Here is a 55712-nt window from a genome sequence, read left to right on the forward strand (position 1 = left end):
CCCATGCAAGTCATTTCCTCCCTCCGAGTTTGGGCGAGGGATGCGGGCCAGGGGAGCGAGCTTCCGGGCGTGCCGTTTAAGAACGTCCTCGGGCGCTGCGCTGGCCCACCCCCGGCCCTTCAAACGAGTCACGTGCCTCGTTTGAACGCCTGCGGGAGGGGTGAGGACTGAACTTCCCTGTCAGGCCGGTTCCACTTGTAGTACCGATGCATCCGCGCCGATGACGCGCACGTGGCTGCCCGCAGGTGCGTCGGGGCCTCGGCAGGACCAGACGCTGTCGCCGACCTTCACGCGGCCCCGGCCTGCCTCGATGGCTTCGACCACCAGCACGACTTCGCCGATCAGGCGGGCGGTGCGATCGTTGAGCAGCGGGTCCTGCGAGTTCACCGGATTGGCCGCATACCAGCGACGGCCGCCCCAGACCGAAAGCAGGCACAGCAGCGCGAAGATCAGCAGCTGCACCGGCACAGAAACCGGCAGCGTCAGCGCGATCAGTCCCGTCACCGCCGCCGCCAGCGCGACCCAGATGAGGAACACGCCGGGCAACAGGACTTCACCGACGCCGAGCAGGGCGGCGAAGACCAGCCAGCCCCAATGATCGTCGAGCATGCCGAGCCAGTCCATCAGCCCTGACCCTGCGCGAAGGGGCTGCGGCGGGGCGCGGCGGGGGGAGGGGTGGGTGTGCCGTCGCTGCCCAAGGCCTCTTTCGCCAGCGCGCCGATGCCGCCCAGCGTACCGATCAACTGCGTGGCTTCCACGGGGAAGAGGATGGTCTTGGCATTGGGCGAATTGGCGAACTGGCTCACCGCCTCGACATATTTCTGCGCGACGAAATAGTTGATCGCCTGCGCGTTGCCCGATGCAATGGCTTCAGATACCATCTGCGTTGCCTTGGCTTCCGCCTCCGCCTCGCGCTCGCGGGCTTCGGCGTCGCGGAAGGCGGCTTCGCGGCGGCCTTCGGCTTCCAGGATCTGGCTTTGCTTCTGCCCCTCGGCCTTCAGGATTTCAGAGGCGCGCAGACCTTCCGATTCCAGGATCAGCGCACGCTTTTCGCGCTCCGCCTTCATCTGGCGGCCCATGGCATTGACGATATCGGCGGGCGGGCGGATGTCCTTCAGCTCGACACGGGTGATCTTGATGCCCCAGGCGTTGGTGGCGTGATCGACCACGGACAGCAGGCGGGCGTTGATCTCGTCGCGCTTGGACAAAGTTTCGTCCAGGTCCATGGAGCCCATGACGGTGCGCAGGTTGGTGGTCGCCAGCTGCATGATGGCGACGTAAAGCTCCGACACTTCATAGGCGGCCTTGGCGGCGTCCAGCACCTGGAAGAAGACGACGCCGTCGACCGACACCATGGCATTGTCCTTGGTGATGATCTCCTGCCCCGGAATGTCGACCACCTGTTCCATCATGTTGATCTTGCGCCCGACGGCGTAGAAGAAGGCGGGGTAGAAATTGAGGCCCGGCTTTGCCACTTCGGTGAACCGGCCGAAGCGTTCGATGGTATATTGATAGCCCTGCCGCACCACCTTGACGCTCACGGCCAGATAGAAGAGCACCAGGAAAGTCACGGTCAGCGCGAAGGTCGTCAGCATCTTTCTCTCCCCCGAAGAAGGGCTTGACTATGACGCGAAATCATTAACGGGAAAAGTCAAACCGTCACCGCTGCCGCCCGGCCCGAAGAGGAGACCTGTCATGTTGCTGCGCCACGCCCGATCGCTGCTGTTCCTGCCCGCATCGAACAGGCGCGCCATCGCCAAGGCGCGCACCCTGTCCTGCGACATGGTCATGCTGGACCTGGAGGATGCGGTGGCTGACGGCATGAAGGAGGAAGCGCGCGCGAATGCGGTGGAGGCGGCGGCGGAAGGCTTTGGCAAACGGCTGTGCGCAGTCCGCATCAATGTCGAAGGGACGCCGTGGCATGGGCCGGAAATGGTTGCGGTCAAGAAGTCCGCGGCGGACTATGTGATCCTGCCCAAGGTCGAAAATGGCAGGCAGGTGCGCGACGTGTTCAGCGTCTGCCAGAAGCCCGTCCTCGCCATGATCGAGAGCGCGGCCGGGGTTCTTGCCGCTGCGTCGATCGCGGCGGAAGAGGGGACGGCCGGGATCTTCATGGGCACCAATGACCTGCGGCAGGACCTTGGCATTCCTCCATCGGCGGGGAGGGAAGGGCTGAGTTTCGCCCTGCAGTCGGTGATCCTGAGCGCGCGGGCGGCGCGGGTTGCCGTGTTTGACGGCGTGTTCAATCGGTTGGATGATGAGGCAGGGTTCGAAGCGGAATGCGCGGCCGGGCATGCGCTTGGCTTTGACGGCAAGACGCTGATCCACCCGAGCCAGGTGCCCGTCGCCAACCAGGTGTTTGGGCCGGACGCGCAGGCGGTGGCCGATGCGCGGCGGCTGATCGAGGCGGCGACGGGCGGGGCCGAGCGGTTCGAGGGGCGAATGATCGAGGGGATGCATGTCGAGGAGGCGCGCGCGCTGATCGCTCGGGCGGAGGCGGTTATGCCTTGAGGGGCGCTTGTTCCCCTCCCGCAGGCGTTCAGACGAGGCACGTGACTCGTTTGAAGGGTTAGGGGTGGGGCGAGCGGAGCGAGCTTCTACGGCTCAGATTGGGAAATCTGACGTTGCGCAGGCCCACCCCCGGCCCCTCCCGCTTGCGGGAGGGGAGATGAGGTTACTCCACCGCGTTCGCAGCGGTCGCAGCGTTTGCTGCCTCGGCCTCCGCCCCCTTCGGCGCAAAGACACGCAGGCTGTCCAGCACCCTTTTCGCGATCGGCTGATATTGTTCGCTCAGCATTTCGGGATAGACGAACGTCACGGTGACGATGCCCCCGTCAGGCTGGCGCAGGAGGCGGACGGCGACATTATTGCCTTCGCCGTCATTGGCGGTGCCGCGATATTCATTGTCGCCGATGAAGTCGCCATCCACGCCTTCCGAACCGCTGCTCATCGCCTGGACGACCTGCTGGAGCGATTGCTTGTCCTCATTGCGCTGCCAGAAGACGCGGACGTCGGCCCCTGCGCCCGGGTCCTGATAGACGGTGCCGTCCGGCGTGCTGGCGCCGCTGTCCTTTTCCCAGCCTTCCGGGAAGCTGATGGAAAAGCCGCGTTCGTCATTCACATAATTGCGATTCTCGGCCGCTTCCGCCTTGCCCTCCGCAAGCGCCTTGGCAGCGGCGGCATTGGCGGCGGCGGCCAGTTCTTCCTGGCTCGGCATATCTTCCACCGGCTCGGCGCGCCCGCAGGCTACCAGCAGGAGGAGGGGAAGAGCGGTCGCCAGGCTAAGTTTTTTCATGCCCAGTCCAAAGCATAGCCAGCCCGACATTTCAACGGCGCAACGATATCCGCAGCGGCAGGATGAGCGTTGCGCTGCGCCGGTGCGTTCAAGCGGCGCTGTCGATCCCAAGCTCGGCAAGCTTGCGATAGAGCGTCGAGCGGCCGATGCCCAGGCGGCGGGCGACCTCCGTCATGCGGCCGCGATAATGGCCGATCGCGAGGCGGATGACATCCGCTTCGATCTCCGCAAGCTGGCGGACATGGCCGTCGCCTTCGAACAGGGTGATGCCCGCCGCTTCCCGGTGAGTCGCGGGCACGGCGCGCAGGCGCGGCTGGAGCGGCTCGCCACTGGCGCGCGTCCGGATCTGCGCGGCGATCTGCGGAAAGTCCTGCGGCGTCAGCGCATCGCCCTCGCACAGCACGGCGGCGCGGAAGAGGGCGTTTTGCAGCTGGCGCACATTGCCCGGCCATTCATGCTGCATCAGCAGCGCGAGCGCATCGTCGGTCAGGCCCAGGCTGCGCAGCCCCGGCTGATTGGCGATGCGGGCGAGCAGATGACGGCAAAGCGCGGGAACGTCGCCAATACGCTCGCGCAGCGGCGGAATCGTCAACTGTACGACGTTCAGGCGGTAATAAAGGTCTTCGCGGAAACGCCCCGCCTCGATCTCATCGACCAGCCGCTTGTTGGTGGCGGCGATGATCCGCACATCGACATGGACCGGCCGCCGGGCTCCGATGGGCTGCACCTCGCCATCCTGAAGGACGCGCAGCAGTTTGACCTGGGCGTCGAGCGGCATTTCGCTGACTTCATCGAGGAAGATGGTGCCCATGTCGGCGGCGACAAACTTGCCGACCTGGCGCTCGAAGGCCCCGGTAAAGGCGCCGCGCTCATGGCCGAACAGGTCCGATTCGACGAGGTTCGCGGGGATGGCGCCGCAATTCACCGTCACCATCGCCTGCTTGTGGCGGGGGGAGGCCGCGTGGATGGCGCGGGCGATCACATCCTTGCCGACGCCGCTTTCGCCTTCGATCAGGACGGGGACGCGGGCGCGGGCCGCTTTGGCTGCGATCGCGAGGGCGGCGCGGAATTGCGGCGCGGCGCCGACCACATCTTCAAAAGAAAGGGCTGCGGATATCTTTTCCGTCAGCGGGCGCAGCTCACCCTTGCCATGCTCCTGCGACAGGGTGGCGTTGAGCGCGGAGAGCAGCCTTTCCGGCGCGACCGGCTTGGCAAGATAGTCGGTCGCGCCAGCACGCATGGCGTCCACGGCAACGGCGACACTGTTGTGCGCGGTCAGTATCAATATGGGAAGCGCAGGCCGACGGCTGCGCAATTCGCGGACGAGGCCGGTCGCATCGGGGCCGGGAATCCACTGGTCGAGCAGCACCGCGTCCAGCCGCATCCCGTCCTGCGTGCCGAGCATGGCGATCGCCATGTCGCCGTCATTGGCGAAGATCGTACGCCAGCCAGCGCGGGCGGCCAGCGCGGACACAAGCCTGCGTTGCGCGGGCTCTTCGTCGATCAGCATCAGCATGGGAACGCCGTCGCGCGCCATCTTACCCCTCTTCTTGTTCCGTGGCGCCAGCCTAGACCAAGGGGGTAAAGGCGCCCTTAACCGGAAAGTTTTTCTTCATCCGTTTCGAGGTTGAGGGGGGAGAACCTTGTCGATAAGAGGGGCCCGCTCAAAAACACAGGCGACAAGGGAATGGACATGGCGTCAGAAGGAAATATGGAGAGCGCGACCCAGACCTACACAGGGTTCGTGGCCCTCGTGAAGTGGGGCACTATCGCAAGCGTGATCGTCGCTGCGATCGTCGTTCTGCTGATCTCCAGCTAAAGACCGGCGCCACCAGGGGGATGTCGATGAAGATCGCTATTATCAAGGAGCTCGCCGAGGGTGAGCGCCGCGTTGCCGGTACGCCGGAAACCGTCAAGAAGTTCAAGGCGCTGGGCGCCGATGTTGCCGTCGAAGCGGGCGCGGGCCTTACCGCCGCCATCGCCGATGCCGACTATGCCGCCATGGGCGCGACCATTGCGGATCGCGCCGCGACGGTCGCGGGCGCGGACATCATTCTCGGCGTCCAGGGTCCTGACGTCGCCAGCATCACGGGCGCGAAGCCGGGTGCGTGGATCGTCGCTGGCCTCAACCCCTTTGTCGAGCGCGCGCGCGTCGACGCCTATGCGCAGGCGGGCTATGAAGCGCTGGCGATGGAGTTCATGCCGCGCATCACGCGCGCGCAGTCGATGGACATCCTGTCTTCGCAGTCGAACCTGTCGGGCTACAAGGCGGTGCTGGACGCAGCGTCCGAATATGGCCGCGCTTTCCCGATGATGATGACGGCGGCGGGGACGATCTCCCCGGCCAAGGCTTTCGTCATGGGCGTGGGCGTCGCGGGGCTTCAGGCGATCGCGACGGCCAAGCGCCTGGGCGCGCAGGTGTCGGCGACCGACGTGCGCTCGGCGACCAAGGAACAGATCGAAAGCCTGGGCGCGAAGGCGGTCTTCGTCGAAAGCGTCGCTGGCATCGAGGGCGAGGGCAAGGGCGGCTATGCCACCGAAATGTCCGAGGATTACCAGAAGGCGCAGGCCGAACTGGTGTCCAGCCACATCGCCAAGCAGGACATCGTCATCACGACGGCGCTGATTCCGGGCAAGCCCGCGCCGCGCCTTATCACCGATGCGCAAATCGCGACGATGAAGCCGGGCAGCGTGATCGTCGACCTCGCCGTCGAACAGGGCGGCAATGTCGAAGGCGCGGTGCTGGGCCAGGTGGTCGAGCGTCATGGCGTGAAGATCGTGGGCCACAAGAATGTGCCCTCGCGCCTTGCCGCCGACGCCTCGGCGCTGTTCGCGCGCAACCTCTATAATTTCCTCTCGGCCTTCTGGAACAAGGAACAGAATGCGCCGGTGCTGGACGAGGAAATCGGCAACGCCATCCGCGTGACGCAGGGCGGCAAGGTCGTCAGCGACCGCCTGCTGTAAATCGGCATGCTCCTCCCCCTCTGGCAAAGCCTGAGGGGGAGGGCTTCGGCGTCGTATCGCGCCTTTCCATGGATCAGGCAGGACCGGACGATCGCGTCTGAAGGGCAGGAATGAGCGCGCTTCTCCTCCTCTGTTTCCTTCTGGCCTGTTCGATCGGTGCGATCACCGCCTGGCGTTTGCGCCTGGACGAAACCGGCGCCGTCCTCCCGCTGTTTCTGCTGCCGCCTGCAGCCATCGCCGCAACGCTGACCATCGCCGCTGAGGTGAGTAGTCCCGTCGCCCGCTATGTGAGTTTGGTCGCGGTCATATTGGCCAGCGCATCCTTCTGCGGCGGCGCCATCGCTGCGCGCCGGAGCGCCAAAGCCGGGCAGGCGGCGAAACGTCCATGACTGCCGGCTTTGACCTGATCCTGATCGGGCAGGCCCTCGCGGCGCTGCTTTTCCTGGGCGCTTCTTGGCCTTCCGCAATCATGTCGGGCCAGACGCGGCGGCATGCGGCTCTTGTTGGCACGATGATCCTGTCTGCCGTGGCGGTGTATGACATGGACGTCATCAACGGACCCGATATCATCGGCGCGTTGATCGTGGGCGGCGGCTTTGGCTTGCTGCTGGGACGGGAATGGCCGCGCGGCCGATGGATGCCGCTGTTGACGATATTCACCGGGTTCTCGGCAGCGGCGATGCTGTGTGCAGCAGCGGCGGCCTGGCTCAACCCCTATGCTTTCGGGCTGGTCGATGAGGGAAGCATCGGCATTGCCGCGCGGCATATGCTGGCGCTGGCAGTCGTGACCATGGGTGGCATCGGTGCGTCGACCTGCGCGCTAGGTGCGCTTCTTGGCGGAGAGCGATCGGCGGTGCTGCTGCTCGTCCTCGCCATTGCTATGGCGGGCTGGTCCGCCGCCGCGCTCGCACTCCTGCTGGAAAATGTGGGGCTCCTGGCTGCGGGAGGGCTTTCAGCTGCTGCCGGAACGGGCGTTGCGCTGCGCATATGTGGCGGAGCGCGCGGGAAGGGGCTTGCCGATGCGGGGTCCCATCCGTAACGCTGGAGCGGACGGACGCCGGGGCAGTTTCCGGGCGGCAATTGGGGTAAAGGCGCACCATGCAGAAGCTCGGCCTGATCGGCGGTCTCAGCTGGACATCCACAGCACGCTATTATCAGATCATCAATCAGGCGGTTTACCGGGCAAAGGGCGGGCAGCACAGCGCCCCGCTGCTGATAGAGAGCCTCGACTTCGCCGAAATCGGCCGCTCCACCACCGAAGAGGAATGGGCCTATGCTGCGCAGGTGCTGACGGCATCCGCCCGGCGGCTGGAGCAGGCAGGCGCCAAGGCGCTGCTGATCTGCGCCAACAGCATGCACCGTGTCTATGACGAGGTGCAGGGCGGGGTGGATACGCCGATCATCAACATCGCCGATGCGGTCGGCCGCAAGATGAAGGCCGATGGCGTGCAAAGGGCCGCGCTGATCGGCACCCGCAACGTCATGACGGAGAAATTCTACCGCCAGCGGCTGGTCGGCCACGGCATCTCGCTGCTGCCCCCGGACCTTGACCTCGCCGAGCGGATCGACCGCATCGTCTATGAGGAACTGACGATCGGCAAGGTGAGCCGCGAGTCCGAACGCTATATGCGCTCGGAACTGACGGACATCGCGAAGGAAAATGTTCAGGCGGCGATCCTGGCCTGCACAGAACTGGAAATGATCGTCGATGTGAAGGCGAACGTGCTGCCCATCTACGACGGCACCGCGATCCATGCTCGCGCCGGGGTCGATGTGATCCTGGGGGATTGAGCACAAAAAAGGGGACGCCCCCCGGACGTCCCCTTCCTCCCCTTTTTAGCCTGTTTCAGAAGGCCGAGCTGATCGAGCAGGCCGCTGGCCCAAGGATCACGACAAACAGCGTCGGCAGAATGAAGAGGATGAGCGGAACCGTCATGATGGCGGGCAGGCGCGCGGCCTTTTCTTCCGCGCGCATCATGCGTTCATGGCGAAATTCAGCGGATAGCACGCGCAAGGCGGATGCCAGCGGCGTGCCGTATTTTTCCGTCTGGATCATGGTCGTCACCACGCCCTTCACCGCATCAAGCTTCACCCGGTTGGCAAGATTTTCGAACGCCATGCGCCGTTCGGTAAGGAAGCTGAGTTCGATCGCGGTCAGCTGGAACTCGTCGCCCAGCTCCGGATAGGCCTTGCCCAGTTCCTTGGCGACGCGGGCGAAGGCGGCGTCCACCGTCAAGCCAGCCTCGGCGCAGATGACGAGCAGGTCGAGCGCGTCGGGCAGGCCCTTGCGAATGGCGGCGGAACGCTTCTGAATCTTGTTGTCGATGAAGATGTCCGGCGCCTTGTAGGACAGCAGCAGCGCCACGGCGAACGCCATGAAGCGCTTTGCACCGCCCCAGTCGGGATAGATGCCTACGCCATAGAGCAGCAGCGCAGCCAGGCCGCCGATGACGATCGGCAGCACCATGCGGCCGAAGATGACGGCGACCGCCAGATCCTTCGACCGGATACCGGCCTGCGCCAGCTTGGTTTGCGAATCCTTGAGCTGATCGTCCTGCAGCACCTTCAGGCTGGACAGGAAGGCCCGCATCTGATCGGTCGTCTGGTTCTTCTTGACCAGCTTGGCGCGGCGGCGCGCGGTGGAGGCGGTGATCCCGGCCTTCAGCTGCTCACGCCGTTCGTTGAGCGCCTTGACGCGCTTGGCCATCGGGTCGCGCACGGTCATCACCGTGTAGAGCACAAACAGCATGGCGAGCGTCGCCATCGCGGCGAGCAAGGTGCCAAAGTCCGTGGCGGACATGCCGAAGAGAGTGCCTGCGGGGGAAGCGGTTTCCATGTCTCTTATCCCCCGTCAGATTTCGAAGTTGATCATCTGCGACATGATGAAGACGCCAATGCCCATCCAGCACATGCCGCCGAGGCCAATGACCTGCATCAGCGACATGCCGAAAAGGCCCGCGGGATCAGGCGTGAAGAATGGCGACATATATCCGTAGTTGATGTAGCAGATCATGCCGAAGACCAGGAACGGCAGGGCGCCGATGATATAGGCCGACGCCTTGGATTCCGAAGACATGGCGCGGATCTTCAGCTTCATCTGTGCGCGCTGACGCAGCACGGTGGCGAGGTTCGACAAGGTTTCGGCAAGGTTGCCGCCCGTCTCGCGCTGAATCGCCAGGCTGATGACGAAGAATTGGAATTCCGGCGTGCCGAGGCGATCGGCCGTTTCCTGCAGGGCCTGGTCCATCGTCTTGCCGATCTTGATGCGTTCGGTGATCAGCTTGAATTCCTCACCCACGGGGCCCGGCACTTCGCCCGCGACGACGCCCAGCGTCTCGGTGATCGGCAGGCCCGAGCGCAGACCGCGGGTCAGCAGTTCGAGCGCGTCGGGGAATTTCATGGTGAACTGCATCACCCGCTTCTTGATCAGGCGGCTGACCCACATGTGCGGCAGGGCAAGGCCGCTCGCGAGGCCCATCATGATGGCGAGCAGCGGCGCAAAGCCGCGCAGCATCAGAAAGGCGGCCATGCCAAGCGCTGTGAAGGCGCAGCTGGTCATATATTGGCTGACCGTCCATTTCTTGCCGGTCATGCGGAGGCGCTTGGCCAGATTTTCCGGGTTGGGCACCAGCGACACGAGCATCTTCATGTCGTTGCCGGGCTGCCGGTTGGAGATGGCCTTGCGCATGCGCGCTTCCATCATCGCATCCGCCGATCCGCTGTGACGTTCGCGGATCAGGGCGACACGGCGCTTGCTGGCCTTTTCAGCCGACGGCCCGGCAAAGGCCACGACAGCCAGACCAGCCAAGGTCATCAGCAGCATGATCAGCAATATCGAATTGCTCATGGTATCGCCCGTTTCCTATAGGTGCACCCCGCCCGATGGCGGCATGCCCGCCGTATTCTCACGCCTTGACCTTGTCCTTGCGTGCCGGGATCAGCCCCTTGAGGTCACCGATCTTGCCAAGCAGGGAGTCGCCTTTCTTCTTCTTTGCGGGCTTGCCATCGGCGGCATCGCCATCCTCGGCGGCCCCGATGACCGCGTCGAGCAGCGAGACGCAAGCCGCGCCGACCTTGTTGCCCTTTGCGGTTTCGGCCAATGTCTTGCCGAGCTTTGCGGACTGCGCCGCGGTCCGCAGGTCGAAGGGGACGATGACGTCCACCTTCCGCTCGATCGACGTCTCGAAATCCTTGCGGCTGATTTCCTGCGCGCCTGCATGGACGCGGTTGGCGACCACGATCACGCGCGACTGGGGCGCGTTGCTTTTCAGCCAGGACAGGATGCGGATCGAATCGCGCGCCGCCGCCAGCGTCAGTTCGGTGACGACCACGGCGACATTGACGTCGGCCATCAGGTGCGGATGCTGGATCAGCATATGGCGCGGCAGATCGACGACGCTGCATTCGAACGCGGCGCGGAATTCTTCCAGCAGCTGGTAAAAGGCGCCCCCATCGGTCAGCATCGGCTGGCTGATCGGCGCTTCGGCCGACAGGATCGCCAGCGTATCGCTTGCCCGCACCATCGCGCGTTCGATGAACAGGCCATCGATGCGGCTCGGGTTATCGATCGCGTCGGTGAGGCCACGGCCCGGTTCAAGGTCCATCGCCAGCGCGTTGGTGCCGAAATGGACGTCAAGATCGAGCAGTGCGGTCGGCCGCTTCTGCTTGTCGCTGAGCAGCCAGGCGAGCGAGGTCGCGATGCTGGACGCGCCCACGCCGCCACGGGTGCCGATGACGGCAGTGGTGAGGTGCGGCCGTTCGGGCCCCGCGTCGCGCGGGGCGAAGAACACCGCCTGCGCCTGTGCCAGCGCGTCGCGCAACTGGTCGGCGCCGAAGGGCTTCAGCAGATAATCCTGAATGCCGCTGGCGATGAGGTCGCGATAGAGGCGGACGTCATTCACCTGACCAGCGGCGATCACCACCGTGCCGGGCTCGCACACTTCGGCCAGGCTGTTGATGTCATTGAGCGGGTCGCCGCTTTCGGACATGTCGACGAACAGGATTTGGGGGCTGGCGCTGACCGACAGGCTCTGCACGGCGTTGCGCATGCCGCCCTTGTTCACCTTTTCCGGGGCCCAGCCCATTTCAGCGGCAACCATCGCCAGCAAGTCGTGGCTATGATCGTCGCAGACGAAGGCGTGGAAGGGATCGCGCTGTCCAGACATGGCGGGTTTCCAGGGTGCGTTCATGATCAGCGGCCTCCCGACAGGGACTTGAGGTCACCCGAACCGGTCGGGGTCTTTTCGCGATAGGTCGAAATGGCGCGGTTGGACGTGGCGGTGCGCAGGTCGCTTGCGCTGCTCTGGCCGCGCACCAGATCCTCCGGATTGGCGACCATCGCGGCAAGGTTGCCGTTCACGCCGCAGCCGAAATTGGAGGTAGTGCCAAGCTGGGATTCGGTTTCCTGCTTGCTCGACCAGTCAGGGCAGCCGGGCACGCGCGCGGTCGCGCGGCGCACGACCATCCGGACGCTGCCGGAAGGCGCAGCGCCTGCGGCGGCGGAGCTGTCCTCACCCACCAGCATGCCGTGGCGGGCGACGACATCGGCGATGCCTTCGCGCAGTTCAGGGCTGTAATAGGCATCGGTCACGATCGCGACCTGATCGCCATAGCCAAGGCCGATGGAGGCGAACCAGTCTTCCAGGCGGCGGGCTTCCGAAGCGCTGAGGCCGCCGTCCGGGCCAGCCTGCACATCATAGGTGTAGGTGTCGTGGCCGACGACTGGTTGATGCACCGATTCGACCCCGCGATTGACGGCGGGATTGCAGGCGGCGAGCGGCAGCGCCATCAGGGCGAGCGCGCCAAAGCGGACGATGGTGTTGGCGGAGAGGGAAGTCATGACTGTCGTCCTTCCGATCAGAAGCTGAAGCCGGGCGCGGCGGCGGTCTTCGCCGAACGCTTGCCCGTGTCGCGGGGAGCAGCCGCCTGCGGGCCAGGCGCGGGAGCCGGGCTGCCGGGATCGCGGCGCGGCATCGGCGCACGGGCACCGCTTATGCCGTCGCTGCCCTGCTGGAGCAGAAGGCCCTGTGCGACATTGGCATTGCGGAAACCGTCGGTGGGCAGGCGCACGTCCGACGCATTCATCGGCTTCACCAGATAGGGGGTGACGACGATGACCAGTTCGGTTTCGTGACGCTGGAACCGGCGCGACTTGAAGAGGCTGCCAAGGATCGGGATCTCACCGAAGCCCGGCGTCTTGCTGATCGAGTTGGCGGTGTCGTTGTTGAGCAGGCCCGCGATCATGAAGGCCTGGCCCGAACCCAGTTCGACGGTGGTTTCCGCCGTGCGGCTCTTGAGGGCCGGGACGGTCGTGTTCACCGAGAAGTCGAGGCTCGACACGGTCGGGCGCACGCGCAGCGAAATGCGTCCGTCCGCCAGCACCGTCGGCGTGAAGGCGAGCTGCACGCCATATTGTTTGAATTCGATGCTGTTGCCCTGCGTGCCGTTGCTGACGGTATAGGGATATTCGCCGCCTGCCAGGAAGCTGGCGGTTTCACCTGACAATGCGGTCAAATTGGGCTGGGCCAAAGCGGTAGCAAGGCCGCTCGATTCGGCAAGGTCCAGCGCGCCTGCCACGTCCATGCCGAGCAGGTTGGCGACGAAGCCGAGCGAGGTCGTGCCGCCCGTCGGGTTGTTGAAGGTGTACGTCGTGCCGCCCGTAGAATTGGTGCCGCGTGTCACGAAGTTGCGGTCGGCCCGGCCGATGCTGTCGATGATCCGGCCATTGCCATTCGCCAATGCCGAGATGTTCACGCCGATCTGGTGCCCAAGGTCGCGGCTGACTTCGGCGATCTTGACCTGCAGGTTGACCTGAAGCGGGGTCGCGGTGCGCAGGCGGCTGACGACGGTGACGTCCTTGCCCACGAAGGCCTGCGTCAGCCGCTCGGCTTCGGCGGCGTCCTCGGGAGCAGCGACGGTGCCGGTCAAGAGAACCATGCCGTTCATCTTGTTGACCGCGATCTGCGCGTTCGGCATCGCCAGCCGCAGCATGTCGTCGATGTTCGACAGATTGTTGCCGACGCGGACGGTGCCGGAAAACAGCACCTTGCCATTGGTGGCGGTGGCGAACACGGTGGTTTCGCCCGCTGCCTTCGCGATCAGGTAAAGCTGGTTCTGCGCACGAACATGGACGTCGACGACCTCGGGGTTGCCGATTACCACGTCCGACATCTTGGCGCCCAGGTTGATGACCTTGCTGCCGCCCACCGACATCAGGATCGCATTGTCCTGCATCGAGGAAGGGGCTGCATTGAGCGCGGTGGTCGGCGTGGCGGCCATGGCGGCGGCGAGGCCAAGAGCGATGGCGGGGCCGATGAGCGGTTTGACCGCCTTCTTGCCCGCCTGAAGGTTGATAGACTTCATCTTACTTCCCCCCGACCGGAACGACGGTCACATTGGTGCCGCGCGCGATGCGGATCACAGGTCCGCTGACGCCGCCCGGCGCTGCCTGAGCGCCGCCCCCTGCGGGCACTTCGACGCCGGCGGTCTGCAACGGCTTGGCGGGGACGGAGCTGCGCTGGTAGCGAGACACGTCTGCGCCGGTTGAAAAGGTGCTGCCCTTGTCGACCGGGCGAGCGGCGAGCTTTGCGATGATCTTCTTTTCCGCGTTCGGGCTGGCGCCATCGGGCAGGTCGACGTCGGAGCCGGCGATGGCGGCGTCGAGGTCCGACGCATTGTCCGCGATCGATCGCAGCGTCAGCGAAAGCGATCCGATGGTCTGCGCCACCGCGATCTTCTCCGCGATCTTGGGCGTCACTTCGATGGTGACGTTGGAATAGGTCTGGACGACCGGCTTGCCGTCATCGCCCATGGCGTCCATGCGCTGGTCGGTGGCGAGTACGCGCAGGTTGCGCAGGATGGTTTCGGAGACCTTCAACGGCTCCCCGTCCCCGCCGCCAGACACGCTCTGCGTCAGCATCAGGTCGACGCGGTCGCCCGGGAAGACGAAGCCCGCGACCGAGTTCTGCGCCGACACCGGCACGGTGACAGCGCGCATGCCCGGCCCGAGCGCCGCGGCGAGGAAACCGCGCTCGCCCGGCTTGATCACCGAACCCACGGTCATCGGCTGACCAGCCGAGATGGCGGTGCGCACGACGCTGCCCACCAGCTTCGCCGGATCGGCCTGGCCCTGGATATAATAGGCCTGCTCGACCAGATCCTTGGGCCATGGCTGAAAGCGGAAGCTTTCCGCGTCGAGGATGGTGCCGACCGGCAATGCCTTGGTTGCGACCAGCACATGGGGCTGGTCGGCCGCTACCGGCATGGAAGAGGCACTGGCCTGGGGCGCGCTAGACGAACTCAGCATGTTGCGCGCGAGAAGAGCTGTTGTGACCGCTATGACAAGCGCTCCCACCAGCAGCACGATTTTCTTGCCGTCCATGATGAAATTCGTCTCCCTCAATCAGGCGAGTTGCGCCCGAGCCCCGAATTTTACGCAAAATGGTTAAGATATCGTTCGCCAATCAGCCAAAGGGCGGCGAAGGATATTGCGATACCGTAAGGAATCTGGGGTTGTCCGAGCCGTCGGGTCATCCGGTGATGGACCACGGTGACGATCGTCACCACGCCCCCGGCCATGGCCATCATCATCAGCATCGCCAGGACGGCTTCCCATGGAAACCACAGCGCCAGCGCCCCCAGCAGCTTGACGTCGCCCCCGCCCATGCACCCCATCGCAAAGAGCGCGGCGAACAGCGCGAACACGGCTAGGCCAAGCGCCACCTGCAACAACATGCCCGGCCAAACCGGCAAGCCGTTGGCGACCCACCACAGCGGCGCCAGCGCCGCGATGGCTAGGTTCAACCGGTTCGAGATGATCCGCGACCGCCAATCGGTCACGCACGCGATGACCAGCAGCACGCCAAGGGCGCATAGCAGCGCCATTTTGAAATATTCCCCCGTCATGAATCTAAACCCTAGACCGCATGGCTTACTAAACCGTAACCATCCGCCCCATGGATTCGCCCCTGTCTGTTCCCCCGGCCTTTGACCGTCGTGCATGGCCGATGGATGGGCGGCTCGATTTCTGGACAGCGCCCGATGGCTGGCCGCTGCGCCGTTATCGATTGGGCCAAGGGCAGCGCGGGCAATTGCTGATGCTCGGCGGGCGCGGCGACATGATCGAGAAATATCTGGAAGTCATCGCCCATTGGGCAAGCCAGGGCTGGGCGGTCACCGCCTTCGACTGGCGCGGGCAAGGCGGATCGGGCCGCGTCGGGGCCGATCCGCTCTGCGGACATATCGATGATTTCGCGCAGTGGGTTTCAGACCTCGAAGCGTTCGTTGCCGACTGGCGGGCGCAATCGACAGGGCCGTGCGCGATTATCGCCCACAGCATGGGCGGGCACCTGCTGCTGCGCGCCTTGGCCGAGGGGATGCCGCCGCCCGATGCAGCGGTCGCCGTCGCGCCGATGATGGGTGTCCATACCGCCCCTTTGCCTCGCTGGCTGGCGGTGCTGATCGCCCGTACCATGTGCGCACTTGGTTTTTCCGAGCGGCAGGCCTGGACGCAGAAGGAGAATTCCGATCGGCAGCGCGCTATGCGGCAGAAGCGGCTGACGCATGATCCGGAACGCTATGCCGATGAGCTGTGGTGGCGCGACCACAGCCGGGACGTGGCGCTGGGCGCGCCAAGCTGGCGCTGGGTGGTGGAGGCACTGCGATCGACCTTCATGCTGGAGCGGAGCGGGAAGCTGGAACGCATAGCGGTGCCGCTGCTCATCCTCGCCACCAAGGCCGACCGGCTGGTGTCCACGCCCGCGATCCGTCGCATCGCCGCGCATATTCCGGGCGCGCGCCTGCACGTCTATGGGCCGGAAGCGGCGCATGAAATATTGCGGGAGATCGACCCCGTTCGCCTCGATGCGCTGCGGCGGATCGACGCTTTCCTGGATGAGGCCGCCGCGCCATGATCCGTTTCGACATGGTGATCGTCGGTGGCGGCATAGCGGGCGCCAGCCTGGGAGCGCAGCTTGGCGGCGAGGCATCGGTCCTGATCCTGGAACAGGAGGAGAGCGCCGGCTATCACGCCACCGGCCGATCCGTCGCCTTCTGGGAGGAGACCTATGGCGGCCCACAGGTGCAGCCGCTCACCACCGCGTCCGGGCCGTTGCTGCATGCTCCTGATCCAGCCTTTGACGACCGATCCTTTCTCACGCCCCGGCAGACGCTGTTCGTCGGGCGGGACGCGGATCGTGCGGAGCGGGATCGGCTGGTGCGGGACTTTTCCGGCCGGGTCGATCTGCGCCCGGTCGACCCTCATGCACTCATACCGGGACTGCGCCCGCAATGGACGGTCGGCCTATTGGAGCCAGGCGTGTGCGACATCGACGTCGCGGCGCTGCATCACGCCTATCTGCGGCGCTTCCACGCGCAGGGTGGCCAATTGCAGCTGGGAACGGCGCTCCACAAGGCTGCCCAGGAGCCGGGTGGCTGGCGTATCCAGACCAGCAACGGCGTCATCCATTGCGGCATCATCGTGAATGCCGCAGGCGCATGGGCCGACGATGTCGCGCGGCGCTGCGGCGTGGCGCCCATCGGCATCACCCCTTTGCGGCGCACCGTCGTGCAACTGCGCGTGCCCGCGATGCCATCAGCCGACCTGCCGCTCGTCATGGACCTGTCCTCCCGCTTCTATTTCAAGCCGGAAGGGGAAGGACGTATCTGGCTGACCCCGCATGATGAGGAGCCCTCGCTCCCGTGCGACGCGGCACCCGAAGAACTGGCAGTGGCGCAGGCGATCGCCCGGTTCGAAGATGTCGTGGACTGGCCGGTCGAGGCGGTCGAACGCAAATGGGCAGGGCTGCGCAGCTTCGCGCCGGATCGCGCGCCGGTCTACGGCTTCGACGCAGTCGCGCCCGGCTTTTTCTGGTTCGCGGGGCAGGGCGGTTTCGGCATCCAGACAGCGCCCGCCGCCGCCTTGCTGGGATCGGCGCTGCTGACGGTTGGTCCCATGGCCGAAGCGGTCAAGGACATAGATCCGGCCGCCTATTCGCCTGCACGGTTCGCATAGGCGCAGCCGGAACGAAGCGGCGTCCGTGACGTTCAAAAAACGTGCGAGGTATCTGGATGACCGTTCGCCCTGAGCCTGTCGAAGGGCTCAGCTCGAACCGGGTGATCATGAAAAGATGTGGTGTTCCTGGGCACGATCCATGGAGTAGGAGGATGCCGTCATGAAATGCTTTTCACGATCGGCCTTGATCCTGTCAGGGCTAATGATGGCGAGCAGTAGCATCAGCTTTGCCCAGCCGACCGAAGAAATCACCGTCACCGGCCGATACAATAACGCCCAATCGCTGTCACAGGGCGTCAGCTATGCCGATCTCGACCTCAGTACAAAGGCCGGGAAGGACGAATTGCGCCACCGTGTCGCGCTGACTGCGCGCTATTTGTGCGGCAAGTTGGGCGAATCGGACAATGCCTCGCCGGTCGTGCCCAGCTGCCGCGATGCCGCGGTGAGGGACGCGATGACGCGGGTCGGCACAGTCGAGGAAGGCTTCGCGCCGCGCGGCACCACATGGGTCGCGGGGACGCGCTGGCAGCCGCCTTATCCCGCTGATTGGGTCGAACGCTATCCCTGACGCCGTCAGGGGGAGTGGCCTGCCGCTCCCCCGTCAGGCGCGGAAGAGTTCCGCTGCGGCGCAGGCCAGTTGATCGGCCCGCTCATTTTCCGGGTGACCGGCATGACCCTTTACCCATTGCCAGCTGACCTTGTGCGGCGCGGCGGCGGCGAGCAGCGCCTGCCATAGCTCGGCATTCTTGACCGGCTTGCGGTCAGCCGTCTTCCAGCCATTCTTCTGCCAGCCGAAAACCCATTTGGTGATGCCGTCCATCACATATTTGCTGTCGGTGTAGAGCGTCACCTGGCAGGGGCGCTTCAGCGCATTCAGCGCTTCGATCGCGGCCATCATCTCCATGCGGTTGTTCGTGGTCTGCGGCTCTCCGCCGGAAATTTCCTTTTCCGTCGTGCCAAAGCGCAGCACCGCGCCCCAACCGCCGGGGCCGGGATTGCCCTTGCACGCGCCGTCCGTGAAGATTTCGACCTGAGACAGCGCGCTCACGCCCGCAGCAACTCCGCCGGTGCAGTCTGCGCATAAAAATCCAGCCGCCGTAGATAGGCCAGCGGGTCTTTGCGCGTCACCAGCGCGTCGGCGGGCGTGTTGATCCAGTCATAGGCGCGGGTCAGCAGGAAGCGCAGCGCCGCGCCCCGGCACAGGATCGGGAAGGCGGCCTGCTCCGCGTCGGAAAGGCCATGCGCTGCCTGATAGCCAGCGAGCAGCGCCGCCGAACGATCGGCAAAGAAGTGCGCGCCGTCATTGCTGAACACCCATGCGCTGTGCGTGACGGCCAGGTCATAGGCGCGAATGTCGGTGCAGCTGAAATAGAAGTCGATGAGGCCGGTCACCTCGTCGCCCAGCATCAGCACATTGTCGGGAAAAAGATCGGCGTGGATCACCGCGCGCGGCAGTCCAGCGGGCCAATGCGCGTCGAGATAGGCGAGCTCATCCGTCACCCGCTGGCCAAGGTCCGGCGCGATATCGTCGAAATGGTCGCCGCACTTGGCCGCCAGATCATGCCAGCCAGCAATGTCGAGCGCGTTGCGACGCTCGCCCGCAAATCCTTCCGCCGCGCGATGCAGCTCGCCCAGTGCAGCGCCTGCGGCTTTCGATTGGGCAGCGGTGGGTTCAGTGACGGATATGCCGGTCAGGAACTCGATCAGGCAGGCAGGCCTTCCGCCAAGCTGTTGCAGGCGCTTGCCCTCCCGGTCGGCGATGAAGCGCGGCACCAGGCATCCACGCGCGCCCAGATGATCGAGCAGGTCCATGAAGAAGGGCAGGTCGGCCTCATCCACCCGCTTTTCATACAGGGTCAGGATATAGCGGTGGCCCTTCCCATCGGCACCGGTGGTTTCCAGCAGGTAGTTGCTGTTCTCGACCCCTTCGGCGATGCCTTTCGCCGATACCAGCCGTCCGGCATCATAGCGGGCGAGAAACGCGTCGATCTCTTCGGCGGGAACATGGGTATAGACTGCCATCGCCTTATGCCGCTCCCAGTTCGCGGGGCAATTTAAACGAGACGGTTTCCCGCGCCGTCTCCACCTGCTCCTCCGTCACGTCGTAACGCGCGGCGAGCCGGTCCACCACTTCGCGCACCAATATTTCCGGGGCCGATGCGCCTGCGGTCAGGCCAAGCGTGCGGACATTCTCCAGCCATGCAAAGTCAATGTCGTCGGCACGCTGGATCAGCCGGGCTGGCGTGCCTTCGCGTTCGGCGACCTCGACCAGCCGCAACGAATTGGAGCTGTTGGGCGCGCCGATCACGTAAAGCGCGTCGCACTGGGCCGCGATCGCCTTCACCGCCGCCTGACGGTTCGACGTCGCGTAGCAGATGTCTTCGCCCTTGGGCGCATGGATCGTCGGAAAGCGGCGCTGAAGCGCTTCCACGATGGCGGCGGTGTCGTCCACCGACAGCGTGGTCTGCGTCAGGAAGGAGAGATTGTCGGGATCGGCGGGGGCGAAGCTTTCCGCATCCTCGACCGTTTCGATGAGGGTCATGCTTCCCGCGTCCACCTGACCAAAGGTGCCGATGACTTCGGGATGCCCCTTGTGGCCGATGAACAGGATATGGCGGCCTGCTTCGACCTGCCGTTCGGCCTGCCGATGCACCTTGCTCACCAGCGGGCAGGTCGCGTCCAGATAATCCAGGCCGCGCTCTTCCGCCTTCGCGGGCACCGCCTTGGGCACGCCATGGGCGGAAAAGACGACCGGCACGCCGTCCGGCACCTGATCCAGTTCCTCTACGAAGATCGCGCCCTTCGCCCGCAGGCTGTCCACCACATATTTATTGTGGACGATTTCATGCCGGACATAGACGGGCGCGCCATATTTCTCGATCGCCCTTTCGACGATGACGATGGCGCGGTCCACGCCAGCGCAAAAGCCGCGCGGGGCGGCGATCAGGAGCTTCAAGGGGAGACGGGCGGTCATGCCAGCCGCTTAGGCCAATGTGACGCCGGAAGGAAGGGGGAGGCGCGCGCTCTGCGCTCCTTTCGGTTGCGTGAGCGGCGGGGTGCGGATAAGAAGCCCCAGCCTGTTCCCAAGGGATTGCCTCGTGACCTTTTCTCGACTTGCGCTGACTGGAATGATCGCCCTTGCCCTTGCGGGCTGTTCGCGCCGGGGAGAAATCGATCCCACCGGCGGCATCGTCGCCGTCCGCTCGGCCTGCCCGACGGCTGCGATCCCTGCCTATACGGGGGACATCACGCTGTTCAATCCGGCTGGCAGCACCGACGCTCGCGCGATCGACGTGGTGGCGAACATCACCGATTTGCGCGCCACTTGTTCGGAAGGCGCGCAATTCTACAGCGAGGCGACCTTCGTCGTGAACGCCCGCCGTTCCGACGCCACCGCCGCGCGTCGGGTGACGCTGCCCTATTTCTCCGCGGTCGTGCGTGGCGGCAACGCCGTCGTCGCCAAGCGGGTGGGCCAGGTCGTGCTCGACTTCCCGGCTGGCCAGTATCGCGCTAGCGCGAGCGCAAAGGCGGGCTCCTTCGTCGACAAGGCCGCAGCGACGCTGCCCGCCGACATCCAGGCGAAGATCACGCAGAAGCGCAAGGCGGGCGATGAGGACGCGGCGATCGATCCCTTCGCCCAGCCCGACGTCCGCGCGGCGCTGCAACGAACCAGCTTCGAGTTGCTTGTGGGTTTCAACCTGACCCAGGACCAGCTCCGATACAACGCGACACGTTAAGAGCGAACCTTAATCTTCCGTTCGCCCTGAGCTTGTCGAAGGGCTCTACTTCTTGCAGGGAAGGATGAGGCTTCGATTTCAGCCCAGCCCGGACGGGTCTTGTGCTTTTCGAGGAAACACCCTTGTCCCTTTACATTCGTTTCACCGCCCATCTGAACGCCGTGCTGGACGCGCTGGAAGCGGACGGCACCCTGCCTGCTGGCCTCAACCGCAAGCCGGTGACGGTAGAACCCCCGCGCGACCCCAGCCATGGCGACCTTGCCACCAACGCCGCCATGGTCCTTGCCAAGCCCGCAGGCACCAACCCGCGCGCGCTGGCGGAAAAGATCGTCGCGGGCCTGCAAAAGCTCGAAGAGGTGGAAAGCGCCGCCATCGCTGGCCCCGGCTTCATCAACCTGACGCTGACTGACGCCACCTGGCGCGCGGAACTGGCCGCGATCCATGCCGAGGCCGCCGACTATGGCCGCTCCGACGCGGGCGCGGGCGTTACCGTCAACGTCGAATATGTCTCCGCCAACCCCACCGGCCCCATGCATATGGGCCATTGCCGGGGCGCGGTGGTCGGCGACGCGCTAGCCACGCTGCTCGAGTATGCCGGGCACAAGGTCATCCGCGAATATTATATCAATGACGCAGGCGGCCAGGTCGACGTGCTCGCCCGCTCCGCCCATGTCCGCTACCGGGAAGCGCTGGGCCAGGATGTGGGCGAGATTCCCGAGGGCCTCTACCCCGGCGATTATCTCGTCCCCGTGGGCCAGGCGCTCGCCGCCGAATATGGCGACGCCTACGTAAACGCGCCCGAGAGCGAGTGGCTCGTCCCCTTCCGCACCAAGGCCGTCGCCGCGATGATGGAGATGATCCGCAGCGATCTGGACCTCCTCGGCATCCACCACGACATCTTCGCGTCCGAAGCCGAACTGCAGGCCGCCGGAAAGCCGCAAGCCGCGGAGCAATGGCTGCGCGACCATGACCTCGTCTATGATGGCGTCCTCGAAGCACCCAAGGGCGAGACGCCCGAAGATTGGGAGCCAGTCGAACTCCCCCTGTTCCGCTCCACCAGGTTCGGCGACGATCAGGACCGCCCGATCAAGAAGTCGAACGGCGCCTGGACCTATTTTGGCGCTGACATGGCCTATCATTTCCAGAAGGCGCAGACCGCCGACCAGCTGATCGACATCTGGGGCGCGGACCATGCCGGTACGGTGAAGCGCATCCAGGCCGCCGTCGCCGCCTTGACCGAAGGGCGCGCCCGCTTCGACGTCAAGCTGATCCAGATGGTCCGCCTGCTGCGCGATGGCGAGCCGGTGAAGATGTCCAAGCGCGCGGGCAATTTCGTGACGCTCGCCGACGTGGTGCGCGAAGTGGGCAAGGACGTCGTCCGCTTCACCATGCTGACGCGCAAGGCCGACGCCCAGATGGACTTCGACTTCGCCAAGGTCGTGGAAGCGTCGAAGGACAACCCGGTCTTCTACGTCCAATATGCCCATGCCCGCATTTCCTCGCTCGGCCGCCGGGCTGAGGAAGCCGGAATGGATCTTCCTGCGCCCGACCTGTCCCGCCTTGGGACGGAGGAACTTAACCTTGTTAAGTTGGCCGCACAGTTCCCACGGGTGGTGGAAGGGGCTGCGTTCGCGCGCGAACCGCACCGCATCGCCTTTTATCTCAATGACTTGGCTTCTGCATTCCACAGCTGGTGGAATTTGGGGAACGACAATCCGCGTGCCCGCGTGATCCTGGCGGACGATCCTGGGATAACTTCTGCGCGCCTTTTCTTAAGCCGCGGAATCGGGCAAATCATCCGTAATGGCCTTGCCCTTATGGGCGTGGCTGCGTTGACGGAAATGCAATAGCCAGGCGGAGGCACGGACACATGGGCGACTTTGCGAGGGGGCGGCTCGATCTCGACGATGACGAGCGTCTGCCTTGGCTTGAGCCTGGCATTGAAGATGAGGAGGATGAAGGGCTCTCCCCCGTCCGTCTGCTCGGCTTCATACTGGTCGCCCTTGTCCTGCTAGGCGGCGTGATCGCTGGCGTCTGGTTCCTCAACAACCGTTCGAGCGGCGGCGGCGAAGGCAAGCTGATCGCCGCGCCCGCTGGCGACTACAAGGTGCCCGCGCGCGAGGCCGATGCCAAGAAGTTCGAAGGGGAGGGCGACGCCAGCTTCGCCGCCAGCGAAGGCGTACTGCGCGACGGCCGCATCGATCCCAGCCGTGTCCCCGAAGCGCCCGTAACCGCCACTGCGCCCGCCAAGCCCAGCCAGCCAGTGCCGGGCAAGCCTTCGCAGAGCGTGACTGCGCGCGTCGCCGACGAAACCAACGTCCGGCCAGCAACCGCGCAGCCCGTCCGCAAGGGCGGCGCGGTGATCCAGCTCGGCGCCTATGGCAGCCAATCCGGCGCCCGCGACGCCTGGACCCGCCTGTCCAAGCGCTTCGCCTATCTCGCGCCGCTCACCATGGCGATCGAACCCACCGAAGTCGGCGGCAGCACCCTCTACCGCCTGCGCGCGACGGCCGGAGCCCAAGCCAGCACCCTCTGCGGCAGACTGAAAGTCGCCGGCGAAAGCTGCATCGTCGTGAACTAAGCCGTCTATCTCCTCTCCCCTTTAGGGGTCGGCCAGAGGCACGTGACTCTGGCCGAGGTGCCGAGCGCAGCGAAGGCGGGAGAGGGGAACGCAGGTGCGGGATAGAAAATCGCTCAAATCCGCGAAGCAACTTCGCCGCGATCTCACTCCCGCAGAAGCCCGCCTCTGGTATCATCTCCGCGCCAAGCGCTTCTCCGGTGCGAAGTTCCGCCGCCAAACCGTCATCGGCCCCTTCATCGCCGACTTCACCTGCCGCGCGGCCATGCTGGTCATCGAGATCGACGGCGACACCCACGGCGCAACCGCTGAGTATGACGCCGAGCGCACCGCCTATCTAGAACAGCAAGGCTGGCAAGTCCTCCGCTTCACCAACACGGACGTCATGCGCAATCTCGAAGCCGTTCTGTCCTCGATAGCACAGCGCCTCCCCCTCTCCCTAACCTCGATGAGAGTCACGTGCCTCTCATCGACCCCTAAAGGGGAGAGGGGATACGCCACTCCTTGATCCCAACAACCCCTTCGACACAGCGCCCCACAGCCGCTACCATCCGCCCTCATGAAACCGGTAATCTTCGGCCTCTCCGGCGAGACGCTCACGGCGGACGAGCGCGCCTTCTTCGCTGATGCGCAGCCTGCGGGCTATATCCTCTTCCGCCGCAATATCGCCGACCGCGTCCAGCTCCGCGCCTTGACCGACGATCTGCGGGCGCTTCACGGCCGCGACGACCTGCTCATCATGATCGATCAGGAAGGGGGTCGCGTCGCCCGCATGCAGGCGCCCGTTTGGCCAAGCTTCCCCCCCGGCGCCGTGTTCGACCGCCTCTATGACATCGCGCCGTCGAGCGCGATCGCCGCCGCGCGCGCCAATGCCCATGCTATAGCGCTGACCCTGGCCGAAGGCGGCATCACCGTGGATGCGCTCCCGCTGCTCGACGTGCGGCAGGATGGCGCAAGCGACATCATGGGCGATCGCACGCTCGGCGCGGAGCCCATGCGCGTCGCCGCGCTCGGCCGCGCAGTCATCGAAGGGCTGGCGAGGGGCGGGGTCGCGGGCATCATCAAGCATATGCCGGGCCATGGCCGCGCCATGGTGGACAGCCATCATGAACTGCCCATTGTGATCGCGAGCGAAGAGGAACTCGCCAGCGACCTCGCGCCTTTTCAGACGCTGAAGGACACGCCCATCGGCATGACCGCCCATGTCGTCTACACGGCTTGGGACCCCGATCTTCCCGCCAGCCTTTCCGCCTCGATCATCGACACGATCATCCGCCAGCGCATCGGTTTCGACGGCCTCCTCATGTCCGACGATCTCGACATGAAGGCGCTGAACGGCAGCATCCCGGAACTGGCGGCAGGCGTGGTCGCGGCGGGTTGCGACCTTGCGCTCAATTGCTGGGGGAGGATGGATGACATGGTGGGCATAGCTGATCTGCTCCCCGACATCAGCGACCGGTCGCGGGCGCGCCTCGATCGCGCGATGGCCTCGACCAGCCTGACCGCCGAAAGCCCACCCCTGGAACAGCTGCTGGCGACCCGCGACAGCCTGCTCTCCGTGGTGGCTGCGTGAGGGCAGGCGTGATCCTGTCCCTTCCGGCGAAGCTATACGGAATTAAATTCTCACGCGGAGCCGCGGAGCCGCGGAGATGTCGCCCCTTCGGCGAAGCCACTTGTCATTTTGAACCCACCCCCACGGACCAGACCGATTTTTTGGTGCTGTGCGGGCGCTTGCTCACCCTCCGCGTCTCCGCGTCTCCGCGTGAACAACTCTTCCCACCGTCAGCGCGTCAAAGAGCGGCCTGACCATGGAAGACCTCTTCACCCCTCCGCCACAGCCCCGCGCCGACATGCTGACCGTCAGCTTCGAAAGCTGGGAAGGGCCACTCGATCTCCTTCTGGCGCTCGCCCGCTCGCAAAAGGTCGATCTGCGTGAAATCTCGATCCTCGCGCTGGTCGAACAATATCTCGCTTATGTCGAAGGCGCGCGGAAGCTGAAGCTGGAACTGGCGGCCGACTATCTGGTGATGGCCGCCTGGCTCGCATATCTCAAATCCTCGCTGCTGCTGCCCAAGCAGGCACAGCCTGACCCGAGCCCCGACGAACTGGCCCTGCGGCTGCAATTGCGGCTGCAGCGCCTGCATGCCATGCGGGAGGCGGGAGCACGCCTGATGGCCCGGGACCGCATTGGCCGCGACGTGTTCGTTCGTCCCCGGCCCGAAGGATTGCGGCTGGTGCGCAAGGCAAAATGGGCCGCCAGCCTCTATGATTTGCTGCAATCCTACGGACAGCTGCGCGCGCGCACGCAACCGGCCGTCCATATGGTCGCCGCCCGTCCGGTGATGACGCTGGATGAAGCGATCCAGCGCGTCGGCACGCTGGTCGGGTCCGCGATCGATTGGACCACACTCGAATCCTTCCTGCCCGATGGTCAGGATGGACCGATGGCGCGATCGGCGCTCGCGAGCAGCTTCGTCGCGGCGCTGGAACTCGCGCGGCAGGGGCGGCTGGAAATACAGCAGGATGGCATATATGAGCCCATCTATCTGCGCGCCGCGCTGCCAGATCAAAATGGGGCGGACCAGGGTGGGAGGCGTCTGTTGTGATGCAGGAACCGGACGATTTCATGCGCGCCGTGGAGGCCGCCCTGTTCGTCGCCGAACATCCGCTGACGGCTGCCGAGTTGCGGCAGCATGTGGGGGAGGCCGGTGATCTCGGCACCGCCCTTGCCACGCTCTCGGATCATTATGCCGGGCGGGGCATCAATCTGGTCGAGCGTGGCGGGCGCTGGCATTTCCAGACGGCGGCGGACCTTGCGCATATCCTGCGGCGGGAGAAGGATGAGACGCGCAAGCTGTCCCGCGCGGCGATGGAGACGCTGGCCATCATCGCCTATCACGAGCCGGTCAGCCGCGCGGAGGTGGAGGCCATTCGCGGCGTCCAGGTGGCGAAGGGGACGCTCGACGTTCTCATGGAAGCAGGCTGGGTCCGGCCAGCGGGACGGCGGGAAGTTCCGGGCCGTCCGCTTATTTATGCGACGACGCACGAATTTCTGTCACATTTCGGACTTAGCAGCCGCCGGGATTTGCCGGGACTGGATGATCTGCGCGCTGCCGGATTGCTCGATCCGGTCGATCTTGCGCTGGAGGGCCTCGGCGCTCAATCCGTTCTGGAAAATGATGAGGAAGAAGCCTAAAAAGGGCTTCCTTTCAGGAGAAAGTTAAAATGGGTTCCTTTTCTTTGATGCATTGGGTCATCGTTCTCCTGGTGGTCATGCTGCTGTTTGGCGGCGGCCGCATCTCTGGCCTGATGGGCGACGTCGCCAAGGGCATCAAGAGCTTCAAGAAGGGCATGGCGGACGATGATGACGACATCGCCCCGGCCAAGCCCGCCACGCGGATCGAAGGACATCGCGTGCCCGAACAGGATGCGCCGACCGCGACCACCGAAGAAAAGACCAAGGCCTGACCTTCGTCACCCTCCAGCGGTAGGCGCGCATGTTCGATATCGGTTCGTCCGAACTTCTGCTGATCGTGATCGTCGCGGTTGTCGTGATTGGTCCAAAGGATCTGCCGCGCGCCCTGTACAAGGTTGGGCAGATCGTCGGCAAGGCACGCGGCATGGCGCGTCATTTCCGCACCGGCATCGACGCGATGGTGCGCGAAGCCGAGATGGAAGAGCTGGAAAAGAAGTGGGCGGACCAGAACCGGCGCATCATGCAGGAACATCCGCCCGAAGCGTCGTCCGCCCCAGCGATGGAGCCTTTGCCGGACTCCTCCGCCTCCGCCGTCCCGGCGCCGGGCGCATCGTCGCCGCCCCCGGCCTTCGTCGCCCAATCGGCGCCCGTTGCTCCCGCCCCTGCGTCCGATGGCCCGCCCTATATCGCGGCCCAGTCCAATCCTGCGGCCAAGGGTGATGCTCAGGCATGAGAGATATCGATGAGACAAAGGCGCCGCTGCTCGACCATCTGATCGAACTGCGCGGGCGGCTGTTGAAGTGCGTCTGGGCGCTCTTCCTGACGGGGGCGGTCTGCTTTTATTTTTCCGACAAGCTTTTCGCGTTCCTGGTTCATCCGCTCAAGGAGGCCTTTGGCGACGGGGGCGGACGGCTGGTCTATACCAAGCTCTACGAAGCCTTTTTCGTCCAGGTGAAGGTCGCGATCTTCGGCGCTTTCTGCCTGTCCTTCCCGATCATCGCGAACCAGCTCTGGGCCTTCGTCGCGCCGGGCCTTTATGCGAAGGAAAAGAAGGCATTATTGCCCTTTTTGGTGATGACGCCGGTGCTTTTCCTGATGGGCGCGAGCCTCGCTTACTATGTCGTGATGCCGACCGCCTTCCATTTTTTCCTGCAATTTCAAGGAAGTAGCGGAGGCCTCGCGGTCGAGGCACTCCCCAGCACCGACGCCTACCTCACTTTAGTCATGCAGTTCATTCTTGCATTCGGCATCAGTTTCCTGATGCCCGTCCTGCTGATGCTGCTGAACCGTGCCGGTTTCGTCACCCGTGCTCAACTCATCGGCCTGCGCCGCTACATGATCGTCGCCGCGTTCGTCCTCGCCGCCGTCTTGACCCCGCCCGACGTCGTATCGCAGCTGATGCTCGCCATCCCCCTGCTGCTGCTCTACGAAATCACCATCGTCGCGATCTGGTTCACCGATCGGAAACAGGCCCGCGACGCCGCAACAGCGGACGGAGCAGACACTTCCACCAGCTAAAAAAAGGCCCGCCAGTGGCGGGCCGCTAGGGTGGGAGCCTGTTTTTCGCTGCTTACTTGGCTGCGTCTTCCACGGCCGCGCCAGCGCTCTGCACGTCTTTGCCCGCGCCTTCGACGGTGTTGCACGCGGCCACCATCAGCGAACCGGTAAGCAGCAGGGCAGCAAAAATCTTCTTGGTCATGGTCGTCTCCTGAGGAAAAAACTCGAGCCGGATGGCCGCGCTATCCAGCGGCTGAGGGGGAGAACCCGCAGAGGCGAAATACGTTCCGCAACCGGAAATATCTGAGACTCGAAGGAGGCTGCCCCAAAAAATCTGAGCCCGGAACGCGTCGGGGGGGGGAGATGCGTTCCGGGCTCATGTTTTTTTGGATAGCAAGAGCGGGGGGCAAAAGATTTGCTATCCGGTATGCAGAACCACCGATCGCGGCATTTGGTTCCGCCGTTCCTCCACTTCCTGAAGTTTTTTATTATTACCAAGAATCAGTGGTTTAGGAAAAGGCCGCCAATAAATTGCGCGCCCCGCTATTCAGATGAGCGGGCGGCCGCTGTTCCGATATTCGGGCCGGATCGTTGATTGTGGCAGCATGTCCTGAGCAGCTGGTGGAGGGACGGCAAGGGGGACGGTGACGTCCACCCCCGCTGGCGGCAAGGGATGCTGCATCGCAGGTGACTTCACCGACCACGCTCTGGCTGATGGGCCGGATTGCCACTCCCGCCCCGCATAGGGGATGCGGAAGGCTGCCTCTGTCCCGTTGAAGCCCGGCATCTGATAGAAGATGTGCGCCCCGATGACGGCGACGGGCCGCTTCGATGCTGCCCATCCGGGACGCACGGCCAGCGTATGGTAGAATGTGGCGAGCCCAACGGGCGCGTAGACGCGGCCCGCAAGCGCCTGTTCCGCGATCCGGCGCGCACGTGCCCAGCTTTGCGCATGATTGGCCCGCCCCATCGATCCGTCGCAGCTGAACGTGAACTGGCAGAGGGAGTCGGTGCGTTCCGATCCTTGATAGACGACGCCGCAGACGCTGTGCGGCCACAGCGGATTGCGGACGCGGTTCAGGACGACCTGGGCAACCGCGCGCTGGCCGTCTTCCGGCTCGTTGGCTGCTTCATAATAGATGGCCGAGGTGAGGCAGTTGACCGCCCTGTAGCTATCGAGCGGGGTCTGGCCGCGAAACGCAGCCGCCGGGGCAGCGTCGATGGTGGCGAGTTTCAGGACGTGTCGACTGTTCCCAACCGAATCGGGGAGATCCTGGAAGATATCGTCAGCGAAAAAATAGGCGGAACCAGGGAAATTTTCTCCCGCCCGCTCGGCAACATCGTCGCGCGCCCTCACATCCGCCAGCATGTCCAGCGGCGCGGCGGTGATCAGGCGCGGCAGAGCAAGCGCCGTCAGCGCCAGAACGGACAATATCAGATGCCAGGATCGCCCGCGCGTCATGTCGAAGCTGTCTGTACTCATCAATGGATCGCGGCTTAACGCCGCACGGCGCCACTCCTAGCGCAAAAGCCTTGCCACTTTCTTCCCGGCGGCGGCGATTATCGCGCACGGATTGCAATCAGGTCTTTGGGTGGATCAGCATTCCCTTGCTTGGCAAGCGTGCATCCGCTCCGCTATGCGGGGAACATGCTGGTTCAGAATGATAGCCTCGCCCTGATTGGCAACACGCCGCTGGTGCGCCTTGCCGGTCCGTCGCAAGAGACGGGCTGCGATATTTTCGCCAAGTGCGAATTCGCCAATCCCGGTGCGTCGGTCAAGGATCGCGCGGCGCTCTTCATCGTCAATGATGCGGAAGAAAAAGGGCTGTTGCAGCCGGGTGGCACGATCGTCGAAGGAACGGCGGGCAATACCGGTATCGGCCTGGCCCTGGTCGCCAATGCGAAGGGCTACAGGACGATCATCGTCATGCCCGAAACGCAGAGCCGGGAGAAGATGGACACGCTGCGCGCGCTCGGCGCTGAACTGGTGACGGTGCCTGCCGCTGCCTATTCGAACCCGGGGCATTTCGTCCACACGTCCCGCCGCATCGCGGAAGAAACGGAGAATGCGATCTGGGCGAACCAGTTCGACAATATCGCCAACCGGAAAGCGCATATCGTCGGTACGGCGGAGGAAATCTGGCAGCAGCTGGACGGGCAGATCGACGGCTTCACCTGCGCGGCGGGCACTGGCGGCACGATCGCGGGCGTGGGGCTGGGCCTCAAGGCGCATGACGAGAATATCACGATCGCGCTGACCGATCCGCATGGCGCGGCGCTCTATAATTATTACGCCCATGGCGAGCTGAAGGCGGAAGGGTCGTCCGTGGCCGAGGGGATCGGGCAGGGCCGGATCACCGCCAATCTGGAGGGTGCGCCCATCGATACCCAGTTCCGCATTTCCGATGAAGAAGGATTGCACTGGGTCGAGCGCCTGCTGGCGGAAGAAGGGCTTTGCCTTGGCCTGTCGTCGGGGATCAATGTGGCGGGCGCGGTGGCGCTGGCGCGCGAACTGGGCCCGGGCAAGCGGATCGTCACCATCTTGTGCGACACCGGTTTCCGCTATCTCTCCACCCTCTACAATCGCGAATGGCTGGAAGCGAAGGGCTTGACGGTGTTCCCCTGGCTCGCGCACAATCGCTGATCGCTGCACGGGTCGCGGCGGCAAGATAAAGAGCGCTTTGATGGCTGAACATCCCCGCCGGCAGGAAGGGTTGCAGCGTGTCCAGATCGGCCTGACGGGGCTGGCGGGCGTGGTGCTCCTTGTGGGCCTTGCGAATATCGTGATCGAAAAGGCGCGGATCGACGATCCGGCGGTGCCGCCGCCGACCGTGCCCACGCTGGACGTCAATGCCGTCGCGCCCAAGGAGCCGCTGGCGGAATTGGGCGTGCAACCGGCGCCCGAGCAGCAGCCGATCGTCCCAGACCTGCAGCCGGACCCCAATTTGCGCAAGCCGATGGATCGCGATCCGCAAGCGTCCGGCCGCTGATCATCTTGATCGAAGCGCGCATTCCATGAAGGCGTTGCGCACATTCCTGATGCTTGGCCTTGGTCCGGTGCTGGTTGTGCTCGGCGGTCTTCCTGCCTTGTTGAAAACGGGGCAGGTCGACCTGCAGAGCTGGACCTGGCCTGCCCTGATGCTCATGCCCGTCGCGCTGTTGCTAAGCCTGAAGCGCGGCTGGCCCTATGCCCTATGGGCTGGGGCGGGAAGTTTGGGGACGGTCCTGATCTTCGATGTTCTGGCGGCGTCATCCTATCCAGCGATAGGTGATGTTGGCGGTTTAACGCTCGTTGCCGTACTGGCGGTCGTCGCTGGCATCTGCCTTCCTCGCCGGAAGTGGACAGGGCTTACCTTGTGCGCTGCTGCTCTGTTGTCCTGCTGGCTGGCGCGGGAGGCGCCTCTCCCGGAAACGCCATCGCCCCGGCCCAAGCTGGCAGTCATCGGCGCGCTGCCCTTATTCTGGAAGGAAGGAGAAGCGGGTTTCGGTGCGCGGAGTGATGCGCCGCTCATCACTCTCCTGCGGCGGCGCTTCGACGTACAGCCCGTTGACAGCCCGCTTGGCCCAGCGATGAGGGATGCCAACGCCCTGCTGCTCGCGCAGCCGCGCGTCTTTTCCCCGGCAGAGTTGGTCGTGCTGGATAATTGGGTCCGCAACGGCGGACATGTCTTGCTGCTGGCTGATCCTCTGCTGCGCTGGCCATCGTCCCTGCCGCTGGGAGACAGGCGCAGGCCGCCTGCCGTCAGCATGATTGGGCCGCTGCTGAATCATTGGGGCCTCGCGCTTCTTCCGCCGGTCGCCGTGGCGGAAGAGCGGCGCATATTGGAGGATGGCCGCGTGCTGACGACCATGGGCAGTTCCGGCTTCGCGCTGCGGCCCGGGACGTCATGTCACGTCGAAGAGGAGGGGCTGGCCGCACGATGCGCGATCGGCAGAGGGAACGCCGTGCTGGTTGCCGACGCGGACCTGATCGACGACCGACTGTGGCTGGCCGATGCTGCTGCGCCTTTGGATGCGCGGCACTGGTCCGCTGATAGTCCGGGGTTCGTGATCGAGGCCTTGGATGGCGGCATGGTCGAAGGGCGCCGCTGGCTCCGATCGGCGGCCGACCTTGTGATGGCCCTCCGCTGGTCGATTCTTGTCGGGATTGGCTGGGCGATCCTGGGAAGCGTCTTCCTCGGCTGGTTTTACCGCGACAATCGGGTGCGAGACATCTCGTCCCATCCGCCTTGGGAGGCTGTCGAACCGGGTTAGACCAGAACAAAACAGGATTTCCCGGCTTCTCCCGACTTTTCCCTTTCCATGCACCTCTCGCCTTGGTATCTAAGGCGCATAGGGGTTTGTCAGGCTTTGCTAGTCCTGCGCACCGGCTGCGATGATGCGGGTTGGTGAGCGATGGCCTGCGCCCCTACGAACAGAGGGGCAGCAGTCCGTACGTGTCGGATATCATTCTCTTTACAGGCAACGCGTTCAGCGTGGCGGACGGCAAGGGCCGTTTCGTCCTGCCTCTTGAGATGCGCCGACAGGTCAAGCTGTCCAGCGGCGGCGAAACGCGGCTTTATCTCTCGGTCCATGGCGACAACCCCTGCGCCACCGGCTTTGGAGAATCGCACCGCCGCTTCCTGTTTACCGAGGTCGAGGAACTGGCCCTCGAAGCGCGCGCTCAAGGCCGCGACTATAATGCCGACCTGGAACTGGAACGCCGCCTCGGCACGATCGAGGAGGTGAATTTCGACGAGGGCGGCCGTTTCGCCATGCATCCGGACATCAAGGATGAATATGGCATCACCGACGCGGTCTTCTTCTACGGCGTCGGCCGCTACATCCAGATCTGGAAGCCCGAAACGCTTGCCGAGAGCAAGGATCGCCCCGAACTGATCCGCAACAAGGTGCGGCGCTGGCTCGACCAGCGGGCTGCGGGAGGCGGCAAGTGACCGCTGCTGTCGACCCCGATCGTCACGTCCCGGTTCTGCTCGATGAAGTGCTGCATGCCCTCGCCATCAACCCCGGCGAAGTGCATGTCGACGGCACGTTCGGTGCGGGTGGCTATTCCAGCGCGATGGCGAGAAAGGGCGCGAAAGTGTTCGCCTTTGACCGCGACCCTGACGCGATTCGCGAAGGCGAGGCGTTGGCGGCGGAAAAGGGCATCACCCTGATCGCCGGGGAATTTTCCCGGATGGAGCCGTTGCTGGCCGATCGCGGCATCACCTCGGTATCGGGCGTGACGCTCGACATCGGCGTGTCGTCGATGCAGCTCGACCGGCCAGAACGCGGCTTTTCTTTTCAAGCTGACGGTCCGCTCACCATGACCATGAGCCAGAGCGGGATGAGTGCTGCCGATTTCCTGAACAATGCCCCTGAGCAGGAGATTGCCGACGTCCTCTATCGCTATGGAGAGGAGCCGCGCTCGCGCCGTGTGGCTCGCGCGATCGTGGAGGCGCGTCCGCTGGAGCGTACAGGCCAGTTGGCCAGCGTCGTTCGCCGGGCGCTTGGACATAAGCCGCATGACAAGAAGGATCCGGCCACCCGCACTTTCCAGGCGATCCGCATCCATGTGAATCGCGAGCTTGAGGAACTGGAGCGCGGATTGGAAGCGGCAGAGGCGATGCTGGAGGAGGGCGGCCGCTTGGCGGTCGTCACGTTCCACAGCCTGGAAGATCGTATCGTCAAGCAATTCCTGCGTCAGCGTAGCGGCGGCGAAGGCGCCGGATCGCGCCACCTGCCTGAGCGCAAGGCGGCTGCCGCACCCACCTTCCACAAACCGGCAAAGGCTGTTCGCCCCGGCGAGGTGGAACTGGCCCGCAATCCGCGCGCGCGCTCCGCGACCCTGCGCAGCGCCGTTCGTACATCAGCCGCCATTCCTTCCCGGCAAAGTTCTTCGAGGAGCCCTCGCCCATGATCGCGGTGAAAAGGTTGCAGAGCCTGATCTGGATCCTGCTCGTCGCGCTGGGTGCGCTTGGCGCTTATCTGGTGTCGCTGAAAGTCGCGACGGAGCGCAACGAATTGATGAAGGTGCAGGCGCAGATCGCGCGGGCGCGGGCCGACATCCGCTATCTGGAAACGGAGTTCAGCGCGCGGGCGAGCATGCGGCAGCTTGAACGCTGGAACCAGGACGACTTCATGTACGCCACCCCGACCGCCCAGCAATATCTGGGCGGCGAGCGGGCGCTGGCGAACCTCGACGGTATTCAGCCCAACGGACCCGACTATGTCGCCCCGCCGGTGATGGTCGCGATGGTCCAGAGCCCTGCCGACCTTCCCTCTGCCGCGCAGGCTGCCCCGGCAAGTCCGGCCGCCACGCAAATTCGCAGCGACATTGCCGTGATCCGTGAAGCCCATGCCGCCGACAATGTCGAGAAGATCGCCAAGCCCGCGGCCAAGAGCGCTGCCGAGAAGGCGAAGGACGATGCGGACGTGTCGAAGCCCAACCCGCTCGCCCGCCGTGCTGAGCGGATGGCGATGCTGGACGCCAAGCTTCTCGATGACAGCACCATGGGCGACATAAGCGACAAGGCGGCGCGCGAGCGCAAGAAGGGGGCGCGCTGATGGCGACGATCATCGTTCAGCCCGGTGGCGCAAGGGCAGGCAAGCAGCGGGTCGACCTGACTGCTGTCGCACATAACCGGCTGATGCTGCTGCTCATCCTGTTCATGGCCATCACGGCGGTGGTGATCCTGCGGCTGACCTGGGTCGGCATCTTCGCGCATGGCGCGAGCGGGAATGGCGACGCTTCGGGCTTCCTTCCGGCGCGCGCGGACATTGTCGATCGCAACGGCGTTCCACTCGCCCGCACGATGGACGCCTATTCGATCGCCGTGCGTCCCTCGAAGCTGATCGGCGAGCCTGCCGAGCTGGCGCGCAAGCTGCACGAGATATTCCCCGATGAACCCGAAGCGGCTTTCTACAAGAAGCTGACGGGCAAGGGCTGGGCCTATCTGCGCCGCCGGGCGCTGCCGGAGGAAGTCGCAGCGGTGAACGCGCTGGGCGAAATCGGCATCGAATTTCCCCGCGAAAAGGAACGCCTCTATCCACAGCGCAGCCTCGCCGCGCATGTGCTCGGCTTCGCGCCGAATGCGGATGGGCAGGGCGGCATGGGGGTGGAGGCTGCGTTTAACGAACGGCTGACCGACTCGGCGCTGCGCGGGCAGCCTTTTGCCATTTCGATCGACAGCCGGGTCCAGGGCGCGCTGGAAAGCGAGCTTTACGCCCAGATGGTCGCGCAGAATGCGAGGGGTGCAGGCGGCATCATCATGGATGCCAATACGGGCGAACTGATCGCTATGGCGTCGATCCCGGTGTTCGATCCCAACAAGCTTCAAAATTATGCGGGCAAGAAGTGCAGCGAATCGCCGCTCTGCAACCATATGGTTCAGGCGCGTTACGAGCTTGGTTCGACCTTCAAGCCATTGTCGATCGCCGCAGCGATGGATCGGGGCGTCGTGACGTCCATGGCAAAACGCTATGACGCGACCGCGCCGCTGGCAGTGGCCGGGTTCCGGATCAAGGACGACCACTCGCTCGGCCGCTGGATCAACGTGCCGGAAATATTGGTGCACAGTTCCAATATCGGCACGGCTCGGATTGCCGATGAAATGGGCGCGGCGCCGATGCAGGAGCTGTTCCGCAATCTTCAATTCGACCAGCGCGCGCCGATCGAGCTCAAGGAGCGCGCCAAGAGCCTGTGGCCCTATAATTGGGGCCGCATAACCACCATGACCGTATCCTATGGCCATGGCATCGCGGTGACCCCGCTGCACCTCGCCACCGCTTATGCGGCGCTGGTGAATGGCGGCATCTGGCGGCCCGCCACCTTGCGCAAGCTGCACGCCAATGAAGTGCCCGAGGGCCATCGTGTCTTTTCCGCCGCCACCAGCGCACGGATGCGGCAGCTGTTGCGGATGATTGTCGCGGCGGGTACAGGTCGCAGCGCCGACGCCAAGGGATTCCGGGTGGGCGGCAAGACGGGTTCAGCCGAGAAGCCTGAAGAAGGCCGGTACAACAAGAGTTCACTGGTGACGACTTTCGCGTCCGCATTTCCGATGGATAATCCCCGCTACGTCGTGCTGACGATGATGGACGAGCCCAAGGGCAACGCGCAGACTTTCGGCCTGCGTACCGCTGCCTGGACTGCCGCGCCCGTGGTGAAGCGCGTTGTCGAGCGCACCGCCCCGATGCTTGGCGTGCTGCCCGACGAGCGGCGGGACGTGGATATATCGGACCTCATGCCCCTGCTTGGGCAGAAGGAAAAGCATTGAGATGCGCCTCGGGTCGCTCATCGAGGGGCTGGATGTGAAGCTCGACGCTGCGGTGCCGCTTGACGCCGCAGTGTCGGGCTTCGCGATCGATAATCGGAAGGTTGCGCCTGGCACGGTCTTCGGCGCCTTTCAGGGGCTTCGGGTGAATGGCGAGGACTTCATTGCCGATGCCGTGCGCGCCGGGGCCGTCGCAGTGGTCGCCCGGCCGGAAGCCAAGGTGGAGGGGGCGGCGCATATCGCGCATGACAATCCCCGTCGCCTCTTCGCGCTACTTGCGGCCCGCTATTTCGCGCCTTTTCCGGAGGTGACGGTCGCCGTCACCGGCACCAATGGCAAGACGTCTACGGTCGAGCTGGCCCGCCAGCTTTGGCGGATGCTTGGCCATCATTCGGCGTCTATCGGGACGCTGGGCGTCACCACCTCCGTCGATCAGGTATCGACCGGGCTGACGACGCCGGACATCGTCACCTTCCTTTCCAACATGTCCGGCCTGAAGCGTGAGGGCATCACCCACGCCGCCTTCGAGGCGTCGAGCCATGGCCTTGCGCAATATCGAACCGAGGGCCTGCCCGTGTCCGCGGCTGCCTTCACCAACCTGTCGCGCGATCATCTTGATTATCATGGCGACATGGACAGCTATTTCGATGCCAAGATGCGGCTGTTCGACGAGGTGGTCGCTCCCGACGGCGCGGCGGTCGTCTGGGCCGATGACTTATGGTCCGGCAAGGTTATCCAGCGAGCTACGAAGCGGGGGCTTCGTGTGCTGAGCGTCGGGGTGCAGGGGCAGGCATTGCGTCTTGCCAACCGCACCCCGACCCAGTTGGGCCAGACGCTGGAAATCGAGGTCGAGGGCAGGCTCTACAAGGTCAATCTGCCGCTGATTGGTGCCTATCAGGCCGCCAACGCCTTGACTGCCGCGGGGCTCGTCATCGCTGGCGGCGAGGATGCGGCGAAGGTCCTGGAACTGCTTGGCCGGGTACAGCCGGTTCGTGGTCGCCTGGAACGCGCGGTGATTACCAAGGCGGGTGCGCCCGTCTATGTCGATTACGCACATACCCCAGACGGCTTGCGGGCCGCCATCGAAGCGCTGCGGCCGCATACGCGCGGCAAGCTGATCGCACTGCTTGGCGCGGGCGGCGACCGTGATGCCGGCAAACGTCCGCAGATGGGCAAGGTGGCGGCCGAGTTGGCCGATCATGTCATCATCACTGACGACAATCCCCGGTCGGAGGATCCTTCCGCCATTCGCGCTGCCGTCATGGCTGGGGCATCAAGCGCCGAGGAAATCGGCGGCCGCCGCGCTGCCATCGCCGCAGCGATCGCGCAGGCCGGAGCCGATGACATCGTGCTGCTGGCAGGCAAGGGGCACGAACAGGGACAGATTATCGGCGACCGGGTGCTGCCCTTCGACGATGTCACCGTTGCCCGGGAGTGCGCGGGGTGAGCGACCTCTGGACCTCCGAGGAAATAGCGCAAGCCACAGGGGGCGTCGCTTCGGCGCCCTTCGCCGTTTCAGGTGTCGCCTTCGACAGCCGCGAAGTGACGGGCGGTGACCTGTTCGTCGCGATGAAGGGCGAGACGACGGATGGCCATTGCTTTATCGACAAGGCCTTTGGTCAAGGCGCGGCTGGGGCGATCGTCAGCGAACCGGTTTCGCAGCCTCATATCCTCGTTCCCGACAGTGCCGCCGCGCTGGAAGCATTGGGCCGCGCCTGCCGCGCGCGCATGCGGGGCAAGGTCGTCGGGGTGACGGGTTCGGTCGGCAAGACGGGAACCAAGGAAGCGCTGTTCCATGCGCTCGATCGCATCTGTCCGGATCAGGTGCATCGTTCGGTCAAGAGCTACAACAACCATGTCGGCGTGCCGCTCAGCCTTTCGCGCATGCCTCGTGCGTCGGCCTTCGGCGTGTTCGAGATGGGCATGAACCACGCAGGCGAGCTCGCGCAGCTGACGCGGCAAGTCCGGCCCCATGTCGCCATCGTCACTGCCATCGCCCCCGCGCATATCGAATTTTTCGGCACTGAAGAGAAGATCGCAGAGGCCAAGGCGGAGATATTCGAAGGGCTCGAGCCCGATGGCACCGCCGTCATTCCCTATGACAGTCCGCATGTAGCCACGCTCTACGCCAAGGCGGAACAGCATGCCGCCCGTATCCTGACCTTCGGTTTCGATGAAGAGGCGGATGTACGCGCGCGTGACATGGTTCCGGCGGCAAATGGCGGGACGTTGGTCACGGCCACGCTGCCCAGCGCCGAACTCTGCTTCACCGTGGGCGCGCCGGGTGAACATTGGGTGTCGAACGCACTGGCGGTGTTGGCGGCGGTCGAAGCATTGGGCGGCGATCTTGCGGCTGCGGGACTTGCGTTGGCCGAACTGCCGGGCCTGCCAGGGCGGGGCGAACGGCGGATGATTGCCGTTGCGGGCGGCGAAGCGCTGCTCATCGACGAAAGCTACAATGCCAATCCGCTCAGCATGGCTGCCACGCTCAAGCAGTTGGGCAAGGAAAACGCCAGCCGTCGCATTGCGGTGCTGGGCGGCATGCGCGAATTGGGCGATCGCAGCTACGAGCTGCACGCGGGGCTTGCCGGCTCCCTCGCAGCCGGGAAAGTCGATTATGCCATTCTGGTGGGCGATGAAATGACACCGCTGGCCGACACACTGCAGGGGCAGCGGTTGGCCTTTGCTCATGTGCCGGATACGGCGGCCGCCACCAATCTCATCCAGACGGAAATGCGCGCTGGCGACGCGATCCTGGTCAAGGGCTCGAACGGCATCGGCCTGTCGCGCCTGGTCGCCGCGCTTGGGGAACATAAGAACTAATGCTCTACTGGCTCGCCCAGACCATGGATTTTGCGGGGGTGTTCAACCTTGTCCGCTATTTGAGCTTTCGCGCGGGCGCGACGATCGCGACCGCGCTTATCATTGGCCTGCTCCTTGGCCCTCGGTTCATTGGTTGGCTGCGGGTGCGGCAGGGCAAGGGCCAGCCGATCCGCGATGATGGGCCGCAGAGCCATCTTGCCAAGCGCGGTACGCCGACCATGGGCGGCCTCATGATCCTCACGTCGATGATCACATCGGTGCTGCTCTGGATGGACCTGTCGTCCATCTATGTCTGGGCTTGCCTGTTCGTGACGCTGGGCTTCGGCGCGATCGGCTTTCTCGACGATTATGACAAGGTGACGAAGGCGAGCCACAAGGGGCTGTCAGGCAAGATGCGCCTTGCGTTCGAATTTCTGATTGCGGGCGTTGCGGCCTGGTTGATCGTCAACCAGCATGGCAACACGGCGCTCTATCTGCCCTTCTACAATGGGCCCGCGATCGAACTTGGCCCCTTCTATTTCCTTTTCGCAGCCTTTGTGATCGTGGCGTTTGGCAATGCCGTGAACCTAACCGATGGGCTCGATGGGCTGGCGACCATGCCGGTGATAATCGCCTGCATGGCCTTCATGGCGATCGTCTATCTCGTTGGTCGTGCCGACTTTGCCTCTTATCTCGGCATTCCGCATGTGCCGGGCGCGGGCAATCTCACCATATTGTGCGGCGCGATTATCGGGGCGGGTCTGGCCTTCCTCTGGTTCAACGCCCCGCCTGCCGCCGTCTTCATGGGCGACACTGGCAGCCTGGCGCTCGGCGGCACGATCGGCGTGATCGCGGTCACCGCGCATCATGAAATCGTGCTCGGCGTCATCGGCGGCCTGTTCGTCGTTGAAGCAATGAGCGTCATCATCCAGGTCTTCTTCTACAAGCGGACGGGCAAGCGGGTGTTCAAGATGGCGCCGATCCACCATCATTTCGAGCAGCTGGGCTGGGCCGAGCCGACGGTCGTGATCCGTTTCTGGATCATCTCCTTCGTGTTGGCGCTTGCCGGTCTTGCAACGCTGAAGCTGCGGTGAGCGATATGGCACTTACCTCTTCAGCCTTTGCTGGCAAAAGCTACGCCGTCCTGGGCCTAGCGCGGTCCGGCCTTGCCACCGTCGAAGCGCTGGTGGCGAGCGGGGCGCGAGTGGTCGCCTGGGACAATCGCGATGAAGCGCGCGCCGCTGTCGCTGATAAGGCTGAGTTGGCGGACCCGCTGGAGATCGACCTTGCCGGTTTCGACGGCGTGGTTGTTTCGCCGGGCGTCCCCCTCAACAAGCATCCAATCGCGATGCATGCGAAGCTCGCGGGCGTGCCGGTCATCGGCGATATCGAGCTGTTCGCACTGGCCCGTCCAACACTTCCTCCCCATCGCGTCGTCGGGATCACGGGCACCAATGGCAAGTCGACGACGACGGCGCTGGTGCACCACATTATCGAGGCGGCGGGCATTCCGACCCGGATGGGTGGCAATATCGGATTGCCGATCCTGGGACAGGAGCCATTGCCGGAAGGCGGCGTCTATGTGCTGGAACTATCAAGCTACCAGATCGACCTGACGCAGAGCCTGGACTGCGATGTCGCGGTGTTGCTCAACATCACGCCGGATCATCTTGATCGCTATAACGGCTTTGAAGGCTATGTGGCGTCCAAGGCGCGGCTATTTAGCATGCAGTCGCCCGGCCATGTCGCGGTGATTGCGACCGAAGATGAGCCGAGCCGGTCGATTGCCGCTCAGGCGGGCGCTCAGCGGGTCGAGGTAAGGGCCGACGACATCGATCCTGCGGAGCAGGCGCGATGGCCATCGCTTCAAGGGCCGCACAATGCGCAGAATGCTGCTGTCGCCATCGCGGTCGCCAAAGCGCTCGGCATTGACGAGGCGACGATCGAGGCCGCGCTGCAAAGCTATGCCAGCCTGCCCCACCGCATGCAGCGCGTTCGCGAACTGAATGGCGTCCTCTATGTCAATGACAGCAAGGCGACCAACCCTGCCTCCACAGCGCCTGCGCTCGCGGCCTATCCACCTGTCGACGGCCGGCAGCGTCTGCATTGGATCGTCGGCGGCCTTGCAAAGACGGACAATCTGGACGAATGCGCGCCATGGTTCGGCAATGTCGCTGCCGCTTACACCATCGGTGAAGCGGGCCATATGTTCGCTGATCTGCTGAAAGATCATATGGCGGTGGATGATAGCGAGATGCTATCGGCCGCCGTCCGCCGGGCCGCTCGCGTGGCACAGCCCGGCGACGTTGTGCTGCTTTCGCCAGCCTGTGCCAGTTTCGACCAATTCCGGGATTTCGAGGCGAGAGGCGATGCCTTCGTTGCCGCGGTCGCGGCGCTGGAAGAAGGGGGCGTGGACGGCTAAAGGCAGGGCAGGGGCGAAGAAGGGGCGACAGAAAAATGTTCAGGGCAGGCGAACTGGTGAAGGGGTTCAAGAACCGCACCGTTCCGCGCGAGCGTACGGCCCTGGCCATCTGGTTCTGGGAGATCGACCGCGTCCTCCTCTCGCTGATCGTCGCGCTGATGGCGATCGGCTTGGTTGCCGTCGCGGCGGCGTCCCCCGTCGCGGCGATCGATCGGTCGACCAGCAGCGTGTCGGTGACGCCGCTTATCTATTTCTACCGCCAGTTGATCTGGGTGTTCATCGGCCTGCCCATCATGCTCGTCATATCAATGCTGCCCCGGCAACAGGCGCGCCGGCTCGCCATATTCATGACGATCTTCTTTGCCTTGATGCTGCTGTGCGTGCCCATATTGGGATCGACCGTAAACGGCGCGCGGCGCTGGATCGACTTGCCCGGTTTCCGCTTTCAGCCGTCCGAGTTTTTGAAGCCGGTCTATGTCGTGACCATGGCTTGGCTTTTGTCTCTGCGCGGCAAGGACATGAGCTTGCCGGTCATCCCGCTGACGGGCGCCCTGACGCTGCTGATAGCGGCAATCCTGATGAAGCAGCCGGATTTCGGTCAGACGGTGATCTTCCTCGCCTGCTGGGGGTGCCTGCTTCTGCTCTCGGGCGTGTCCATGCGGTTCATCGGCGTGATGGGCGGGGTGGCGCTGGCGGGCCTGGTCGCCATGTACATGTTCTACGAAAACGGCCGTCAGCGCATCAACGACTTCCTTGGCATCGGCGTTGCGCAAGACACGGGGCCTGACCAGACGGAGCTGGCTTTCCGCACAATCACCCATGGGGGCTTCACCGGCGTGGGGCCGGGCGGTGGCCAGCAGAAATTCCGCCTGCCCGAAGCGCACACGGACTATATCTTCTCGGTAATCGGGGAAGAATTCGGGCTTCTCGCCTGCATCGGCATCGCCTGCGTCTATCTGGCGGTCATCGTCCGCGTGCTGCTGCGCATGCTCGACGAGGACGATAATTTCACGATCCTCGCCGCAGCAGGCCTCACCACGCAGTTCGGGTTGCAGGCGATCATCAACATGGGCGTCAATGCCCAGATATTTCCATCGAAGGGCATGACGCTGCCCTTTATCAGCTATGGCGGCTCCTCTATGCTGGCGCTTTGTATCGGGGTCGGCCTGCTGCTTGCGTTCACACGGCGCAATCCCTTCATGGGGCGGCATACCGTCGTCAAATGGAGTGGTCGATGAGCATTTCCCGTCACTTCGTCCTGGCCGCGGGTGGGACGGGTGGTCACATGATCCCGGCGCATGCCGTCGCCGAAGAGTTGATGGCGCGCGGCCATCATGTCGCGCTGGTCACCGACGAGCGTGGGGCGAAGATCCCGGGCATTTTCGATCGCGCGCAGGTCCATGTCCTCCCTGCCGGGCGCATGACGAAGAACCCGAAAAGCTGGCCGGGCGCGCTGAAAGCCATCCTTGCAGGCCGCGCCATGGCGCGTCGCCTCAACGAAACCTTTCGCCCCACCGCTGTCGTCGGCTTCGGCGGCTATCCCGCGATGCCTGCGCTGTTGGGCGCGCTGGCTGATGGCATCCCCACCGCCATCCATGAGCAGAACGCAGTCCTGGGCCGGGTGAACCGCCTGCTCGCGCGCCGCGTCGATGCGATCGCGACGGCTTATCCGAAGGTTGAGCGCCTGCGCGACAGATATGCGGGCAAGGTGCATCTGGTCGGCAATCCGGTCCGCGAGGAAGTCAAGGCGCTGCGGGATGAGGAATTTCCTGCACTGACGGATGAAAGCGTCTTCCGTGTGCTCGTCATCGGCGGCAGCCAGGGCGCCAGCATCCTTTCTTCCGTGGTGCCGGATGGCCTTGGCATGTTGCCGCTCAGCCTGCGCCGCCGGTTGCAGGTGACGCAGCAGTGCCGGGCGGAGGATATCGAGCGGGTGCGGCGCTTCTACGCGGAGCTAGAGATACCCGCTGACCTCGCGACCTATTTCAACGATGTGCCGGAAAAGCTGAGCTGGTCGCATCTTGTGATCGCCCGCGCTGGCGCATCGACGCTGGCGGAGCTGACCTGTGCGGGCCGTCCGGCCATCCTTGTCCCGCTGCCGAGCGCTATGGATGATCACCAGACGGCCAATGCCCGCGAAATGACGGAGGCAGGCGGCGCGCGGACGATAGCGCAGTCGCGTTTCACTGCCGTCGAACTCGCCAAGCAGATGCAGAAGATGGCGATGGAGCCCGGCGCGCTTCAGAACGCCGCCAAGCGCGCCAGAGCCTGCGGTCGCCCGAATGCCGCGCGCGACATGGCCGACCTGCTCGAAAGCATCGGCACTGCGCCGATCATGAACGATCCGCTCAAGGTCGGTCCGGTGCCGACGAGCTTGAACTTGCAGGGTGTTCCTGCATGAACATGAACCCCTCACGTCATCCCAGCGAAAGCTGGAATCTCATTCCTTCTCGCGCCGTCGCTCCCAAGGGACCGGGAGGCGGTGCTGTTCGCATTCTGGAGACTATCGCATGAAGGGTGTCGGCACCGACATCGGCACGATCCATTTCATCGGCATTGGCGGCATCGGCATGTCCGGCATCGCCGAGGTGATGCACAATCTGGGTTACAAGGTTCAGGGTTCCGACGTCGCCGAGGGCTATGTCGTTGAAGGGCTGCGCAAGAAGGGCATCGACGTGATGATCGGCCATAAGGCTGAAAATCTGGGCGACGCCGCCGTGGTCGTGACGTCCACCGCGATCAAGAAGGGCAACCCGGAAGTCGATCTGGCGCTGGAACGCCGCGTTCCCGTGATCCGCCGCGCGGAAATGCTTGCCGAACTGATGCGTCTCAAATCCACCGTCGCGGTCGCAGGGACCCATGGCAAGACCACGACGACATCGATGGTCGCGGCCTTGCTCGACGCGGGCGGAGTTGATCCGACTGTGATCAATGGCGGCATCATCAACAGCTATGGCTCGAACGCGCGCCTCGGCAAAAGCGACTGGATGGTGGTCGAGGCAGACGAGAGCGACGGCAGCTTCCTGCGCCTCGACGGTACGCTCGCGGTCGTCACCAACATTGATCCCGAGCATCTCGACCATTATGGCAGCTTCGAGAAGGTGAAGGACGCCTTTGTCGAGTTTGTCGAAAATGTGCCCTTCTACGGCGCGGCGATGCTCTGTCTCGATCATCCGGAAGTGCAGGCGATCCTGCCGCGCGTGCAGGACCGGCGCATCGTCACCTATGGCTTTTCGGCGCAGGCGGACATTCGCGGCGAGAATGTTCAGCCGATCCCCGGCGGCAATCGCTTTGATGTGCAGATCCGCGAGCGGGACGGTTCTCTCCGCCGCATCGAGGGCATCGAAATGCCGATGCCGGGGCGGCACAATGTGCTGAACGCCATGGCCGCAATCGGCGTGGCATTGCAGATGGGCATCGATGACGCGACGATTCAGACCGGCTTTGCAAAGTTCGGGGGCGTGAAGCGTCGCTTCACCAAGGTTGGGGAGATACCGGCGGGGCAGGGGGTCGCGACGGTGATAGACGATTATGGCCACCACCCGGTCGAGATCAAGGCCGTGCTGGCGGCCGCGCGCGAGGGAGCCAAGGGCCGCGTCATCGCTGTGGTGCAGCCGCACCGTTACACCCGGCTTCGCGACTTGATGGACGAGTTCCAGCAGGCGTTCAACGATGCCGACATCGTCTATGCCGCCCCGGTCTATCCGGCGGGCGAGCAGCCGATCGAGGGCGTGGACAGCGCTGAACTGGTAGCGGGCTTGAAGCGGCGCGGACATCGTTCGGCCGCCACCGTTGAGGGCGCGGACGATCTTGCCCGCGTCATCGCCAGCGATGTTCAGGCCGATGACATGATCATCTGCCTGGGCGCGGGCGATATCACCAAATGGGCTGCGGGCCTGGCTCCGGCTATCGCAGCCAAAGAAGCGGCATGATGGCGCAGTTGGACCGATCTTCTGCATGGAAAGCGCTGGGGTGACCACGGCGTTGGCCTCCCTTCCTCCGGTTCGCGGGTCATTGAAGGCTGGCGCTTCGCTGGCTCCGCTCGTCTGGTTCAAGGCGGGCGGTGCGGCGCAATGGCTGTTCGAACCCAAGGATGCAGAAGATCTGTCGGATTTTCTGGCGCATCTCGACCCCGCGATACCGGTGATGGCGCTCGGCCTCGGCTCCAACCTGATCGTGCGGGACGGCGGCGTTCCCGGCGTCGTCGTGCGTCTGGGCAAGCCCTTCGCGAAGGTCGAGCAAGCCGACGCCACTACGCTCCGCTGTGGGGGAGGGGCGTCGGGCATCCTGGTTTCCTCGACCGCGCGGGATGCTGGCATCGCAGGGATGGAGTTCCTGCGCTCGATCCCGGGCACGGTCGGCGGTTTCGTGCGGATGAATGGCGGCGCTTATGGGCGCGAGACATGCGATATTCTGGTCGAATGCGACGTCATACTGCGCTCTGGTGATCGGGTGACGCTGCCGCTCGATGCCTTGGGCTATACTTACCGTCACAGCAGCCTGCCCGAAGGCGCGGTCGTGGTCAGCGCCTTGTTCCGGGGCGTTCCCGGCGAGCCTGCCGAGATTCAGACGGAAATGGACCGGATCGCCGCGGCGCGCGAGGAAAGCCAGCCGCTCCGCAGCAAGACCGGTGGATCGACATTCAAGAATCCCGAAGGCCATAAGGCTTGGGCGCTGGTCGATGAGGCCGGCTGCCGGGGGCTGCAACTGGGCGGGGCGCAGGTTTCGCAAAAGCATACCAATTTCCTCCTCAACCTGGGCGACGCCAGCAGCGCCGACATCGAAGCGCTGGGTGAGGAAGTCCGCCGCCGGGTGAAGGCAAAGAGCGGCATCGAACTTGAATGGGAAATCCAGCGGGTGGGAGTGAAGAGGTGATGCTCTCCACCCTCATGTCACCTCAGCAAAAGCTGGGTTCTCGCTTTCTTTACAAGACCAACCAGATCCCAGCTTCCGCTGGGATGACGGAGATAATGGAATGACCCGTGGCCCCTGGCATGTCGCCGTTCTCATGGGAGGCTGGTCCGCCGAGCGCCCGGTATCGCTGATGAGCGGCGAGGGCGTAGCCAAGGCGTTGGAATCGCGCGGGCACAAGGTCACGCGGATCGATATGGATCGCAACGTTGCTGCCCGGCTTGCCGAAGCCAAGGCCGATGTCGTGTTCAACGCGCTCCATGGTGTTCCGGGGGAAGACGGGACGGTTCAAGGCATGATGGACCTGATGGGGCTCACTTACACCCATTCGGGTCTCGCCACCTCCGTCATCGCGATCGACAAGCAGCTGACGAAGCAGGCGCTGGTGCCTCATGGCATTCCGATGCCCGGCGGTCATATCGTCGACAGCGCCAGCCTGTTCGAAGCCGATCCCCTGCCGCGCCCCTATGTGGTGAAACCCGTCAATGAAGGCAGCTCCGTCGGCGTCGCCATCGTCACTCAGGATGGTAACTATGGTTCGCCCATCGGCCGTGACGTAGAAGGGCCTTGGCAGCATTTCGATCAGCTGCTTGCCGAACCCTATATTCGCGGGCGCGAACTGACGACAGCCGTTTTGGGTGGCGAGGCGCTGCTGGTGACGGAACTGCGCCCCAAGAGCGGCTTCTATGATTTCGACGCCAAATATACGGACGGCATGACAGAGCATGTCTGCCCGGCCGAAATCCCGAACGAGATCGGTGAAGCCTGCAAGGCCATCGCCCTTCGCGCGCATCAGCTTCTGGGCTGCAAGGGGGCTTCGCGGTCCGATTTCCGCTGGGACGACACGCAGGGGGTGGATGGACTCTACCTGCTGGAGGTGAACACGCAGCCCGGCATGACACCGCTCAGCCTCGTGCCCGAGCAGGCGGCGAAACTGGGCATTGACTATGCCGAGCTGGTCGAGCGTATTGTCGAGGATGCGCTGACGCAGAAACAGGGCGCAAAGGGGGCAGGGCATGGCTGAAGCACGCATCCGGCGCGGAGGGACGGCGCGACTGACGCGGACGACCGGACCGCGCGGCCGCACCGGCCCCGGCCGGGGAAAGCCAGGCAAGCGCCGCTCCTGGTTCGGCCGTATGCTGCACGCGCTGCCGGTCAGCGACGACACGCTTCAGCGCATGGCGAGCTGGGCGATCGTCGGTATCGTCGTCATCGCACTTGGTGGCATCGCCATGCTGATGGGCGTCCCCGCCACGGCCGGGCAGAAGGCAGCCGAAGTCGCCGCCAGCGCCGGGTTCGAGGTGCAGAAGGTCGAAGTGCGCGGCGTCGAGCGCATGGACGAGCTGCCGGTCTATAATATCGCGCTCGGCCAGGTGGACCGCTCCATGCTGTCGCTCGACCTGCCCAAGGTTCGCGATGAAATGCTGAAGCTCGGCTGGGTCAAGGACGCGCGCATTTCGCGGCGCCTGCCCGACACTTTGGTGGTCGATATCGTCGAGCGCGACCCGGTGGCGGTCTGGCAGCATGACGGGCAATTGCACCTCATCGACGTGCAGGGAGTCGTGCTTCAGTCCGTATCCACCGACGCGATGCCGGACCTGCCGCTGGTCGTCGGCCCCGATGCCAATCGCCAGACTGCGGGCCTCAACAAGCTGATGGAAAATGCGCCCGCGCTGAAACCCATGCTGGCTGGTGCGACCTGGGTCGGGAACCGTCGCTGGGACTTGCGCTTTCAGTCGGGTGAAACGCTTTCGCTGCCTGAGGGAGACAGGGCCTCTGCAACCGCGCTGGTCAATTTCGCGCGCATGGATGGCGTCAACCGCCTGCTCGGGCGCGGCATCGTGAAGTTCGACATGCGCGACCCTGACCGCTTCGTGCTCCGGCTCCCGCAAAATCAGGTGAACGACAAGGCTGCGGCGAGCGCCGAGGCCGAGCCTCAGGGCGAGGAAGGCTGACGCGCATGGCCCAGCCCAAGGTCGACAAGCTCGTCACCGCAATCGACATTGGATCGTGGAAGGTTTCGGCCCTCATCGCAGGCCGGACCGAGACGGGCGAACTGGCGATATTGGGGACCGGCCAACGGGAAAGCCGTGGTGTCCGGCGCGGCTTTATCGCCGATATGGAGCGCACCGAATTGGCCGTGCGCGAAACCGTCGAGCAGGCAGAGCGGGTGGCGGGCACCAACATCGAGGATGTGTGGGTCAGCTTTTCCGGCGGCAGCCTGGTCAGCGACGTGGTGACGGTCGAGCGCGACATGGGCGGCTATCGCGTCGAACAGGCCGACATCGACGATCTGCTTGCGACAGGGCAGCAGGGGATCGATCCCGATGGGCGCGTCGTGCTGCATGCCCAGCCCACTTGCTTCACTATCAATGGCAAGGTGCCCGTCAAGAAGCCGCTCGGCATGCATGCCGACTTGCTGGGCGTGGATATCCATGTTGTGCTGGCCGATGGCGCGCCGCTCGCCAATCTCGATCTGTGCGTGCGGGGAGCCTATCTCAACGTCAATTCGATCGTCGCCTCGCCGATCGCGACGGGTCTCGCCTGCCTTTCTGAAGAAGAGCGTGATCTGGGTGTCGCGCTGGTGGAACTTGGCGCGGGCGTGACCAACGTATCCCTCTACGCGGGCGGCATGCTGGTCGGCCTGCACAGCATACCTATCGGCGCGTCCGACATCACGGACGATATCGCGTCGGCCTTCGGCATCCGCCGCAGCCAGGCTGAGCGGATCAAATGCTTCTACGGGTCGGCGATGCAAAACCGCCGGGACTTCCGCGAAATGATCGAGATCGCGCCCCCGCATGGCGATGTCGCCGTGCCGGGACAGAGCGCAGGGCCGAACGCTGACGGTGGCAAAATCACACGCGCTGCGCTGGTCGCCGTCATCTGCGAACGGCTGAACCAGTTGATGACGGAAATCAACGCGGCGCTTGCGGGCATGGGCTTCAATACGCCTACGGGACGCCAGGTGGTGCTGACCGGCGGCGGCGCGGAGATGAAGGGCATTGCCGATTATGCGCAGGGCGCGTTGGGCCGCGCCGTCCGCATCGGCAGGCCGCGTGGCCTTGCCGCTCTGCCGGAGGCGCATAGCGGCCCCGCTTTCGCTACGCTCGCCGGACTAGCGCTTTACGGCGCATCGAACCCGGTTGATCTTAGAACGATAGCGCCTGCGCCACAGACCGTTCATCGTGTCAACGCGCCGCAATGGTGGCAGCGCATGGTGCGGGCGATGAAGACGAACTATTGAACAAATCTAAAGCCAGACGAAATTTGCTAGTGAAATACGCTATTTTCTGTTGCATTAACTTTCGATGACAGTTTCGCTCATGTCGCCGAAGCTGGAGGGAGCTAGAATTTATGAGCATTGAGATCAGCCCGCCGCATGTAGACGAGTTGAAGCCTCGCATCGCGGTGATCGGCGTCGGCGGCGCGGGCGGCAACGCCATCGCGAACATGATCGCCGCGTCGGTTGAGGGCGTGGATTTCATCGTCGCCAATACCGACGCGCAGGCGCTGAACGCCTCGCCGGCCGAGCGGCGCATTCAGCTCGGGCCGCAAATCACCGAAGGTCTTGGTGCTGGTTCGCGCCCTGAAATCGGCAAGGCTGCTGCTGAAGAAACGATCACCTCGGTCGAAGAGGCGCTGAATGGAGCGCATATGTGCTTCATCGCCGCTGGCATGGGCGGCGGCACCGGCACCGGCGCTGCGCCTGTCATTGCGAAGGCTGCGCGTGAACGGGGCATCCTGACCGTCGGCGTCGTGACGAAGCCTTTCACCTTCGAGGGCAATCGTCGCATGAAATCGGCGGAGAGCGGGATCGAGGAGCTGCAGAAGCATGTCGATACCCTCATCGTCATCCCGAACCAGAATCTGTTCCTGATCGCGAACCCCAACACCACCTTCAAGGAAGCCTTCCAGATGGCTGACGAGGTGCTACAGCAGGGCGTTCGCGGCATCACCGACCTCATGGTGATGCCGGGCCTCATCAACCTCGACTTCGCGGACGTCCGCTCGGTGATGGGCGAGATGGGCAAGGCGATGATGGGCACGGGCGAAGCCGAAGGCGACGGCCGCGCGCTTCAGGCGGCGGAAAAGGCGATCGCCAACCCGTTGCTCGACGGCGTGTCGATGCGCGGCGCGAAGGGCGTCATCGTGTCCATCGTCGGTGGCGACGACATGCGCCTGATGGAAGTCGACGAAGCCGCGAACCATATCCGCGAGCTGGTCGACCCGGATGCGAACATCATCTGGGGTTCGGCCTTCAACGATGGCCTTAACGGCAAGATCCGCGTCTCGGTCGTAGCGACTGGCATCGACAGCGAGGCCACGGGTGCCGCTGCTCCGCTGACCCAGCCGTTCAGTTTCGCGAGCCGTCCCGCTGTCGCTGTTCCTGCTGCTGCCTCGCGGCCGGTGCCGCAGGCCGCTCCGGCTGCAGCACCTGAGCCCGAGCCGGAAACGCTGGAACTGGATGTTCCGGCGGCTCCAGCGCCCGCGCCCATTCCGGCTCCGGTCGAAGAGCGGGCGGCTGCTCCTGCTCCCAAGCCTGCTGCTGCCGCGCCTGCGCGGCCAGCCGCCGTATTTTCGGATGAAGACCCGTCGCAGGATGAACTACTGCTCGGCGCCGAGGAAGCCGAAGCGCAGCCTGCTCCCGCCCCTGCTCCCGCACCTCAGGCTGCGCCCCGCGTCGCTTCGGGCGGGACTTTGTTCGAACGCATGGCCGGTCTTACCCGGGGTTCCGACAAGAATGCTGGCCTCAGCGATGATGCGGCATCGACGCCGGACATCCCGCGCTTCCTCAACCGCCAGAGCAACCAGTAAGAAGGCGGGTCGAAGCTCGATTTGATATGAAAGCGCGCCATCGGCTGCATCGGGCGGCCGGGCGCGCTTTTTACTTCGATAAATTTCCCATTCACCCATCGATCCGGTAAAGGGCTAGTGTGAAACGCTCAGCTTTATGGATCCTTGGCGGCCTGCTTGTTGCGGGAACCGCGCAGGCACAGCCCGCTCAAATCCAACCGCTCCGCCCCTCGGGCGCTGAAAATCTCAGCCGCAACCTGTCCCGTCTGGCATCCAATCCGCGCGATGTTGATGCGCTGATCGGGGCAGGTGAGGCGGCGATCGACATGGATGACACCCGGGCCGCCGCAGGCTTCTTCGCGCGCGCCGATGCAATCCAGCCCAATAATGGACGAGTGAAGGCGGGGCTCGGACGAGTAGCGCTCAAGGCGCAGAACCCTGCCGAAGCGCTTCGCCTGTTCGATCAGGCAACCCGCCTTGGCTTTGGCGAGGCAACGCTGCTCGGAGATCGAGGGCTTGCGCGCGACATGACCGGTGATCAGGCCGGAGCGCAGCAGGATTATCAGGCGGCGCTCAAGCGTGCTCCGGCAGATCCGGATCTTATCTACCGCTATGCCGCGTCGCTCGGTATTTCGGGCCAGGTTGATGCGGCCGAGAAGGTGCTTCAGCCGCTGCTTTACAAGAGTGACCGCGTTGCATGGCGTTATCGCGCTTTCATCCTGGCCATGAACAACAAGCAGGCCGATGCGCGAAAGATCGCCAGCCAGACTTTGCCAGCGCAGCTCGCATCTGCGCTCACGCCTTACATGGAGAAGATGCCTTATCTGACTCCCGCGCAAAAAGCTGCGGCGGTGCATTTCGGTCATTTCCCGACCAGCGTCGGCACATCCTTGGCAGCTGCAACTCCCAAGGCGGCGCCCGCGCCTGCGCCGATGGCTGCACCGGCGCCAAGGTCAACTCCGGCTCCAGCCCAGGCCGTGCCGTCCACTGCCGGGCGACCAGCGATGCCCGTACCGCGCGCGCCAACGCAACAGCCGGGCAGGCCTTCCTTCACGGCAACGCCCTCACCGCCTCAACCCTCCGCAACAGTTGCCCGTCCCGTTCCAGCCAATCCTGCGCCATCCACCTTCGCGCAGACATCGACGGAAACGCGCCCGGCACAGGTGCAGGGGCCGCCTGCGCCGTTGTCCGCTCCTGTCGCTCGCCCGGCTGTTTCGCCTGCACCGCAAAACCCGCCCAGTGCGGCGACGCCAGCGCCAACATCCGCGCCAACGCCACAACCGCCCGCTGTTGCGCCAGCGCCGCGTCCGCAACCCAATCCGGAAGCGACACGGACTTTGGCCGACATCATCCACGCCATCGATGTTCCTGCGTCGGAACGCCAGGTGAGCGTGGCAGCGGTCGATCTTTCCGAAGTCGAAGCGCTTCAGGCGGCGCGCCGTGCGGAGCGGCAGGCGGCAGCGGACAAGGCGAAGAAGGCGGCCGCCGCAGCCAAGGAAAAGGCTGATGCAGCGGCAAAGGCCAAGGCGAAAGCGGAAGCGGATGCCAAGGCGAAGAAAGCGGCCGAGGAAAAAGCGCGGCTTGCCGCCAATCCGGCACGCAGCTGGGTGCAGATCGGCACGGGCGCGGATCGCAGCGCCCTTGGCTTCACGCTCAAGAGCCTTCGCCGCAAATATGATGATGTGAAGCCGCAGGATGGCTGGGTGGCCAGCTGGGGCCGCACCAACCGCCTGTTGATCGGCCCATTTGCCAGCTTCACCCGCGCCAAGGCGGTGGAGGCCAAGCTGAAATCCGCCGGTGCTGACGCCTTCGCGTGGCAAAGCGACGCGGGCGAGGTGGTCGAACGGCTGGGAGGGAAGTAAGGGCGTCCCCATGACGACCCTTGCCCCTTATGCTTCGCACCCCAGCCGCAGCCGCGGCCGCCTGCATCCTGAACCTGGCGGCGAATTGCGTGGCCCGCGCGACATCTTTCAGCGGGATCGTGATCGCATCATTCACTCGATCGCCTTTCGAAGGTTGCGGCACAAGACGCAGGTGTTCGTTTCCCCGGATGGCGACCATTTCCGCGTCCGCCTGACCCACAGTCTGGAAGTCGCGCAAATCGGCCGGACAACGGCGCGCACCCTCGGCCTCAATGAGGATCTGACCGAAGCGCTGTGCCTTGCCCATGACATAGGCCATCCTCCCTTCGGTCATGCGGGTGAGGAGGCGCTGGAAGCGGCCCTGGAGGATCATGGCGGTTTCGACCACAATGCGCACACCCTCCGCACGCTCATGCTGCTGGAGTCGCCCTATCCCTGTTTCGCCGGGCTCAACCTCAGCTGGGAAATGCTGGAAGGGCTCGCCAAGCATAATGGCCCGGTCGATTATCCCGGTTGGGCAATGCGGGAAGTGGATGGGCTATTTCCGTTGGAACTGTCCTCCCACGCCTCGCTGGAGGCGCAGTTGGCCGCGATTGCCGACGATATCGCCTATGACAATCACGACATCGACGATGGCCTGCGCGCTGGCTTGCTGACGCTCGAGCAACTGATGGAGGTCGCGGTCGTCAGGCATTGCTGGGAGAGGGTGCGTGCGCGCTATCCTGATATTCCGCAGGAACGCCTGCTGCGCGAGTTGGTGCGTGAACAGATTGGCCTCATGGCGAATGACCTCATCGCGTCCACCCGCCGGAACATCGCGGACGAACGCATCGAAACGGTCGAGGATGTGCGCAACGCCGGACGCGCGCTCGTCTGCTTCTCCCCCGAACTGGCGGCGCAGGAACGTGAACTGAAGCGCTTCATGTACGCTTCGCTCTATCATCATCCATCCCAACTGGCCGCCGCCGACCGCGCCCGCATCATCGTGCGGGATCTGTTCCGCGCCTATCAACAGGAGCCGCAGCTGATGCCAGCCGAGTGGCAGGATGATCGCCTGCTCGATGAGCCGCGCCGGAGCAGGCACATCGGCGATTTCATCGCTGGCATGACTGATCGCTACGCGGAAAAGCGGCATGCGGAGATTTTCGGAGAAGTGGCGCTCGCCTGAAGAGCCGGTTGCGCTGGCCCTGAACGCGCCCTAGCCTTTGCCATATGGCCCTTCATCCGCAGATAGCCGCCCTTGCGGCACAACTCGAAGATCTCGCCGCATTTCTGCGCAGCCGGGGTGATCGCAAATGGTCGGGCAGGGTGGAGCTATGCGCCCATCTGGTGGCGGACTCCAATTTCACCGGCGTCGACCATTTCCTGCGCCTGTTCGAAGGCGATGACAGCCTGGCGCATCTCGTCCTGGGCGACCCGGCAAGTGACAATCGTCTCGACGAGCTGCGCAAGGTGACCCGTGCATTGGCGCAACGGTTGGCGCGCGAAGAAGGTGCAGCCGATTGAGCAATTGACGGCGCACGTCATTTCCCGCAATGCAACGGGGTCACCGGCGCCCGACAGATTCGGGTCCGGACATGATGCGGGAGAGCATGGGAAGCCTTTCAGGCCACCCCGTCGCCGAAGGAGCAACCGCCCCGGAATCTCTCAGGCCAAAGGACCGCATCATGGGCAGGCACTCTGGAAAGCGGACGGTTCGCGCCGTCCCACCGAAGGGGTAAGCCATCCGGCCGCGCGGCTGGTGGTCAAAGCTCTCAGGTTCCGTGACAGAGGGGGTGGCAGACGTCACGAGTCCGTCTCCGGACCCACGCGTTTGTCGCCATATCCTTGCCACGAAAGGCCGCTCTCATGTCCGGCAATGACGACATCGCCCATATCGAAGAAGAATTGCCGCTGCAGGACCTGCCGCTCGATACCTGGCATCGTGCGCGAGGCGCGCGGATGGTCGGCTTTGCGGGCTATCACATGCCGATCCAATATGAAGGCATCATGGCCGAACATGGCTGGGTCCGCGAGCATGCCGGGCTGTTCGATGTCAGCCATATGGGTCAGCTCACCTTCTCCGGTGACGGCGTGGACGAAGCGCTGGAATATCTGCTGCCGAGCGATATCAAGGGGCTGAAGCCTTTCCGCCAGCGTTATTCGATGCTGCTTGATGAAGAAGGCGGCATTCTGGACGACCTCATGGTCTCTCGCCTGGGCGCGGGCGCGTTCGACGGTGCGGACATCTACATGGTCGTCAACGGCGCGACCAAATATGACGACATTGGCTGGATGATCGAGCATCTGCCGGACGAGGTCGTCATGAACCATATGGACGAGCAGGCGCTGCTCGCCCTTCAGGGTCCTGAGGCAGGCGAGGCGCTGGCCAGCCTGATCCCCGAAACA

Annotated in this window: 58 protein-coding genes and 1 riboswitch (1 of these 59 running past the window's edge); of the genes, 42 read left to right on the forward strand and 16 right to left on the reverse strand. The window is 64.3% G+C overall.

Going from position 1 to position 55712, the window contains the following annotated elements:
• Positions 1-180: 180 nt before the first annotated feature.
• Together NCHOL11_RS03020 and NCHOL11_RS03025 are read right to left on the reverse strand one after the other, a co-directional pair.
• Positions 181-624, reverse strand: a complete 444-nt coding sequence (locus NCHOL11_RS03020; protein ID WP_217991038.1) for an NfeD family protein — start codon at positions 622-624, stop codon at positions 181-183.
• Positions 624-1595, reverse strand: coding sequence for an SPFH domain-containing protein (locus NCHOL11_RS03025; RefSeq protein WP_097091010.1), 972 nt, complete (start codon positions 1593-1595; stop codon positions 624-626). The genes NCHOL11_RS03020 and NCHOL11_RS03025 overlap by 1 nt, the downstream gene beginning before the upstream one ends.
• 100 nt (positions 1596-1695) lie before the next feature.
• Between NCHOL11_RS03025 and NCHOL11_RS03030 the strand changes: the two genes are divergently transcribed.
• On the forward strand, positions 1696-2511 hold the full coding sequence (locus tag NCHOL11_RS03030) for an HpcH/HpaI aldolase/citrate lyase family protein (RefSeq protein ID WP_097091011.1): 816 nt from the start codon (positions 1696-1698) through the stop codon (positions 2509-2511).
• Between the two features lie 163 nt (positions 2512-2674).
• Here NCHOL11_RS03030 and NCHOL11_RS03035 read toward each other — a convergent pair whose 3' ends face one another.
• Complete coding sequence (locus NCHOL11_RS03035; RefSeq protein WP_097092684.1) at positions 2675-3295, reverse strand: hypothetical protein; 621 nt, start codon at positions 3293-3295, stop codon at positions 2675-2677.
• 88 nt (positions 3296-3383) lie between these two features.
• Entirely contained in the window at positions 3384-4832 is a 1449-nt protein-coding gene (locus tag NCHOL11_RS03040) for a sigma-54-dependent transcriptional regulator (protein ID WP_097091012.1), read from the reverse strand.
• A 156-nt stretch (positions 4833-4988) separates the two neighbouring features.
• On the opposite strand from NCHOL11_RS03040, the gene NCHOL11_RS03045 reads away from it, so the two are divergent.
• The 5 genes from NCHOL11_RS03045 (at position 4989) to NCHOL11_RS03065 (ending at position 8050) form a co-directional block, all read left to right on the forward strand.
• Positions 4989-5114 (forward strand): aa3-type cytochrome c oxidase subunit IV, encoded by a 126-nt coding sequence (locus NCHOL11_RS03045; protein WP_176502167.1) that lies wholly within the window; start codon positions 4989-4991, stop codon positions 5112-5114.
• 26 nt (positions 5115-5140) lie between these two features.
• Positions 5141-6259, forward strand: a complete 1119-nt coding sequence (locus tag NCHOL11_RS03050; protein WP_097092685.1) for an NAD(P) transhydrogenase subunit alpha — start codon at positions 5141-5143, stop codon at positions 6257-6259.
• Between the two features lie 110 nt (positions 6260-6369).
• A complete protein-coding gene (locus tag NCHOL11_RS03055; RefSeq protein WP_097091014.1) occupies positions 6370-6648 on the forward strand; it encodes an NADP transhydrogenase subunit alpha in 279 nt (92 codons plus the stop codon).
• Positions 6645-7298 carry a hypothetical protein gene (locus NCHOL11_RS03060; RefSeq protein WP_097091015.1) on the forward strand — a complete coding sequence of 218 codons (654 nt, stop codon included), beginning with the start codon at positions 6645-6647 and terminating at the stop codon, positions 7296-7298. The genes NCHOL11_RS03055 and NCHOL11_RS03060 overlap by 4 nt, the downstream gene beginning before the upstream one ends.
• 59 nt (positions 7299-7357) lie before the next feature.
• Positions 7358-8050 (forward strand): aspartate/glutamate racemase family protein, encoded by a 693-nt coding sequence (locus NCHOL11_RS03065; RefSeq protein WP_097091016.1) that lies wholly within the window; start codon positions 7358-7360, stop codon positions 8048-8050.
• A 55-nt stretch (positions 8051-8105) separates the two neighbouring features.
• Here NCHOL11_RS03065 and NCHOL11_RS03070 read toward each other — a convergent pair whose 3' ends face one another.
• From NCHOL11_RS03070 to NCHOL11_RS03100, 7 genes are read right to left on the reverse strand one after another with little or no spacing between them, the layout of a single operon-like run.
• Entirely contained in the window at positions 8106-9095 is a 990-nt protein-coding gene (locus NCHOL11_RS03070) for a type II secretion system F family protein (RefSeq protein ID WP_097091017.1), read from the reverse strand.
• Positions 9096-9110: 15 nt separating this feature from the next.
• On the reverse strand, positions 9111-10106 hold the full coding sequence (locus NCHOL11_RS03075; RefSeq protein WP_097091018.1) for a type II secretion system F family protein: 996 nt from the start codon (positions 10104-10106) through the stop codon (positions 9111-9113).
• Positions 10107-10164: 58 nt separating this feature from the next.
• Positions 10165-11448 (reverse strand): pilus assembly protein CpaE, encoded by a 1284-nt coding sequence (locus NCHOL11_RS03080; protein WP_097091019.1) that lies wholly within the window; start codon positions 11446-11448, stop codon positions 10165-10167.
• A gap of 2 nt (positions 11449-11450) precedes the next feature.
• The gene (locus tag NCHOL11_RS03085; protein WP_097091020.1) at positions 11451-12098 is read right to left on the reverse strand and encodes a CpaD family pilus assembly protein; all 648 of its coding nucleotides are present in this window, start codon (positions 12096-12098) and stop codon (positions 11451-11453) included.
• Positions 12099-12115: 17 nt separating this feature from the next.
• Complete coding sequence (locus NCHOL11_RS03090) at positions 12116-13621, reverse strand: type II and III secretion system protein family protein (protein WP_097091021.1); 1506 nt, start codon at positions 13619-13621, stop codon at positions 12116-12118.
• 1 nt (position 13622) lies between these two features.
• On the reverse strand, positions 13623-14639 hold the full coding sequence (gene cpaB, locus NCHOL11_RS03095; protein WP_097091022.1) for a Flp pilus assembly protein CpaB: 1017 nt from the start codon (positions 14637-14639) through the stop codon (positions 13623-13625).
• Positions 14640-14689: 50 nt separating this feature from the next.
• Positions 14690-15163, reverse strand: a complete 474-nt coding sequence (locus tag NCHOL11_RS03100) for an A24 family peptidase (protein WP_176502168.1) — start codon at positions 15161-15163, stop codon at positions 14690-14692.
• A gap of 50 nt (positions 15164-15213) precedes the next feature.
• On the opposite strand from NCHOL11_RS03100, the gene NCHOL11_RS03105 reads away from it, so the two are divergent.
• The 3 genes from NCHOL11_RS03105 to NCHOL11_RS03115 all read left to right on the forward strand — a co-directional run bounded on the left by NCHOL11_RS03105 (position 15214) and on the right by NCHOL11_RS03115 (position 17838).
• A complete protein-coding gene (locus NCHOL11_RS03105; RefSeq protein ID WP_097091023.1) occupies positions 15214-16170 on the forward strand; it encodes an alpha/beta fold hydrolase in 957 nt (318 codons plus the stop codon).
• Positions 16167-17270: an NAD(P)/FAD-dependent oxidoreductase gene (locus tag NCHOL11_RS03110; RefSeq protein WP_097091024.1), complete on the forward strand. Its 1104-nt coding sequence runs from the start codon at positions 16167-16169 to the stop codon at positions 17268-17270. The genes NCHOL11_RS03105 and NCHOL11_RS03110 overlap by 4 nt, the downstream gene beginning before the upstream one ends.
• 160 nt (positions 17271-17430) lie before the next feature.
• Complete coding sequence (locus tag NCHOL11_RS03115; RefSeq protein ID WP_097091025.1) at positions 17431-17838, forward strand: UrcA family protein; 408 nt, start codon at positions 17431-17433, stop codon at positions 17836-17838.
• A 33-nt stretch (positions 17839-17871) separates the two neighbouring features.
• Here the strand turns inward: NCHOL11_RS03115 and rnhA are convergent, their stop codons facing one another.
• From rnhA to ispH, 3 genes are read right to left on the reverse strand one after another with little or no spacing between them, the layout of a single operon-like run.
• Complete coding sequence (rnhA, locus tag NCHOL11_RS03120) at positions 17872-18318, reverse strand: ribonuclease HI (protein ID WP_097091026.1); 447 nt, start codon at positions 18316-18318, stop codon at positions 17872-17874.
• Positions 18315-19292 carry a homoserine kinase gene (thrB, locus tag NCHOL11_RS03125; protein WP_097091027.1) on the reverse strand — a complete coding sequence of 326 codons (978 nt, stop codon included), beginning with the start codon at positions 19290-19292 and terminating at the stop codon, positions 18315-18317. Before thrB ends, rnhA begins: the two co-directional genes overlap by 4 nt.
• A gap of 4 nt (positions 19293-19296) precedes the next feature.
• Positions 19297-20244 (reverse strand): 4-hydroxy-3-methylbut-2-enyl diphosphate reductase, encoded by a 948-nt coding sequence (gene ispH / locus NCHOL11_RS03130; protein ID WP_097091028.1) that lies wholly within the window; start codon positions 20242-20244, stop codon positions 19297-19299.
• A 154-nt stretch (positions 20245-20398) separates the two neighbouring features.
• On the opposite strand from ispH, the gene NCHOL11_RS03135 reads away from it, so the two are divergent.
• From NCHOL11_RS03135 to tatC, 10 genes are all read left to right on the forward strand, one after another.
• Positions 20399-21007, forward strand: a complete 609-nt coding sequence (locus NCHOL11_RS03135; RefSeq protein ID WP_097091029.1) for a hypothetical protein — start codon at positions 20399-20401, stop codon at positions 21005-21007.
• Positions 21008-21129: 122 nt separating this feature from the next.
• On the forward strand, positions 21130-22857 hold the full coding sequence (gene argS / locus NCHOL11_RS03140) for an arginine--tRNA ligase (protein WP_097092687.1): 1728 nt from the start codon (positions 21130-21132) through the stop codon (positions 22855-22857).
• 20 nt (positions 22858-22877) lie between these two features.
• Positions 22878-23588, forward strand: coding sequence for an SPOR domain-containing protein (locus NCHOL11_RS03145; protein ID WP_097091030.1), 711 nt, complete (start codon positions 22878-22880; stop codon positions 23586-23588).
• Positions 23589-23682: 94 nt separating this feature from the next.
• Complete coding sequence (locus NCHOL11_RS03150) at positions 23683-24093, forward strand: endonuclease domain-containing protein (RefSeq protein WP_097091031.1); 411 nt, start codon at positions 23683-23685, stop codon at positions 24091-24093.
• Between the two features lie 51 nt (positions 24094-24144).
• Positions 24145-25158, forward strand: a complete 1014-nt coding sequence (nagZ, locus tag NCHOL11_RS03155; RefSeq protein WP_097091032.1) for a beta-N-acetylhexosaminidase — start codon at positions 24145-24147, stop codon at positions 25156-25158.
• A 235-nt stretch (positions 25159-25393) separates the two neighbouring features.
• Positions 25394-26191: a segregation and condensation protein A gene (locus NCHOL11_RS03160; protein WP_097091033.1), complete on the forward strand. Its 798-nt coding sequence runs from the start codon at positions 25394-25396 to the stop codon at positions 26189-26191.
• Entirely contained in the window at positions 26188-26781 is a 594-nt protein-coding gene (gene scpB / locus NCHOL11_RS03165; protein ID WP_097091034.1) for an SMC-Scp complex subunit ScpB, read from the forward strand. The genes NCHOL11_RS03160 and scpB overlap by 4 nt, the downstream gene beginning before the upstream one ends.
• 29 nt (positions 26782-26810) lie before the next feature.
• Complete coding sequence (locus NCHOL11_RS03170; RefSeq protein ID WP_097091035.1) at positions 26811-27053, forward strand: twin-arginine translocase TatA/TatE family subunit; 243 nt, start codon at positions 26811-26813, stop codon at positions 27051-27053.
• Positions 27054-27082: 29 nt separating this feature from the next.
• The gene (gene tatB, locus NCHOL11_RS03175) at positions 27083-27514 is read left to right on the forward strand and encodes a Sec-independent protein translocase protein TatB (RefSeq protein WP_097091036.1); all 432 of its coding nucleotides are present in this window, start codon (positions 27083-27085) and stop codon (positions 27512-27514) included.
• Positions 27511-28299, forward strand: coding sequence for a twin-arginine translocase subunit TatC (tatC, locus tag NCHOL11_RS03180; protein ID WP_097091037.1), 789 nt, complete (start codon positions 27511-27513; stop codon positions 28297-28299). Before tatB ends, tatC begins: the two co-directional genes overlap by 4 nt.
• A gap of 52 nt (positions 28300-28351) precedes the next feature.
• On the opposite strand, the gene NCHOL11_RS03185 is transcribed toward tatC, so the two are convergent.
• Both NCHOL11_RS03185 and NCHOL11_RS03190 read right to left on the reverse strand, forming a co-directional pair.
• Positions 28352-28480 (reverse strand): entericidin A/B family lipoprotein, encoded by a 129-nt coding sequence (locus NCHOL11_RS03185; protein ID WP_097091038.1) that lies wholly within the window; start codon positions 28478-28480, stop codon positions 28352-28354.
• A gap of 345 nt (positions 28481-28825) precedes the next feature.
• Entirely contained in the window at positions 28826-29761 is a 936-nt protein-coding gene (locus tag NCHOL11_RS03190; protein ID WP_097091039.1) for a cell wall hydrolase, read from the reverse strand.
• Positions 29762-29926: 165 nt separating this feature from the next.
• Between NCHOL11_RS03190 and NCHOL11_RS03195 the strand changes: the two genes are divergently transcribed.
• The 23 genes from NCHOL11_RS03195 to gcvT form a co-directional block, all read left to right on the forward strand.
• On the forward strand, positions 29927-30922 hold the full coding sequence (locus NCHOL11_RS03195; protein WP_097092688.1) for a cysteine synthase A: 996 nt from the start codon (positions 29927-29929) through the stop codon (positions 30920-30922).
• Positions 30923-30962: 40 nt separating this feature from the next.
• Complete coding sequence (locus NCHOL11_RS03200; protein WP_097092689.1) at positions 30963-31268, forward strand: hypothetical protein; 306 nt, start codon at positions 30963-30965, stop codon at positions 31266-31268.
• Positions 31269-31293: 25 nt separating this feature from the next.
• Positions 31294-32532 carry a Gldg family protein gene (locus tag NCHOL11_RS03205; protein WP_097091040.1) on the forward strand — a complete coding sequence of 413 codons (1239 nt, stop codon included), beginning with the start codon at positions 31294-31296 and terminating at the stop codon, positions 32530-32532.
• 182 nt (positions 32533-32714) lie between these two features.
• Complete coding sequence (locus NCHOL11_RS03210) at positions 32715-33212, forward strand: division/cell wall cluster transcriptional repressor MraZ (RefSeq protein ID WP_097092690.1); 498 nt, start codon at positions 32715-32717, stop codon at positions 33210-33212.
• A complete protein-coding gene (gene rsmH, locus NCHOL11_RS03215; RefSeq protein WP_097091041.1) occupies positions 33209-34177 on the forward strand; it encodes a 16S rRNA (cytosine(1402)-N(4))-methyltransferase RsmH in 969 nt (322 codons plus the stop codon). The genes NCHOL11_RS03210 and rsmH overlap by 4 nt, the downstream gene beginning before the upstream one ends.
• Positions 34174-34824: a colicin transporter gene (locus NCHOL11_RS03220; RefSeq protein WP_097091042.1), complete on the forward strand. Its 651-nt coding sequence runs from the start codon at positions 34174-34176 to the stop codon at positions 34822-34824. The genes rsmH and NCHOL11_RS03220 overlap by 4 nt, the downstream gene beginning before the upstream one ends.
• Positions 34824-36533 carry a peptidoglycan D,D-transpeptidase FtsI family protein gene (locus tag NCHOL11_RS03225; protein WP_097091043.1) on the forward strand — a complete coding sequence of 570 codons (1710 nt, stop codon included), beginning with the start codon at positions 34824-34826 and terminating at the stop codon, positions 36531-36533. Before NCHOL11_RS03220 ends, NCHOL11_RS03225 begins: the two co-directional genes overlap by 1 nt.
• 1 nt (position 36534) lies before the next feature.
• Positions 36535-37977 (forward strand): UDP-N-acetylmuramoyl-L-alanyl-D-glutamate--2,6-diaminopimelate ligase, encoded by a 1443-nt coding sequence (locus tag NCHOL11_RS03230; protein ID WP_097091044.1) that lies wholly within the window; start codon positions 36535-36537, stop codon positions 37975-37977.
• Positions 37974-39353: a UDP-N-acetylmuramoyl-tripeptide--D-alanyl-D-alanine ligase gene (locus NCHOL11_RS03235; protein ID WP_097092691.1), complete on the forward strand. Its 1380-nt coding sequence runs from the start codon at positions 37974-37976 to the stop codon at positions 39351-39353. Before NCHOL11_RS03230 ends, NCHOL11_RS03235 begins: the two co-directional genes overlap by 4 nt.
• The gene (gene mraY / locus NCHOL11_RS03240; RefSeq protein ID WP_097091045.1) at positions 39353-40426 is read left to right on the forward strand and encodes a phospho-N-acetylmuramoyl-pentapeptide-transferase; all 1074 of its coding nucleotides are present in this window, start codon (positions 39353-39355) and stop codon (positions 40424-40426) included. Before NCHOL11_RS03235 ends, mraY begins: the two co-directional genes overlap by 1 nt.
• Before the next feature lie 5 nt (positions 40427-40431).
• A complete protein-coding gene (murD, locus tag NCHOL11_RS03245; RefSeq protein ID WP_097091046.1) occupies positions 40432-41754 on the forward strand; it encodes a UDP-N-acetylmuramoyl-L-alanine--D-glutamate ligase in 1323 nt (440 codons plus the stop codon).
• A gap of 35 nt (positions 41755-41789) precedes the next feature.
• The gene (locus NCHOL11_RS03250) at positions 41790-42992 is read left to right on the forward strand and encodes an FtsW/RodA/SpoVE family cell cycle protein (RefSeq protein WP_097091047.1); all 1203 of its coding nucleotides are present in this window, start codon (positions 41790-41792) and stop codon (positions 42990-42992) included.
• Complete coding sequence (gene murG / locus NCHOL11_RS03255; protein ID WP_097091048.1) at positions 42989-44155, forward strand: undecaprenyldiphospho-muramoylpentapeptide beta-N-acetylglucosaminyltransferase; 1167 nt, start codon at positions 42989-42991, stop codon at positions 44153-44155. The genes NCHOL11_RS03250 and murG overlap by 4 nt, the downstream gene beginning before the upstream one ends.
• A gap of 109 nt (positions 44156-44264) precedes the next feature.
• Positions 44265-45686: a UDP-N-acetylmuramate--L-alanine ligase gene (murC, locus tag NCHOL11_RS03260; protein ID WP_097091049.1), complete on the forward strand. Its 1422-nt coding sequence runs from the start codon at positions 44265-44267 to the stop codon at positions 45684-45686.
• A gap of 25 nt (positions 45687-45711) precedes the next feature.
• Positions 45712-46629: a UDP-N-acetylmuramate dehydrogenase gene (murB, locus tag NCHOL11_RS03265; protein WP_176502169.1), complete on the forward strand. Its 918-nt coding sequence runs from the start codon at positions 45712-45714 to the stop codon at positions 46627-46629.
• A 100-nt stretch (positions 46630-46729) separates the two neighbouring features.
• Complete coding sequence (locus NCHOL11_RS03270) at positions 46730-47689, forward strand: D-alanine--D-alanine ligase (RefSeq protein WP_097091050.1); 960 nt, start codon at positions 46730-46732, stop codon at positions 47687-47689.
• Positions 47682-48620, forward strand: a complete 939-nt coding sequence (locus tag NCHOL11_RS03275; RefSeq protein WP_097091051.1) for a cell division protein FtsQ/DivIB — start codon at positions 47682-47684, stop codon at positions 48618-48620. Before NCHOL11_RS03270 ends, NCHOL11_RS03275 begins: the two co-directional genes overlap by 8 nt.
• A 5-nt stretch (positions 48621-48625) precedes the next feature.
• Positions 48626-49912 carry a cell division protein FtsA gene (gene ftsA / locus NCHOL11_RS03280; RefSeq protein WP_097091052.1) on the forward strand — a complete coding sequence of 429 codons (1287 nt, stop codon included), beginning with the start codon at positions 48626-48628 and terminating at the stop codon, positions 49910-49912.
• A gap of 110 nt (positions 49913-50022) precedes the next feature.
• Positions 50023-51483: a cell division protein FtsZ gene (ftsZ, locus tag NCHOL11_RS03285; protein ID WP_097091053.1), complete on the forward strand. Its 1461-nt coding sequence runs from the start codon at positions 50023-50025 to the stop codon at positions 51481-51483.
• Positions 51484-51602: 119 nt separating this feature from the next.
• Positions 51603-53324 (forward strand): SPOR domain-containing protein, encoded by a 1722-nt coding sequence (locus NCHOL11_RS03290; RefSeq protein ID WP_097091054.1) that lies wholly within the window; start codon positions 51603-51605, stop codon positions 53322-53324.
• Positions 53325-53334: 10 nt separating this feature from the next.
• Complete coding sequence (locus tag NCHOL11_RS03295; protein WP_097091055.1) at positions 53335-54492, forward strand: deoxyguanosinetriphosphate triphosphohydrolase; 1158 nt, start codon at positions 53335-53337, stop codon at positions 54490-54492.
• Between the two features lie 44 nt (positions 54493-54536).
• A complete protein-coding gene (locus NCHOL11_RS03300; protein ID WP_097091056.1) occupies positions 54537-54830 on the forward strand; it encodes a hypothetical protein in 294 nt (97 codons plus the stop codon).
• A 67-nt stretch (positions 54831-54897) separates the two neighbouring features.
• A riboswitch (glycine riboswitch) is annotated at positions 54898-54997 on the forward strand.
• Between the two features lie 175 nt (positions 54998-55172).
• Positions 55173-55712, forward strand: the 5' end (the start) of a protein-coding gene (gcvT, locus tag NCHOL11_RS03305; protein ID WP_097091057.1) for a glycine cleavage system aminomethyltransferase GcvT. 612 nt of this gene lie beyond the right edge of the window; 540 of the gene's 1152 nt are visible here — the first part of the coding sequence; the start codon lies at positions 55173-55175; its stop codon lies beyond the right edge, outside the window.

This window comes from Novosphingobium sp. Chol11, from assembly GCF_900218065.1.
Taxonomy (GTDB): domain Bacteria; phylum Pseudomonadota; class Alphaproteobacteria; order Sphingomonadales; family Sphingomonadaceae; genus Sphingobium; species Sphingobium agri.

Coding starts and splice junctions, on each gene's coding strand:
- NCHOL11_RS03020 (WP_217991038.1), bottom strand. CDS start 624: ATGGACTGGCTCGGCATGCTCGACGATCATTGGGGCTGGCTGGTCTTC.
- NCHOL11_RS03025 (WP_097091010.1), bottom strand. CDS start 1,595: ATGCTGACGACCTTCGCGCTGACCGTGACTTTCCTGGTGCTCTTCTAT.
- NCHOL11_RS03030 (WP_097091011.1), top strand. CDS start 1,696: ATGTTGCTGCGCCACGCCCGATCGCTGCTGTTCCTGCCCGCATCGAAC.
- NCHOL11_RS03035 (WP_097092684.1), bottom strand. CDS start 3,295: ATGAAAAAACTTAGCCTGGCGACCGCTCTTCCCCTCCTCCTGCTGGTA.
- NCHOL11_RS03040 (WP_097091012.1), bottom strand. CDS start 4,832: ATGGCGCGCGACGGCGTTCCCATGCTGATGCTGATCGACGAAGAGCCC.
- NCHOL11_RS03045 (WP_176502167.1), top strand. CDS start 4,989: ATGGCGTCAGAAGGAAATATGGAGAGCGCGACCCAGACCTACACAGGG.
- NCHOL11_RS03050 (WP_097092685.1), top strand. CDS start 5,141: ATGAAGATCGCTATTATCAAGGAGCTCGCCGAGGGTGAGCGCCGCGTT.
- NCHOL11_RS03055 (WP_097091014.1), top strand. CDS start 6,370: ATGAGCGCGCTTCTCCTCCTCTGTTTCCTTCTGGCCTGTTCGATCGGT.
- NCHOL11_RS03060 (WP_097091015.1), top strand. CDS start 6,645: ATGACTGCCGGCTTTGACCTGATCCTGATCGGGCAGGCCCTCGCGGCG.
- NCHOL11_RS03065 (WP_097091016.1), top strand. CDS start 7,358: ATGCAGAAGCTCGGCCTGATCGGCGGTCTCAGCTGGACATCCACAGCA.
- NCHOL11_RS03070 (WP_097091017.1), bottom strand. CDS start 9,095: ATGGAAACCGCTTCCCCCGCAGGCACTCTCTTCGGCATGTCCGCCACG.
- NCHOL11_RS03075 (WP_097091018.1), bottom strand. CDS start 10,106: ATGAGCAATTCGATATTGCTGATCATGCTGCTGATGACCTTGGCTGGT.
- NCHOL11_RS03080 (WP_097091019.1), bottom strand. CDS start 11,448: ATGAACGCACCCTGGAAACCCGCCATGTCTGGACAGCGCGATCCCTTC.
- NCHOL11_RS03085 (WP_097091020.1), bottom strand. CDS start 12,098: ATGACTTCCCTCTCCGCCAACACCATCGTCCGCTTTGGCGCGCTCGCC.
- NCHOL11_RS03090 (WP_097091021.1), bottom strand. CDS start 13,621: ATGAAGTCTATCAACCTTCAGGCGGGCAAGAAGGCGGTCAAACCGCTC.
- cpaB (WP_097091022.1), bottom strand. CDS start 14,639: ATGGACGGCAAGAAAATCGTGCTGCTGGTGGGAGCGCTTGTCATAGCG.
- NCHOL11_RS03100 (WP_176502168.1), bottom strand. CDS start 15,163: ATGACGGGGGAATATTTCAAAATGGCGCTGCTATGCGCCCTTGGCGTG.
- NCHOL11_RS03105 (WP_097091023.1), top strand. CDS start 15,214: ATGGATTCGCCCCTGTCTGTTCCCCCGGCCTTTGACCGTCGTGCATGG.
- NCHOL11_RS03110 (WP_097091024.1), top strand. CDS start 16,167: ATGATCCGTTTCGACATGGTGATCGTCGGTGGCGGCATAGCGGGCGCC.
- NCHOL11_RS03115 (WP_097091025.1), top strand. CDS start 17,431: ATGAAATGCTTTTCACGATCGGCCTTGATCCTGTCAGGGCTAATGATG.
- thrB (WP_097091027.1), bottom strand. CDS start 19,292: ATGGCAGTCTATACCCATGTTCCCGCCGAAGAGATCGACGCGTTTCTC.
- ispH (WP_097091028.1), bottom strand. CDS start 20,244: ATGACCGCCCGTCTCCCCTTGAAGCTCCTGATCGCCGCCCCGCGCGGC.
- NCHOL11_RS03135 (WP_097091029.1), top strand. CDS start 20,399: ATGATCGCCCTTGCCCTTGCGGGCTGTTCGCGCCGGGGAGAAATCGAT.
- NCHOL11_RS03145 (WP_097091030.1), top strand. CDS start 22,878: ATGGGCGACTTTGCGAGGGGGCGGCTCGATCTCGACGATGACGAGCGT.
- nagZ (WP_097091032.1), top strand. CDS start 24,145: ATGAAACCGGTAATCTTCGGCCTCTCCGGCGAGACGCTCACGGCGGAC.
- NCHOL11_RS03160 (WP_097091033.1), top strand. CDS start 25,394: ATGGAAGACCTCTTCACCCCTCCGCCACAGCCCCGCGCCGACATGCTG.
- NCHOL11_RS03170 (WP_097091035.1), top strand. CDS start 26,811: ATGGGTTCCTTTTCTTTGATGCATTGGGTCATCGTTCTCCTGGTGGTC.
- tatB (WP_097091036.1), top strand. CDS start 27,083: ATGTTCGATATCGGTTCGTCCGAACTTCTGCTGATCGTGATCGTCGCG.
- tatC (WP_097091037.1), top strand. CDS start 27,511: ATGAGAGATATCGATGAGACAAAGGCGCCGCTGCTCGACCATCTGATC.
- NCHOL11_RS03185 (WP_097091038.1), bottom strand. CDS start 28,480: ATGACCAAGAAGATTTTTGCTGCCCTGCTGCTTACCGGTTCGCTGATG.
- NCHOL11_RS03190 (WP_097091039.1), bottom strand. CDS start 29,761: ATGAGTACAGACAGCTTCGACATGACGCGCGGGCGATCCTGGCATCTG.
- NCHOL11_RS03195 (WP_097092688.1), top strand. CDS start 29,927: ATGCTGGTTCAGAATGATAGCCTCGCCCTGATTGGCAACACGCCGCTG.
- NCHOL11_RS03200 (WP_097092689.1), top strand. CDS start 30,963: ATGGCTGAACATCCCCGCCGGCAGGAAGGGTTGCAGCGTGTCCAGATC.
- NCHOL11_RS03205 (WP_097091040.1), top strand. CDS start 31,294: ATGAAGGCGTTGCGCACATTCCTGATGCTTGGCCTTGGTCCGGTGCTG.
- NCHOL11_RS03220 (WP_097091042.1), top strand. CDS start 34,174: ATGATCGCGGTGAAAAGGTTGCAGAGCCTGATCTGGATCCTGCTCGTC.
- NCHOL11_RS03225 (WP_097091043.1), top strand. CDS start 34,824: ATGGCGACGATCATCGTTCAGCCCGGTGGCGCAAGGGCAGGCAAGCAG.
- NCHOL11_RS03230 (WP_097091044.1), top strand. CDS start 36,535: ATGCGCCTCGGGTCGCTCATCGAGGGGCTGGATGTGAAGCTCGACGCT.
- mraY (WP_097091045.1), top strand. CDS start 39,353: ATGCTCTACTGGCTCGCCCAGACCATGGATTTTGCGGGGGTGTTCAAC.
- murD (WP_097091046.1), top strand. CDS start 40,432: ATGGCACTTACCTCTTCAGCCTTTGCTGGCAAAAGCTACGCCGTCCTG.
- NCHOL11_RS03250 (WP_097091047.1), top strand. CDS start 41,790: ATGTTCAGGGCAGGCGAACTGGTGAAGGGGTTCAAGAACCGCACCGTT.
- murG (WP_097091048.1), top strand. CDS start 42,989: ATGAGCATTTCCCGTCACTTCGTCCTGGCCGCGGGTGGGACGGGTGGT.
- murC (WP_097091049.1), top strand. CDS start 44,265: ATGAAGGGTGTCGGCACCGACATCGGCACGATCCATTTCATCGGCATT.
- murB (WP_176502169.1), top strand. CDS start 45,712: ATGGAAAGCGCTGGGGTGACCACGGCGTTGGCCTCCCTTCCTCCGGTT.
- NCHOL11_RS03270 (WP_097091050.1), top strand. CDS start 46,730: ATGACCCGTGGCCCCTGGCATGTCGCCGTTCTCATGGGAGGCTGGTCC.
- NCHOL11_RS03275 (WP_097091051.1), top strand. CDS start 47,682: ATGGCTGAAGCACGCATCCGGCGCGGAGGGACGGCGCGACTGACGCGG.
- ftsA (WP_097091052.1), top strand. CDS start 48,626: ATGGCCCAGCCCAAGGTCGACAAGCTCGTCACCGCAATCGACATTGGA.
- ftsZ (WP_097091053.1), top strand. CDS start 50,023: ATGAGCATTGAGATCAGCCCGCCGCATGTAGACGAGTTGAAGCCTCGC.
- NCHOL11_RS03295 (WP_097091055.1), top strand. CDS start 53,335: ATGACGACCCTTGCCCCTTATGCTTCGCACCCCAGCCGCAGCCGCGGC.
- NCHOL11_RS03300 (WP_097091056.1), top strand. CDS start 54,537: ATGGCCCTTCATCCGCAGATAGCCGCCCTTGCGGCACAACTCGAAGAT.